This is a genomic window from Polaromonas aquatica (assembly GCF_042659145.1).
Lineage (GTDB): Bacteria > Pseudomonadota > Gammaproteobacteria > Burkholderiales > Burkholderiaceae_C > Polaromonas > Polaromonas aquatica.
The window spans coordinates 1189276-1245548 of the sequence record NZ_JBHSRS010000084.1; the positions used below are offsets into that span (position 1 = coordinate 1189276).

Annotated in this window: 57 protein-coding genes and 1 pseudogene (2 of these 58 only partly in view); 29 read left to right on the forward strand and 29 right to left on the reverse strand. The window is 53.9% G+C overall.

The annotated features are described in order from the left end of the window. The 5 genes and pseudogenes from ACFQND_RS26900 to ACFQND_RS26920 form a co-directional block, all read left to right on the forward strand. Positions 1–196 carry the final stretch of a branched-chain amino acid ABC transporter permease gene (locus ACFQND_RS26900; RefSeq protein WP_371439457.1) on the forward strand. The gene continues 671 nt to the left of window position 1, outside the view, so 196 of the gene's 867 nt are visible here — the last part of the coding sequence; its start codon lies beyond the left edge, outside the window; its stop codon occupies positions 194–196. After that, positions 196–1221: a branched-chain amino acid ABC transporter permease gene (locus tag ACFQND_RS26905; RefSeq protein WP_371439456.1), complete on the forward strand. Its 1026-nt coding sequence runs from the start codon at positions 196–198 to the stop codon at positions 1219–1221. The genes ACFQND_RS26900 and ACFQND_RS26905 overlap by 1 nt, the downstream gene beginning before the upstream one ends. Before the next feature lie 20 nt (positions 1222–1241). Beyond that, positions 1242–2270: a cyclase family protein gene (locus tag ACFQND_RS26910; RefSeq protein WP_371439490.1), complete on the forward strand. Its 1029-nt coding sequence runs from the start codon at positions 1242–1244 to the stop codon at positions 2268–2270. A 19-nt stretch (positions 2271–2289) separates the two neighbouring features. Further along, complete coding sequence (locus ACFQND_RS26915; protein WP_371439455.1) at positions 2290–2781, forward strand: flavin reductase family protein; 492 nt, start codon at positions 2290–2292, stop codon at positions 2779–2781. A 186-nt stretch (positions 2782–2967) separates the two neighbouring features. Continuing rightward, positions 2968–3189 (forward strand): annotated as a pseudogene (locus tag ACFQND_RS26920) (helix-turn-helix domain-containing protein); the annotation flags it as partial. A 115-nt stretch (positions 3190–3304) separates the two neighbouring features. On the opposite strand, the gene ACFQND_RS26925 reads toward ACFQND_RS26920, so the two are convergent. From ACFQND_RS26925 to ACFQND_RS26960, 8 genes are all read right to left on the reverse strand, one after another. Then, positions 3305–4306 carry a 4,5-dihydroxyphthalate decarboxylase gene (locus ACFQND_RS26925; RefSeq protein WP_377415175.1) on the reverse strand — a complete coding sequence of 334 codons (1002 nt, stop codon included), beginning with the start codon at positions 4304–4306 and terminating at the stop codon, positions 3305–3307. Between the two features lie 15 nt (positions 4307–4321). Continuing rightward, positions 4322–5185, reverse strand: coding sequence for an NAD-dependent epimerase/dehydratase family protein (locus ACFQND_RS26930; protein WP_371439453.1), 864 nt, complete (start codon positions 5183–5185; stop codon positions 4322–4324). After that, positions 5178–6083 (reverse strand): VOC family protein, encoded by a 906-nt coding sequence (locus ACFQND_RS26935; protein ID WP_371439452.1) that lies wholly within the window; start codon positions 6081–6083, stop codon positions 5178–5180. Before ACFQND_RS26935 ends, ACFQND_RS26930 begins: the two co-directional genes overlap by 8 nt. 21 nt (positions 6084–6104) lie before the next feature. Beyond that, positions 6105–7544: an aldehyde dehydrogenase family protein gene (locus ACFQND_RS26940; protein WP_371439451.1), complete on the reverse strand. Its 1440-nt coding sequence runs from the start codon at positions 7542–7544 to the stop codon at positions 6105–6107. Between the two features lie 16 nt (positions 7545–7560). Further along, positions 7561–8550 carry a dihydrodipicolinate synthase family protein gene (locus tag ACFQND_RS26945; protein ID WP_371439450.1) on the reverse strand — a complete coding sequence of 330 codons (990 nt, stop codon included), beginning with the start codon at positions 8548–8550 and terminating at the stop codon, positions 7561–7563. A gap of 40 nt (positions 8551–8590) precedes the next feature. After that, on the reverse strand, positions 8591–9067 hold the full coding sequence (locus ACFQND_RS26950; RefSeq protein ID WP_371439449.1) for a nuclear transport factor 2 family protein: 477 nt from the start codon (positions 9065–9067) through the stop codon (positions 8591–8593). Beyond that, positions 9064–10428, reverse strand: coding sequence for a Rieske 2Fe-2S domain-containing protein (locus ACFQND_RS26955; RefSeq protein WP_371439448.1), 1365 nt, complete (start codon positions 10426–10428; stop codon positions 9064–9066). Before ACFQND_RS26955 ends, ACFQND_RS26950 begins: the two co-directional genes overlap by 4 nt. A gap of 202 nt (positions 10429–10630) precedes the next feature. Continuing rightward, entirely contained in the window at positions 10631–11899 is a 1269-nt protein-coding gene (locus ACFQND_RS26960) for a citrate/2-methylcitrate synthase (protein ID WP_371439447.1), read from the reverse strand. A 460-nt stretch (positions 11900–12359) separates the two neighbouring features. Between ACFQND_RS26960 and ACFQND_RS26965 the strand changes: the two genes are divergently transcribed. Then, positions 12360–13310, forward strand: coding sequence for a Bug family tripartite tricarboxylate transporter substrate binding protein (locus ACFQND_RS26965; RefSeq protein ID WP_371439446.1), 951 nt, complete (start codon positions 12360–12362; stop codon positions 13308–13310). 22 nt (positions 13311–13332) lie between these two features. On the opposite strand, the gene ACFQND_RS26970 is transcribed toward ACFQND_RS26965, so the two are convergent. Both ACFQND_RS26970 and ACFQND_RS26975 read right to left on the reverse strand, forming a co-directional pair. Continuing rightward, complete coding sequence (locus ACFQND_RS26970) at positions 13333–14406, reverse strand: NAD(P)-dependent oxidoreductase (protein ID WP_371439445.1); 1074 nt, start codon at positions 14404–14406, stop codon at positions 13333–13335. Positions 14407–14497: 91 nt separating this feature from the next. Next, positions 14498–15007 (reverse strand): cupin domain-containing protein, encoded by a 510-nt coding sequence (locus tag ACFQND_RS26975; RefSeq protein WP_371439444.1) that lies wholly within the window; start codon positions 15005–15007, stop codon positions 14498–14500. 228 nt (positions 15008–15235) lie between these two features. On the opposite strand from ACFQND_RS26975, the gene ACFQND_RS26980 reads away from it, so the two are divergent. The 14 genes from ACFQND_RS26980 (at position 15236) to ACFQND_RS27045 (ending at position 28376) form a co-directional block, all read left to right on the forward strand. Then, positions 15236–16204, forward strand: a complete 969-nt coding sequence (locus ACFQND_RS26980) for a Bug family tripartite tricarboxylate transporter substrate binding protein (protein WP_371439443.1) — start codon at positions 15236–15238, stop codon at positions 16202–16204. Between the two features lie 180 nt (positions 16205–16384). Next, a complete protein-coding gene (locus ACFQND_RS26985) occupies positions 16385–16753 on the forward strand; it encodes a non-heme iron oxygenase ferredoxin subunit (RefSeq protein ID WP_371439442.1) in 369 nt (122 codons plus the stop codon). Between the two features lie 46 nt (positions 16754–16799). Continuing rightward, positions 16800–17972 (forward strand): ABC transporter substrate-binding protein, encoded by a 1173-nt coding sequence (locus ACFQND_RS26990; protein ID WP_371439441.1) that lies wholly within the window; start codon positions 16800–16802, stop codon positions 17970–17972. 11 nt (positions 17973–17983) lie between these two features. Next, complete coding sequence (locus tag ACFQND_RS26995; protein ID WP_371439440.1) at positions 17984–18898, forward strand: branched-chain amino acid ABC transporter permease; 915 nt, start codon at positions 17984–17986, stop codon at positions 18896–18898. Positions 18899–18902: 4 nt separating this feature from the next. Further along, a complete protein-coding gene (locus tag ACFQND_RS27000) occupies positions 18903–19886 on the forward strand; it encodes a branched-chain amino acid ABC transporter permease (protein ID WP_371439439.1) in 984 nt (327 codons plus the stop codon). Further along, the gene (locus ACFQND_RS27005) at positions 19883–20638 is read left to right on the forward strand and encodes an ABC transporter ATP-binding protein (protein WP_371439438.1); all 756 of its coding nucleotides are present in this window, start codon (positions 19883–19885) and stop codon (positions 20636–20638) included. Before ACFQND_RS27000 ends, ACFQND_RS27005 begins: the two co-directional genes overlap by 4 nt. Further along, entirely contained in the window at positions 20638–21351 is a 714-nt protein-coding gene (locus ACFQND_RS27010) for an ABC transporter ATP-binding protein (RefSeq protein ID WP_371439489.1), read from the forward strand. Before ACFQND_RS27005 ends, ACFQND_RS27010 begins: the two co-directional genes overlap by 1 nt. A gap of 26 nt (positions 21352–21377) precedes the next feature. After that, positions 21378–22346: a dihydrodipicolinate synthase family protein gene (locus tag ACFQND_RS27015; protein WP_371439437.1), complete on the forward strand. Its 969-nt coding sequence runs from the start codon at positions 21378–21380 to the stop codon at positions 22344–22346. An 18-nt stretch (positions 22347–22364) separates the two neighbouring features. Beyond that, positions 22365–23465: a cupin domain-containing protein gene (locus tag ACFQND_RS27020; protein ID WP_371439436.1), complete on the forward strand. Its 1101-nt coding sequence runs from the start codon at positions 22365–22367 to the stop codon at positions 23463–23465. Positions 23466–23467: 2 nt separating this feature from the next. Further along, the gene (locus tag ACFQND_RS27025; RefSeq protein WP_371439435.1) at positions 23468–23941 is read left to right on the forward strand and encodes an aromatic-ring-hydroxylating dioxygenase subunit beta; all 474 of its coding nucleotides are present in this window, start codon (positions 23468–23470) and stop codon (positions 23939–23941) included. 45 nt (positions 23942–23986) lie between these two features. Then, complete coding sequence (locus ACFQND_RS27030; protein ID WP_371439434.1) at positions 23987–25267, forward strand: aromatic ring-hydroxylating oxygenase subunit alpha; 1281 nt, start codon at positions 23987–23989, stop codon at positions 25265–25267. Beyond that, positions 25264–25746, forward strand: a complete 483-nt coding sequence (locus tag ACFQND_RS27035) for a MarR family winged helix-turn-helix transcriptional regulator (RefSeq protein ID WP_371439433.1) — start codon at positions 25264–25266, stop codon at positions 25744–25746. Before ACFQND_RS27030 ends, ACFQND_RS27035 begins: the two co-directional genes overlap by 4 nt. A 141-nt stretch (positions 25747–25887) precedes the next feature. Further along, positions 25888–27357, forward strand: coding sequence for an aldehyde dehydrogenase family protein (locus tag ACFQND_RS27040; RefSeq protein WP_371439432.1), 1470 nt, complete (start codon positions 25888–25890; stop codon positions 27355–27357). A gap of 32 nt (positions 27358–27389) precedes the next feature. Beyond that, positions 27390–28376 (forward strand): Bug family tripartite tricarboxylate transporter substrate binding protein, encoded by a 987-nt coding sequence (locus tag ACFQND_RS27045; RefSeq protein WP_371439431.1) that lies wholly within the window; start codon positions 27390–27392, stop codon positions 28374–28376. Positions 28377–28579: 203 nt separating this feature from the next. Here ACFQND_RS27045 and ACFQND_RS27050 read toward each other — a convergent pair whose 3' ends face one another. The 7 genes from ACFQND_RS27050 to ACFQND_RS27080 all read right to left on the reverse strand — a co-directional run bounded on the left by ACFQND_RS27050 (position 28580) and on the right by ACFQND_RS27080 (position 36585). Next, a complete protein-coding gene (locus ACFQND_RS27050) occupies positions 28580–28825 on the reverse strand; it encodes a hypothetical protein (RefSeq protein ID WP_371439430.1) in 246 nt (81 codons plus the stop codon). A 209-nt stretch (positions 28826–29034) separates the two neighbouring features. Next, positions 29035–30780, reverse strand: a complete 1746-nt coding sequence (locus ACFQND_RS27055) for a hydantoinase B/oxoprolinase family protein (RefSeq protein ID WP_371439429.1) — start codon at positions 30778–30780, stop codon at positions 29035–29037. After that, positions 30777–32852, reverse strand: coding sequence for a hydantoinase/oxoprolinase family protein (locus tag ACFQND_RS27060; protein ID WP_371439428.1), 2076 nt, complete (start codon positions 32850–32852; stop codon positions 30777–30779). The genes ACFQND_RS27055 and ACFQND_RS27060 overlap by 4 nt, the downstream gene beginning before the upstream one ends. Positions 32853–32940: 88 nt before the next feature. Then, positions 32941–33936, reverse strand: coding sequence for an NAD(P)H-quinone oxidoreductase (locus ACFQND_RS27065; protein ID WP_371439427.1), 996 nt, complete (start codon positions 33934–33936; stop codon positions 32941–32943). Continuing rightward, a complete protein-coding gene (locus ACFQND_RS27070; protein WP_371439426.1) occupies positions 33933–35369 on the reverse strand; it encodes an FAD-dependent oxidoreductase in 1437 nt (478 codons plus the stop codon). The genes ACFQND_RS27065 and ACFQND_RS27070 overlap by 4 nt, the downstream gene beginning before the upstream one ends. 13 nt (positions 35370–35382) lie before the next feature. Then, the gene (locus ACFQND_RS27075; protein WP_371439425.1) at positions 35383–35604 is read right to left on the reverse strand and encodes a hypothetical protein; all 222 of its coding nucleotides are present in this window, start codon (positions 35602–35604) and stop codon (positions 35383–35385) included. Between the two features lie 3 nt (positions 35605–35607). Next, positions 35608–36585, reverse strand: coding sequence for a Bug family tripartite tricarboxylate transporter substrate binding protein (locus ACFQND_RS27080; protein ID WP_371439424.1), 978 nt, complete (start codon positions 36583–36585; stop codon positions 35608–35610). A 174-nt stretch (positions 36586–36759) separates the two neighbouring features. Between ACFQND_RS27080 and ACFQND_RS27085 the strand changes: the two genes are divergently transcribed. Together ACFQND_RS27085 and ACFQND_RS27090 are read left to right on the forward strand one after the other, a co-directional pair. Further along, positions 36760–37590 (forward strand): IclR family transcriptional regulator, encoded by an 831-nt coding sequence (locus ACFQND_RS27085; protein ID WP_371439423.1) that lies wholly within the window; start codon positions 36760–36762, stop codon positions 37588–37590. Then, entirely contained in the window at positions 37577–39031 is a 1455-nt protein-coding gene (locus tag ACFQND_RS27090) for an FAD-dependent oxidoreductase (protein ID WP_371439422.1), read from the forward strand. Before ACFQND_RS27085 ends, ACFQND_RS27090 begins: the two co-directional genes overlap by 14 nt. 144 nt (positions 39032–39175) lie before the next feature. Here the strand turns inward: ACFQND_RS27090 and ACFQND_RS27095 are convergent, their stop codons facing one another. The 4 genes from ACFQND_RS27095 to ACFQND_RS27110 are packed head-to-tail and all read right to left on the reverse strand — an operon-like array spanning position 39176 to position 43250. Then, a complete protein-coding gene (locus ACFQND_RS27095) occupies positions 39176–40153 on the reverse strand; it encodes a Bug family tripartite tricarboxylate transporter substrate binding protein (RefSeq protein WP_371439421.1) in 978 nt (325 codons plus the stop codon). Between the two features lie 3 nt (positions 40154–40156). Further along, the gene (locus ACFQND_RS27100; RefSeq protein ID WP_371439420.1) at positions 40157–41038 is read right to left on the reverse strand and encodes an alpha/beta fold hydrolase; all 882 of its coding nucleotides are present in this window, start codon (positions 41036–41038) and stop codon (positions 40157–40159) included. Further along, the gene (gene mhpA / locus ACFQND_RS27105) at positions 41035–42624 is read right to left on the reverse strand and encodes a bifunctional 3-(3-hydroxy-phenyl)propionate/3-hydroxycinnamic acid hydroxylase MhpA (RefSeq protein ID WP_371439419.1); all 1590 of its coding nucleotides are present in this window, start codon (positions 42622–42624) and stop codon (positions 41035–41037) included. Before mhpA ends, ACFQND_RS27100 begins: the two co-directional genes overlap by 4 nt. Next, complete coding sequence (locus tag ACFQND_RS27110; RefSeq protein ID WP_371439418.1) at positions 42621–43250, reverse strand: VOC family protein; 630 nt, start codon at positions 43248–43250, stop codon at positions 42621–42623. The genes mhpA and ACFQND_RS27110 overlap by 4 nt, the downstream gene beginning before the upstream one ends. A gap of 27 nt (positions 43251–43277) precedes the next feature. Here ACFQND_RS27110 and ACFQND_RS27115 point away from each other — a divergent pair, with 27 nt between their 5' ends. After that, positions 43278–44045 (forward strand): helix-turn-helix domain-containing protein, encoded by a 768-nt coding sequence (locus tag ACFQND_RS27115; protein ID WP_371439417.1) that lies wholly within the window; start codon positions 43278–43280, stop codon positions 44043–44045. 41 nt (positions 44046–44086) lie between these two features. Here the strand turns inward: ACFQND_RS27115 and ACFQND_RS27120 are convergent, their stop codons facing one another. The 6 genes from ACFQND_RS27120 to ACFQND_RS27145 are packed head-to-tail and all read right to left on the reverse strand — an operon-like array spanning position 44087 to position 49639. After that, positions 44087–45298, reverse strand: a complete 1212-nt coding sequence (locus ACFQND_RS27120) for an ABC transporter substrate-binding protein (RefSeq protein ID WP_371439416.1) — start codon at positions 45296–45298, stop codon at positions 44087–44089. Between the two features lie 51 nt (positions 45299–45349). After that, the gene (locus ACFQND_RS27125) at positions 45350–46300 is read right to left on the reverse strand and encodes a branched-chain amino acid ABC transporter permease (protein ID WP_371439415.1); all 951 of its coding nucleotides are present in this window, start codon (positions 46298–46300) and stop codon (positions 45350–45352) included. Positions 46301–46304: 4 nt separating this feature from the next. After that, entirely contained in the window at positions 46305–47189 is an 885-nt protein-coding gene (locus ACFQND_RS27130) for a branched-chain amino acid ABC transporter permease (protein ID WP_371439414.1), read from the reverse strand. Then, positions 47189–47893 carry an ABC transporter ATP-binding protein gene (locus ACFQND_RS27135; protein WP_371439413.1) on the reverse strand — a complete coding sequence of 235 codons (705 nt, stop codon included), beginning with the start codon at positions 47891–47893 and terminating at the stop codon, positions 47189–47191. The genes ACFQND_RS27130 and ACFQND_RS27135 overlap by 1 nt, the downstream gene beginning before the upstream one ends. Further along, complete coding sequence (locus ACFQND_RS27140; RefSeq protein ID WP_371439412.1) at positions 47886–48638, reverse strand: ABC transporter ATP-binding protein; 753 nt, start codon at positions 48636–48638, stop codon at positions 47886–47888. The genes ACFQND_RS27135 and ACFQND_RS27140 overlap by 8 nt, the downstream gene beginning before the upstream one ends. A 50-nt stretch (positions 48639–48688) precedes the next feature. Next, a complete protein-coding gene (locus tag ACFQND_RS27145; RefSeq protein WP_371439411.1) occupies positions 48689–49639 on the reverse strand; it encodes an alpha/beta fold hydrolase in 951 nt (316 codons plus the stop codon). 257 nt (positions 49640–49896) lie between these two features. On the opposite strand from ACFQND_RS27145, the gene ACFQND_RS27150 reads away from it, so the two are divergent. Next, positions 49897–50400 carry a MarR family winged helix-turn-helix transcriptional regulator gene (locus ACFQND_RS27150; RefSeq protein ID WP_371439410.1) on the forward strand — a complete coding sequence of 168 codons (504 nt, stop codon included), beginning with the start codon at positions 49897–49899 and terminating at the stop codon, positions 50398–50400. A gap of 206 nt (positions 50401–50606) precedes the next feature. Here the strand turns inward: ACFQND_RS27150 and ACFQND_RS27155 are convergent, their stop codons facing one another. After that, positions 50607–51380, reverse strand: coding sequence for an IclR family transcriptional regulator (locus tag ACFQND_RS27155; RefSeq protein WP_371439409.1), 774 nt, complete (start codon positions 51378–51380; stop codon positions 50607–50609). Then, the gene (locus ACFQND_RS27160; RefSeq protein ID WP_371439408.1) at positions 51377–52165 is read right to left on the reverse strand and encodes an IclR family transcriptional regulator; all 789 of its coding nucleotides are present in this window, start codon (positions 52163–52165) and stop codon (positions 51377–51379) included. The genes ACFQND_RS27155 and ACFQND_RS27160 overlap by 4 nt, the downstream gene beginning before the upstream one ends. A gap of 296 nt (positions 52166–52461) precedes the next feature. Here ACFQND_RS27160 and ACFQND_RS27165 point away from each other — a divergent pair, with 296 nt between their 5' ends. The 5 genes from ACFQND_RS27165 to ACFQND_RS27185 all read left to right on the forward strand — a co-directional run. Beyond that, complete coding sequence (locus tag ACFQND_RS27165; protein ID WP_371439407.1) at positions 52462–53583, forward strand: ABC transporter substrate-binding protein; 1122 nt, start codon at positions 52462–52464, stop codon at positions 53581–53583. 80 nt (positions 53584–53663) lie between these two features. Continuing rightward, on the forward strand, positions 53664–54458 hold the full coding sequence (locus ACFQND_RS27170) for an ABC transporter ATP-binding protein (protein WP_371439406.1): 795 nt from the start codon (positions 53664–53666) through the stop codon (positions 54456–54458). A gap of 7 nt (positions 54459–54465) precedes the next feature. After that, positions 54466–55197 (forward strand): ABC transporter ATP-binding protein, encoded by a 732-nt coding sequence (locus tag ACFQND_RS27175; protein WP_371439405.1) that lies wholly within the window; start codon positions 54466–54468, stop codon positions 55195–55197. A 1-nt stretch (position 55198) separates the two neighbouring features. Beyond that, the gene (locus ACFQND_RS27180) at positions 55199–56086 is read left to right on the forward strand and encodes a branched-chain amino acid ABC transporter permease (protein WP_371439404.1); all 888 of its coding nucleotides are present in this window, start codon (positions 55199–55201) and stop codon (positions 56084–56086) included. A 17-nt stretch (positions 56087–56103) separates the two neighbouring features. Further along, positions 56104–56273, forward strand: partial view of a branched-chain amino acid ABC transporter permease gene (locus ACFQND_RS27185; RefSeq protein ID WP_371439403.1) — the start only. 820 nt of this gene lie beyond the right edge of the window; the window shows 170 of its 990 coding nt (coding positions 1–170); the start codon lies at positions 56104–56106; the stop codon falls past the right edge of the window.

Consider the following 56273-nt stretch of genomic DNA (forward strand, 5'->3'; position numbering starts at 1 on the left):
CTTTGTGGTGGTGATACTGGGTGGCGTGGGGAGCGTGCTGGGCAGCTACGTCGCAGGGGTTGGGCTGGGCATTTTTTCTGCCCTGTTTGGTGCCCTGGTATCACCTGCCTACACCGCTGCAGCGGCCTTCGCCGTGCTCACAGCCATCCTGGTGATACGCAGTGCCGGTGCCGGCAATTCAAGCAGGGGGGCCTGATGCATCACCATGCACTGACACGCTGGTTTGCACTTGCATGTGCAGTGGCTGCCGGCTTCTTTTTGCCCGTGCTGCTGGGCGGCTCGGGGCTGGTCTACAACACGCTGGTTGTCATCGCCATCTTTGCGGTGATGGCCTATGGCGTTGACATCGTCTGGTCCGACCTCGGCGAAGTCAGCCTGGCGCATACCGTCTTTTTTGCAGCCGGCGCATACACATCGGCGATTCTCAGCACGCGTTATGGCGTGTCTGCATGGCTCACGCTTCCGGCGGCTGTGGTGGTGTCGGTGGTACTGGCGCTGCTGCTGGGGTTGCTGACACTTAAAACCCGCGAGTTCATTTTTTCGCTGGTGACTTATTCCGCCGGCATTGTCTGCCTGAGCATCGCGCAGAACTGGCAGTTCCTGGGTGGGTCGGACGGCATTGTGGGCGTGCCACCACTCAAGCTGTCGGTCACCTCGGGCGGTGCCCCGGCCATCGGCAACCAGGCCATCTGGCCGTATGCCTATGTGCTGCTGCTTCTGACCATGTACCTAGTGGCACGCTTTCGCCGTTCGGCACTGGGACATGCGGCCTTGATGGTGCACATGAACCAGCGGCTTGCAACACTCAGCGGCATAGACCCGCGCCGGGTTCGCCTCAAGGTGTTTGTGCTGTCGGCAGGCGTCACCAGCCTGGCAGGCTGGATGTACGCCTACCAGCGTTCCTACGTCGGGCCGGACCTGTTTGATACCTACTTCCTGGTGCTGATGCTGACGGCGGTGGTCCTGAGCGGCCAGCGCCTGTTGATAGGCCCGCTGTTGGGTACTGCCCTGCTGATGAGCCAGAAAGCATTCCTGTCTTACGGCGGGTATTTCGACAAGATCGTGTTGGGGTGTGTGCTTATCTTTGTCCTGGCGGTGTATCCGCGCGGACTGATAGGGCTTTGGGAAATAGCATCCGGTTTTTTTCGCAGGAAAAAAACCGTGAACGACGGCGACCCGACAGCCACACCAGGCAGCACCCCATCTTCTGGCAAACCGTAAAGAGGAAAACAAACATGGCTATGAACTGGAAAAAACGGCCCGAAGGCTCCAACTGGGGCGACTTTGGAGAAAACGACCAGATCGGTCGCATGAACCTGCTGACGCCCGGCCATCGTTTGCGCGGCATCAGGGAAGTGCGCGAGGGCATTGCCTTCACGCTGAGCCTGCCACTTGATTTCCCCGGGGGCAACGAGCTGTCTCCCTACCGCAAGCCGCCCCGCCTGTTCACCGAAGACCGCGGGGGCGCACCCTACTACAACTACAAGCTCTCATGCCTCTGCGCAGACTTTATCGACCTGGCCACCGATGATTCGGTGCTGCTGCACACACAGTACTCGACGCAGTGGGATGCCCTGTCACACTTTGGCGCGCAGTTTGACCTGGATGGTGATGGCGTTGAGAAGGGTTGCTATTACAACGGCTTCCGCGCCGATGTTGACCTGGTTCCGCCGGGCAAGGGCAACGGACCCTATGCGCGTGCACTGGGCATAGAAAATCTGGCCATGGCCGGCGTGCAGGGCCGCGGTGTGATGGTCGACCTACACCGCATTCATGGCCGCAAGCGGGTGGCGGTAGGCTACGACGAACTGATGCGCACCATGGACGCCCAGGATGCACATCTTGAGCCCGGAGATTTCTTGGTCGTGCATACCGGCTGGGCCCAGGCAGTCCTTGACATGAACAAAAGCCCCGACGGCGTGGCCCTGAGGCATGACCTCTGCCCCGTGCTGGACGGCAATGATCCCAAACTCCTTAAATGGATCGACGACAGCGGCCTAGTCGCCATCTGTGCAGACAACTTCGCGGTCGAAGACGTCTACCGCTTCGAGCCCGGCGGCAACCCGGCCACGGGGAAGCGCAGGACATCCATGCCGCTGCACCACCTGTGCCTGTTCAAGCTGGGGATTCACCTGGGTGAGATGTGGTACCTGACGGACCTGGCTGCATGGTTGGCTGCAAACAGGCGGTCAAGCTTTTTGCTGACGGCTCCGCCCCTGCGGCTGCCGGGCAGTGTCGGCTCGCCGACGACGCCTATTGCCACGGTCTGAACCAGTGCAGAAAATTGTCATGGCAAGCATCGACGAACGCGAATTGCGAAGCATTTTTGGTACCTTTGTGACCGGAGTTACTGTCATAACTTGTCTGGGACCGGACGGATTGCCGCGCGGCGTGACGGCTAACTCTTTCTCGTCGGTTTCATTGGACCCTCCAATGGTGTTATGGAGCCAGAGACTCAACGCACTAAGTTTTCCTGCATACAGAGATGCAGATAGGTTTGTAGTAAATATTCTTGCCGTAGACCAGATCGAACTATCGCAACGCTTTTCTTCGCCCGCACCAAATCGATTCGACGGCGTCGCTTTTGAGCGAGGTATCGGTGAGATACCAGTGCTTATCGGTTGCGCTGCTACGTTGCAGTGCGCGCGAGTAGCTATATATCCTGGTGGAGATCATGCGGTATTTTTGGGACGAGTCGAATATTGCGAAAAGAATGCTAAGCGCCCGCTTGCTTTTAGTTCTGGACGATATGCCGCCGTCAACGAGTTAAACACTGCTTAAGCGCCTGTACGCGACTTCAAAGTGACCCTTGCACTTACAAGTATGTTTTATCGTTCAACAGAGTCTAACGACGTTCAGGATGTTGAATGCTGCTGAAATCTGACCCGCAAAGAGTGGTGATTTCCATCGAAACCTGATCCACGTAGGCCCTACCCTGCTAGTTTTCAAAAGCAGGGGAACTCAGGAGTGATAGACGTGGCGACTTTGAATGTCATCAGGCGCTGGGCACTGCGAGAGCAGATGTCCATCCGCAAAATTGCACGGCGTACAGGCCTCGCACGCAACACAGTAAAGAAGTACCTCAGATCGGAGGAGAGTGAGCCCAGATACGCCAGGCGTGTCACCTCAAGCAAGCTCGATCCCTATGCCGAGAAGCTGGCCGGATGGCTGGTAACCGAGGCAAAAAAATAGCGTAAACAGCGGCGCACTTTAAGACAGATCCACACACCTAGTCAAGTATTCAGGTTCGCTTTGGACGACTACCGCTAGATGATCTGCAGGTGAAGGTCTAAATGCAGGACGTTTAGACCTTGAAGGAAGAAAGCACAGATTTTGGGAATAGCTCATCCACATCCAGCTGCCTCTTACAAACCCCCTGCTCAAATCCAAATTTGCAATATGCAGCAAGTGTTGCGCGGTTGATTTGTCCACCGACATCACTTCCGACGCCGTATGGAAAGAAGTCATCTCCAAACAATGCTTTCATACGGTCCGTGTATTCCTTCAACCACGCCAACGGAGCGTGGGAGGCGGTGACGTCCGACAGGCGCTCCAACGATTGATTCTTGGCAATATTAAAAGCTTTGTAGAGATTCATTCCTACCCATGGGTGCTGCTCCAGGATCGAGCTTTTAACCACCAGTGCATGCATGATTGGATAAATTCTGGTGTCTTTGAAATACTGCTCCTCCAAGGACTGGTATTCCGGCATCAGCCTCTCAATACCGTTGCCCATGGAATCGGGCGCACGTGCTGACATGGCTGCATCGATCTCCCCGTTGAGAAGCATCTCGTTCAAAGACTTGTCGGGCGCCGCTGTGAAGCTGATGCCCTCGGGAAGATGCAGTTTCACCTTTTCAATTCGTCCAGGCTCATTAACCCCAGCTTGTATCCACTTGATGCTTTTTAGATCGATTCCCAAGTAGTCACTGAGAAAACCTCGGCCATAAATGCCAGCAGATTGAGCCCACTCAGGAATACCGACACGTTTCCCGACAAGGTCTTGGGGACGCTTTACAGCGCTATTGGCTTTCACATAAAACATGGAATGGCGAAAAGCTCTGGAGATGAAGACCGGCAACGCCTGGATGCTGTTGTCGTCTTGAGCGCGTAAAGCAAGATACTTCGCAGTCGACATCTCTGAGATGTCCCACTCACGGTACATGGTGAAGCGATAAAAAATTTCTTCAATCGGCAGATTTAAGGGCCTGAGCCGTACACCTTCAACAGGAACGCTGCCATCTGTGATGTCCCGTGTGTGATCGTAAGGTCCGAGGCCGAGCGTAAGGGGCAATTGGTTAATCATGGGCAACAGTTATTTTTATGTTTGGTTACTGGCGGGGGCGTTCTCCCACCTGTGCAGCGGAACAAACCCCAACTCCTGCCTGGCTGCTGAGCAGTCAATTCCACTCCAGTTTGTAGACGAGGAAATCCGTCTTTCTGGCAGGCCAGGATAAAACGTTTGGATCAGTTCGGAAGTGGGCTGCCGCATATTGCTGGTGTCGCACGCAATGTTGTAAACACGGTGCCCTGGCTTATTTCTGCTTAGTGCAAGCCGAACTGCCACCGCGGCATCCCGCACATCAACATAACTCCAGAAACCGGGCGCGCGAAATCCCGGATCATTTAGAAGGTTTTGCACTCGCTCATATTTAGGGTCATAGCTGATACCGGGAAATCTCAAACTCGTAATCGAGGCATTTGTCCTGGCAGCAAAAGAATCGGCGACGCGTTCCCCAACCACCTTGGAGAGTCCGTAAGGATCGGTTGGAAGGGTTGGATGCGATTCGTCTGCGGGCAAATAGGCGGGAGTCTCGCCTTTTCGGCCATAAAGAAATCCATAAACAGCGGTGCTGGAAGCGAGAACAATCTTCTCCAGTTTGTTGTCTATCGCAGCCTTCAAGACGTTATAGGTCATGCGCACGTTGTCACCAAAGGTGGCGCAGTCGCTGGCCAAGTCTGGGGCAATATGTGCAGCCAAGTGGACGATGCCGGCGGCGCCTTGGCAAGCCTCGTACACAGCCCCACTGTCCAGCAAATCAACAACCCAGGAGCGTTTATGACCACCAGGGTGTGGCCGCCTATCCAAACTGAGTACTTCCCATCCATGCCTGAAAAGTTCAGCGATCACCTGTTGCCCCAGCGCTCCACTGCCGCCGGTAACAACAATAAGCTGTTTAGTCATTGATCAATCCCTTACCCGCGAAAGCCATGGCCAATTTTTCGGAGGGTTTTCCTGCCACACCCCACCGGCAGGGCCGCTTTGGAAAATTGGTCCAGTACTCAGCACTACCCACCTCGTAGCTCTCGTCAACCTGATCCATGTCAGTGGTGTATTCGACTGCAAAGCCCTCAGGATCGATGAAGTAACAAAACACGTTATTTCCAGGACCGTGGCGGCCAGGTCCCCATTCAATCGCGTGACCGAATTCCAGTAGACGCCCACTGCCATACATAAGCGAATCGAAATCCTCCATCGCAAACGCAGCATGATTCAGAGACATGGAATCGCCATGAGCCAATGCGATGGTGTGGTGGTCTGCTCCGCACCTCAGAAACGTCATTCGCTCCGTGATGTCACTTACGCGAAAGCCAAGAATTCCGATGAAGAAGTTAATTTGCCTTTCAAACTCATTGCTGTTGAGAACAACATGCGTGAGGCATAGGGGTTTCGTCCGGTCCTCCAACACATGGCTATGTGACACGCGCCCATAAACCAGTTGAATCCTAAGACCCTCAACACCTTCCACCGTCGCCCCATAGCCGCCGCCAGTCACATCGCTCAGCAGGGCTGGGGGATGGCTGATACTGAAGCCTGCATCGCCCAACCGCCCAACCAGGATATCTACAGCGGAACGACTTGACGTTGAGAGTTCAATGCCAACGAACCTTGATCGCTTCCCCTCAACCAGTTCAACAACGTGATGTGTGGTTCCGTTTGCACGAAATAACGTGGAACCAGTCATAGGCGGTCCCGCGAATTCGAGACCAAACACTTCGCGGTAAAAGGTTTTTGCCTGATTCAGGTTCTTAACCTCCAGCTGGAAGCTCTCCAGGCCCGCAACTAAATGCTTGTCAGCCATATCGTTATTCACAATAAGGTCCTACAGTTTGATGTGGATGCTTTTGTTTTCCGTGTAGCTGAGCAGTTCATCAGAACCCTCTTCCCGACCCAACCCACTGTTCTTGAAACCACCAAAGGGCATGCCGTAGTAATGAGCTGAGTTGTTGTTGATCCAGATATAGCCAGACTTAATGGTGCGTGCCGCTCTCATCGCGGTTTTGATATCGTTTGTCCAGATAGAAGCCGTCAAGCCATACTCGGTACTGTTGGCAATGCGGAAAGTTTCTGCCTCGTCGCTCCACTTGAAGACAGAAAGAATTGGGCCAAAAATCTCTTCACGAGCAATCCGCATCTCAGAAGTCACGTTTCCAAATACGGTCGGCTGCAGCCAGTACCCCTTTTTGAAAGCATCGCCTTCTGGGCGCTTGCCACCGATGAGCAGCTTGGCGCCATCATCAAGCCCGGCCTGGACCATGGAGCAAACGCGGTCATAGTGCGCCTTGGAATTCAATGGACCCATTTGGGATCCTGCATCCAGCGGATCACCCATTTTGATGGAAGCAACCCTCTTGAGCAGTTTTTCCATCACCGCGTCGTATATTGATTCATGGAGCATGAGCCGGCTGGCTGAACCGCACGACTGGCCTTGCCAGGAAAAATTCATAGCCTGAACAGCCACTTCGGCAATTTTTTCCGGATCTTGGTCAGGATAGGCAATGAGTGGATTTTTACCTCCCAGCTCAAGCGTGATGCACTTCACGCCAATCTCAGCTGCAGAGCGCTGTATTGCAAGCCCGGTAGGTACAGACCCAGTGAATGCGATGCGCTTAATCCCTGGATGTCTAACAATCGCGTCACCGGCAGACCGGCCGTAACCCGTGACAATATTGACGACGCCAGGCGGAAGCTCTTGCTTGCAGATCTCGGCCAGAATACCTGCGGACAGGGAACTTTGCTCCGGGGGTTTGACGATTACTGAATTGCCAGCCATCAAGGGGGCAGCAAGAGCGTGTGCAGCAAACTTTATTGGATGATTGAAGGGGACAATGCGGCCCACAACGCCATAGGGTTCACGGATAGTGATGTGCAGGTTGTCCGAACTGGCGGGTACAGTTTCGCCTTTTATCTCAGTCGCCAATCCCGCAAAGTACTCGATTGCATGCGCCGCATGCTCAACATCGGCTTTCATTTTGCTGATGGTGTTACCTGTATCCATCACTTCGACGCGAAGAACTTCATCAGCCCGCTTTCGAATGCCAGCTGCTACGTTACGCAGCATATGGGCACGATCGCCAGAAGATAATGCCGCCCATTTAACTTGCGCTGCTTCAGCAGCTACGTAGGCAGCATCTACGTCTTCTTTTGCAGCACTAGGAAAACGCCCAATCTTTTCCTCGGTTGCCGGGTTTAGGGAATCAATCCATTCGCCGGACTTTGCAGCGACCAGCTCTCCGCCGATCAACATTCGCGATTCAATCATTTGATTTGTCTCTTGGTTAAATAGTTTCGGCCTGAGGGATATTGAAGTTCTCTTCGCGGCACAGAGCCGACCAGCGTTGTCCACAAGTGACAGACGCAGCCAGCATTTCATCGGGTAGGTATTGGTAAGGCGGTCGATATGGACCAGCGTTACAGTAGCCAGCAGCGTTGATCCGCGCTTTCTCTATTTGGATGTTGTACTGAGCGAATACCTCACGGTCCGCAATGAGGGGCCTGACTGGTTCGTTGGCCCACTTGAGAGCCGCCGAAAGGCGTTTCACCTCCGACTGGTTGCCACTCAAGACTGCTTTCATCAAAGCGACTACGGGCTGCGGGCCCATGCTCGCAGCCGTAGCCCAGCAGGCCGTCGTTGTGGTGGGTGACTCAGAGAAAAACATCTCCAGAGTCATTTCGTTGGGTACCACATTGATTTTCCCGCCGACGATCTTCAGGAGGTCCGTGAGGCTCTTTGGCCTGGAGTGCTTTGTAGCAACCACGGTAGGTGCCTGTGCAACCACACCTGCCCAGAATTCATCAGGAAAGGTATAGCGAAACGCTCGTGCATTGGCGTAGACCATGATGGCCAAATCAGGATGAACTTTTGAAAGGCCCGCATAAAAGTCCACTGCGCTTCTGTCCGTCACGGGTTGCCACATCGGCGGACCTAACAGCGTTCCATCACCACCGAGATCCTTCACCAGCTTCATCCTCCGGCTTACCTCATGGCCGCCAAGGGCTGAGGTGCCAACGAAAGTGGGTACGCGCTTACCAACAACCTCCAAAAGGCAGGAGACAAAGGTTTCGTAGTCCGGGTTGGATAGGGTGGCGCATTCACCTGTCGTTCCAAGCGCAATCAGACCGTTGGCGCCATCGGCAATCAGCCTGTTTACCAAGCGCTCCGTCTCTTCCAGATCAACGGTGTTTTGCGCATCCAATTCACCCGCGTTTTTTGTAGCAGGTGTTGGTAGGATGGCGTAAAGGCCCTGAATATCTTTTGCGTTAATCATGTCTTCCTTAGTAGTGTTCGATGTGGCAAGGTTTTAGGATCTAAGAAGCGACGGGCTTGTCGTAATGCGTTACCCGATCCCGATTGACCATCACTGCTCGGCTGGCCTTGCGTTTGAATTTCCACACTCCGTTTATGCGCACCAGTTTGTCGGTGTGCCTTAGTAGTCCAAGGGGCATCACGACTGGAGGTGGGCCAGCTTCGGGATCAACACCTTCTTGCCTGTATAGAGTGATGTACTGGATGGTTTCTGCATGGTCTTCATCTATGACATTGATGCGGACATTCGTCACAAGGTGCATGGTCAACCAGGACTCGCGTTCCGTCATAGCTTTTTTTATGCCGACAGGCCCCACTAATTCCTTGCCCAACCTAACCCAGGCGCCGTCTTCTGCGAACAGGTCAGCCAAGTCGTCATATCGCTTCTCGTCCAGATAACCATAGAACTGCAGGAGCAGCTTTTGGCAGTCCCACTCGATTTCTCTTCGGACCGTTGGTGTCACCGTTGAAGCACTCATGCGAATACTGCCTTTCCGTTAGTGTCACGTATCAAGCCTCGTCCATCTTCAGACGACGGCATGTTTTCTGGCCCCAACTTCATTTCGGAAGCTTTGGCAAATCCCTTGAAAGTGTCGACCTTGAAAATTCCATTCTCATCAACCTTGATCTGGAATGGCTCGCGACCTTGCGCAACGGCTTCCATAGATCGCCTCCACAACCTCCTCAGCATCACCACTCCCGTATCCGACGTAGCCAGCAGCTCGTGCTCTCGCGGAGGAATAACTCCCTGTGATTCCTGAATGACAAGATCCTCCAATGGAGGCCTGCCTTCCCAAGCAGGATATTTACGGTAGTCGTAATCCTTTTTTTCACGCGGACCTGCTGTCCCCTCGGCAAGACCACGACTTTTGTCTGAGTCTCTCGGGAAAAAAGTTGATCGGAAATTCCCCGGCCGTACCAATGTGTGACGAAACATCTCGAAGTGCCCATCGTCAATGATTCGCAACATTCCACCGGATTCGCGACGGTCATCTGTGAAGTCTGGTGGCAGCCCGGCACTGATTCCCCCAAAACGCCAATGGGCGGGGGGCGCAATGCTCCAGGTATTCACAAACTTTTTGTCAGGATCAGAGGTGTTGTGAACAAGCACGCTCTTCATGCCAAAAGACGTATCAAATGACTTGTGGGTAATATGACGCCACTCGATATCAACCGATGTATCGCAATGCGGCGCCACATCTTCCGGCGTTTCGCCCGGAGCTAGCATGTGCAGCACGTACACATGACCCATATCTGCAAAGTTTTCCAGGAAGTTCTGATAGTTGTAATTCCGAAAGTCTCCTCGCTCTACAACCAGCTCTCCATCGGTTCTAGCCAGAATGTCAATTTTTGGAAGTGGTGGGGGCGAGTCGCCGCCAGGTCCCATATAAGTCCAGACAATCCCAGCCCACTCCTCTACGGGATACCACTTCTGCTTGACTTTCGCGAGCAGCGGTGTGTTGAGGGGTTCCAGCGGCATGCGGACACAAGCACCTTTGCGGTCATAGGTCCAGCCGTGATATGAGCACTCCAGACCTTCTGCACGAATCTGCCCGTATTGCAACGAGGCACAACGATGCGCGCAACGGTCTCCTATGAGACCAACTTTTCCATCAAGCCCTCTGAACGCGACCAAGTCTTCGCTCAACATCCGAACTGGATACGGTATGTCTTGAAGATCTTTTGATAGGCATACGGGATGCCAGTAGCGGCGAAGCATTTTTCCGCCCAAGGTGTCCGGGCCAGTCAGCGGAAACTCCCTTAGAAAATCCGCTTGTGTATTGAATACTTTCGCAGGAGCAGCCGCGGGTACGCGAGGTTCATTGACTGAATTTTCCATTCTTTCTCCGGATAAGCACGCCGACGTTTTGGCGTAAAACAGGAGTGAACTTTAGTCAGTTGCAGCAACTTCATCAATCTTGATTATTCGTCAATTGATTTGGCTTTTCCACGAGGAATGTAGCCCCGTAAACTGCAGGTGCCAACTCGTATCGCCACCACTTTGGTGCAGAGATCAAAGCGTTTATACGACTGTTAACGGCCTACGAATGTTCCGATGTCAAAAAACTTGGGCCCACATACCGCGCTCTTGGGCGAACCATATATCCGCCAAGTCTTTGCTCGAATGCATGCGCTACCCAACCTGCGCTTCTTCCAATGGCCATCAATACACCAGGCGAATGAGCGGGCATGCCAAGCGCGGTAGACATCGCCACCAATCCGATGGCAAGACTAGGCCTAGCGCCTAACTCTTCTCCAGCCGCACGAACAGACTCCACCACAGCCCGAACAGCGGGGTTCTTACCGTTAAGCGCCACTGCAGCTTCCAACATGAACTCGGCTCGGTGGTCTACGTCCGGATAGAGCGGATGGTTGTATCCAGGAAGGGCTTCTTTTCTTTTGATGCAAGCATTTAGAGCAGCGACATACTCCTTGGGTGATGAGGCCCTGTGCAACAGCAGCTCCGCCTGATCACATCCTAAACCTGTCAAAAGTCCTTCAAACGCGCCCAGAGCCGTATTGACGCATGAAAAAATATCAGCGCCGGCTGATGCTGCGACACGCGCAGCAAATGTCGAAGTGGACAACTCGTTATCAGCCGACAGCACTAGACATATGTTGATGGCCTCCACTGATTCAGACGTTATAGAAATTCCCGCAGCTCTAGCCACTTTTGCCGCGAGCATTTCTGCATTTAGTGAAAGTTCGTATCTGGGTTTTGGTCGCAATAAACCGATGCCAGGAATCAGAACCTGGATCAACTGGCGTGCTGCGAGAACAGGGGCTCCCAGAGACAACTCTGGATTTTTTCCAGCCGAGGCGGTGTAAGCCTCCGCGATTAGGGCGAGAAGTCTGCGCGAATTACTCAACTTCGCAATTGCAGGCAACACTGCGGCAAATGGAGGGAAAGCCTCGGGGACTGTGGGCGGACTCCATGTTGGCGACTCCACCGGCAATACACCTGTCCATAACAGTTCCACTATGTCCTCAAAGGTGCGAGATGCACGAGCAAGATCGACGGCGTTTCTGCCACGGTAATGAGGACCATTCGCCTCAATTGATGAAATTGAGGTGGGCAATATAAGTCCAGCCCCCCACCGCATTGATCTGTCGCCAACTGCAAGTTCAGGTGTTCCCTTGCGACTTCGCATAGCCACTGACTCGACATCTTCACGGCTGTACAGGCTGGCTTTTCTTCCCGCCTGGGAAGCCGTTCTCACCAATCCCCTACTCACATATGCGTAGAGTGTCTGGGGTTTGACCCCAAGTATGGCCGTCGCCTGCTTCATATCTAGAAACTTCTTGTCCACCGCGCTGTTGTCGTCACTGATTTCAGCCGACGCATTCCCGCGTACCGACTTCGAAGGTGACGTCAGACGAGCCTTTCTCCAACTGGCGGGTGTGTTCTTGGGCATATCTACGCGGGCGGCCTTTAAAAGGAAACCACTTGGGATGGGCTCAGGTCGGCACCTCGCAAACACTCTGCGCCATTCATGAGGTCCTTCAACACAGAACTTCCACAGCAGGGTAAACCCTTGTTCGCGTGAGCCAAAAAAGTAACGTCTCTATACATAAATTGTCGTGCGCCGATATCGCTTGTTGCTTACTAGTAATAACACTGAGTCTGTGTGTACTTATGTGCGGCGTCAATGTTGATTGTTCATCAACTTATTAGCGGATCGCTGTTTGGATTGATGAATAGTCAAGATTGAACGACTCTGCGTTCGGTCCTATATTGCGCTCTCGTTGAAAAATATTCAGGAGACTGTGTTGTTTAAAAAATTAGTTTGGATTTCTTGTTTAGTACCGTTGATGGCGTTGACAGCTCACGCGCAGACCAAGGTGCTGAGAATTGTCGTTCCGTATCCGCCAGGTGGTTCGCCAGACAGTACCGCACGGGTGATTGGGGAAAAAATCCAACAGGGCGGAAAGTACAGCGTGGTAGTCGACAACCGTCCTGGCGCCGGCGGAACCGTCGCAGTTGATACTGTCAAGAACGCTCCACCTGATGGACTAACTTTGTTGTTGGCCGACTCATCGACCTACTCAATTGCACCGAATGTCAGGAGAAAGTCGACCTTTGATCCACTCAAGGATTTGAAGCCGGTGAGCTTGGCATCAACCTCACCCATTTTTCTTATTGCCAAGCCTGAGACTGCTACATCTGTCAAAGAGCTTGTGGATTATCTAAAGCGTAATCCCGACGCCCCCTACGGATCCTCTGGCTACGGCACGGCTCATCACTTGGCAATGGAGTTGTTCAAACAGTCATCAGGACTCAAGATGACCCACGTCCCATACAAAGGTGCATCACAGACCGCGCCTGCCGTAGCGAGCGGCGAAGTAATTGCCACCTTTGCTGGACTCACCCTCGCAAACGCATTCGCACAAGGCGGCAAGGTAAAAATACTTGCCATCGCTGAACCCAAGCGCTCCGCATTGGCCCCAAATATCCCAACAATTGCCGAGAGCGGTCTTCCTGGCTATAGCATCGTAATAACGCTAGGCTTTCTGGCAAACGCCAAGACGCCTGACGCGATCGTCAAAGAGCTCAACGAAGAGATTGCGAAGGCCGTGAATTCGCCCGATGTCAAAACGAAGTTGAATGGGCTCGGAGTAGAGCCAGCTAGCTCCACTCCACAGAAGTTTGGCGAACAAATAGCGGCCGAACTAAAGAGCTTTGGCAGTATTACCAAAGCAGCCAACATCCAGGAAGAGTAATCTTCCACGCCACCTAAAGAGGTTATCGCATTTCGACCGCTTGTTTGAGACGCGATACCCTCTGGCGAAAAGCTTCGATGCCTTCTGGATTTCGGAGATAGAGTGGAAGTTCTCCAGCCAAGAGCCTCCAAATGTTTTCCATTGCCGCCGGCACAAGTGCTTCGTAGACCTCTCTGGAGTGGCCAATCATGTGCGGCGTCAGGATGACATTACTCATCTTCCTGAGTGGACTAGATTGTGGCAAGGGCTCAACTTCAAAGGTATCGAGTGCGGCGCCACCAATGCGCCCGCTCTGCAACGCATCGATTAAGGCAATCTCATCAACGGCATCACCACGAGCGATATTGACGATATATGCACCGGCCTTCATCAAACTAATTGCTGTCTTATCAATAAGCTTGCGACTGGTTGAGTTGATGGCTACAGCCACGATTACAACATCAGACTCTCTCAATAGCGTTTCGAGCGATACCGCAGTGGCGCCCTCGCCTTGAGTCCCGGCAGTCAACGACCGACTATTTGCCAGAACCCTCGCTCCAAATGCATTGAGCCTCTTGGCGACGGCTTGGCCGATTTTTCCAAAGCCAATAATTCCGACGGTTGAGCCCTTGATCATTCGCGCCAAGGCACCTTCCGCGCCAGGAGGCGGCTTTACCTTAACACCCTTCAGAATATTTTCCACTGAGTGAAGCTGATACATCAGCGCCAGCACAAGCATGACGGTAGCCTCGGCCATACTCTCATAGTTCTCCCTTACCGCTCCATGCCCAATCAGAATTCCCAACTCGTTTGCTGCAGCGATATCAATGGTTTCGGTTCCGATCGTAGGATTAACGATTCCTCTTAATTGACCCGAAGCCTCAAGGACCGCTCGCGAACATCTTGATCGTGAGCTGAACATGGCTACATGGGCTCGACCGAACAATGCATTGAACGTCGCAGGTTCGTACTCCAACACTGAACCAGGAGTTGAATGAGGCCCTCGAATAACCTCTACATTTGCGCTACGCAGGTTGTCAGCTATTTCGTCCAACAGTGGATCAACTGCATGATCCCGGCAAACGAACACGGTCGGGTTTTCCATCTCTGCATGCATAAATCAGTTTCTAGCCGTCGTAATAATTGATTTGTCCAAAATCGACAGAGCGAGACGGTGTCAGTCTGTCTGTATCGGTTGATCAAACAGTTCAGCCAAATACCTTGTCGTCGTGAAGTTCATAGGGGACTTCCTTGTTTTTCTCAGAGTAGCCACCAAATGGAGCGCCCTTTTCATCGATGCGTGCCAAGATGTTTCCCGTAGGATCTATAGCAGCCCCAATGCGAAGTAAGACGAGCGGCTCTTCTTCTTTGGCGTGAAATTTGTACAGCGCGCCGCAAGGTATCAAAACGCAGTCGTTTTTTGCCACCTCTCGCATTTCACCACGGGGCCCATAAAAAATCGCTCCGCCCTGCAGCACCACAAATAGGTGATCCTCGTTAGAGTGCGCATGCAGCTCATTTTCCCCGCCCGTGGCATAGGTCTTCAGCACCACGTTCATTTGGCGAGATGCACCAAGGACCTGGTTGGTTCGGCCAAGCCGCGGCAACTTGGCGTGGATGTGAAAAAAGCTCGGGGCCTGTTTCGCGGCAAATTTGTTGATCTCAATCATCCACTCGGCTTCGGAATTGACGATAGGTGCGAATTCAATCTTGTTCATGCGTAGCTCCTCGGTGTTGGATTACGTCGAGTCTAGTAATACCGGCTGGCCCAGACAATCTTGATTAACACTCAATGCGGGTTAACCAGATTCGCATGGCTGACGCGCATTGGTTGAGTAATCGTCAAGATTGGCGAACATGGCTGCCTGAGCTAGTCTTCGCCACAACTTGCAACCGCAAGCTGCGCAACACCATCAAAAAAGAAGGCAGCCAACATGAGACGAAGAGTGTGTTTAAACATCGCGGCATCGGCTGTACTAACCTCGGTTGGAGGACTCGCCAAAGCGCAAGGCGGGGCTCAGGATGTGTACCCTTCCAGGCCAATAAAGATCATCGTCCAGTTCCCCCCTGGAACCACACCCGATACCCTCGCCAGGATTGTTGCGGAATACTTGCAACCGCGACTTGGTCAACCCGTAGTAGTAGACAACAGGCCAGGCGCAGCGGGAAATATCGCCGCTGACTTTGTTGCAAAGAGCACGCCCGATGGATACACCTTGCTGCTTGGTCAAAGCGGTTTGACTTGGGCCTCAGCCCTCTTTCCCAAACTTCCTTTTGATCCGTTAGCGTTCGCACCAATCAGTGTGCTTGCTGGAGTTCCATTTGTTGTGACAGTAAGAAAAGATCTTCCAGTCAAATCGGTACAAGAGCTTGTAGCCTACGCGAAAAATAATCCAGGCGTCTTGGCTTGCGGCACATCCGGAAATGGCTCACCGCAGCATCTGCTTGCAGAATTGTTCATGAACAAAACCGGAACGAAGATGAATCTCGTGCCATATAAGGGAACGAACCTGATCATGCCGGATTTGATTGCAGGGCGGATTGATGTCATGTTCAGCGCCGCTGATGGAGTTCTCCCTCACATTCAAGCTGGCCGCGTAAAGGGTATCGCCACCGTTGACAACCGGCGGCTTGCCGCCCTACCCGATTTGCCCACCTTGGCAGAAAGCGGCATTCCCGTAAACACCATGATGTGGGTAGGCCTCCTTTCAGCGCCCAACACCCCTCCAGCGATCACACGCCGGATCTCAGACGAGCTCAGATCGATGAAGAACAGTCCTGCAATCCTGCAGCGAGTCTCGGCTGCTGGAAACGACCTTCGAGTGGACGGTCCTGATGAGATGCGCAAGACTATCAGCAAGGATCACGAGGTTTGGACGCAACTCATCCGAGATGCCCGCATCACCCTCGAATAGCTTTCGAGCGGAATGTGGCTAACGGTCAAACACCTTTAACACCAACCTGGGCAGTCACCGCTAATGTCGAGCGGCAACGCAACATCTCGCCCGTGACTGGGTTCCATTCTGGCTTTACGAAAAAACCAAGTCCGGGAAAATACTTAGTTAGTTATCTAAGTATATTGCTATATTTATTCAATGACTTTCCAAACAGACCACGCTGATCCCTCTGGCGAAGCTCAAGCTGGAGACATTTTCTCAACGGCTATTGAGGCAACCGAAGTGCCCTTAGGACACGTCAAGAAGGTAATGCACGAGGGTTCAGAAGTAGCCATATACAACGTCGAGGGATGCTTTTATGCAACCCAGGATCAATGCACCCACGGACTTGCGTCACTCTCCGATGGCTTTCTCATCGGTGAATTCATTGAATGCCCACTGCATCAGGGAATGTTTGATGTACGGACCGGAGAGGCCACCGCAGCCCCATGCGATATCTCTTTAAAGACCTATAAAACTTCACTTAAGGACGGCGTGATCTTTCTGGCGCGTTCTACTGGTGAATGACAGCGTTACGTTTGAGGCCTTGTCGAAAACCACTAAAGGAGACCCTATGAAAAAAGCACTTTTATCCGTTTCGGTATTTTTTGCCGCCCTACTCACTGGAGCCTGTGTCAGCGCACAAACGCCGTTGAAAATAGGATTTTTAGGAGAACTGTCTGGTCCTCAAGGTGCGTTGGGGCAGGACCAATACGATGGCTTCATGCTTGTGGTTGAGCGCAATGGTGGCAAGCTTGGCGGTGTCCCGGTCCAAGTCATAAAAGAAGACACCCAACTAAAGCCCGACGTAGCCATGCAGGCGGTTCAGCGATTAATTGACCGCGAAAAAGTCCAAATCATCACGGGCGTCACCTTCTCCAACATCATGATGGCAATACAAAAGCCTGTCACGGACAAAGAAGTGTTCCTGATAGGTTCCAACGCCGGACCATCACCGATTGCCGGCGCCGCATGCTCGCCTTATCAATTCCTTGTTTCTTGGCAGGTGGACCAACTCGCTGAAGTGTTCGGAGTCCATGCAAATGAAAAGGGGCTCAAGAAGGTCTACCTGATGGCGCCCAACTACCAGGCCGGTAAAGATTTCCTGGCTGGGTTCAAGCGCACTTTTAAGGGACAGATTGTTGACGAGATATATACCCCACTAAACCAGCCCGATTTTTCCGCCGAGTTGACCCAACTGTCCGCAGCAAAACCCGACGGTGTGTTCGTGTTTTATCCAGGCGGCCTGGGCATCAATTTTGTCAAGCAGTATCAGCAAGCAGGACTTATGGGAAAGATTCCATTGATGTCCGGTGGTGCGGTGGATGGCACAACCCTGCCGGCTTTGAAAGAAACAGCCTTGGGTGTTCTGGGCGCGTTCCCATGGGGTCCCGATCTGGACAATGCGGCAAACAAACAGTTTGTCGAAGAGTTCGAGCGTAAACACAACCGCATTCCTGCCGCGTTTGCGGCGCAAAGCTATGACGCTGCTTTGCTACTTGATTCAGCAATAGCCAAAGTCAAAGGCAATGTGGCGGATAAAAAATCTTTTATGGCAGCCCTTAAATCCGCTGATTTCAAATCAGTTCGCGGACCATTCAAGTTCGGAAATAACAACTTTCCGATTCAAAACTTCAATATTCAAGAGGTCGCCAAAGATACACGGGGTCGCGTCAGTCTCAAGACAATTGCGACTCCCTTCAAATCTCAAGCAGACTCCTATCACGCCTTATGTGCGATGAAGTGAGGAGATGAATTTTGTCTTTAGTTCTTACGCAACTACTGAACGGAATTCAGCTCGGAGCGCTTCTGTTTTTGCTGTCAGCTGGCTTGACGCTTGTATTTGGCATCATGAACTTTATCAATCTGGCACATGGTTCCCTTTTCATGATGGGTGCGTATTTCGCAGCATCCGCCTTTGCCGCCACTGAATCATTTTCAGCAGCCATGCTGGCCGGCATTGGGGGAGGTGCACTACTTGGCGTGATCGTGGAGAGACTCATAGTTGCCCACATGTATGAGCGTTCACACCTGCATCAGGTCCTCGTCACATTCGGAATGGTGTTGTTCTTCAATGAGCTGGCAAGGATACTTTGGGGCGCAACGTCTATACATGCAGGAAGCCCCAAAGCTTTCTCGGGCTCTGTAGAAATTCTCGGCAACCCGTATCCGAGCTATCGGCTGCTAATAATCGCCCTGTCACTGGCGGTTGCCGCAGGCCTCTACTTTTTTATTCGTCACACCCGCCTGGGAATGCTGGTTCGGGCATCAGCATCGAGATCCGATATCGCCAGCGCCATGGGCGTGAACGTCGTGCTGCTCAAGCGTTGCCTATTTGCGTTTGGTGCTGCACTAGCTGGATTGGCGGGCGTAATGGCCGGACCAATCACCTCAGTGCAGCCAGGTATGGGAGAGCCCATTCTCATCATGACGTTGGTCGTGATTGTCACCGGGGGGATCGGCTCCATTAGAGGAGCATTTTTCGGCGCCATGGTCATTGGTATCGCCGATACAGTGGGGAGAGTCTATATACCAATGTTATTGCGCGCCACGTTCGAAAGATCTGTTGCGCAAGCAATTGGCCCTGCCCTTGCTTCCATCATGATCTATCTGCTGATGGCATGTGTTCTTGCACTGCGGCCCCAAGGACTGTTCCCTGTCAAGCATGGCTAATCTAATGTCAAAACTGAACAGCCGCCGCAATTGGATCGGACTCGCAACTTTTGCGTTGTTTGCACTGTTTCCACTTTTTGCAGATCTGGCCAACCAAGAGTATTACGTCACCTTTCTGACTCGCGTACTCATTATTGGGCTGGCAGCGATCGGGTTGAACATCGCGCTCGGTTATGCAGGCATGGTGAGTTTTGGGCACTCCCTCTACATAGGCGTCGGCGCATATACGGTCGCAATCATCTCGGACTCCGGAATATCAAACGCGGCACTCCATCTGGGTGTTGCCCTGTGCGCCGGCGCGGCGATCTCATTGGTCGTCGGCCTAGTTTGTTTGCGCACTACCGGGGTAGCGTTCATCATGATCACCCTTGCATTTGCCCAGATGTTCTATTACGTTGTAGTGGGCTTGAAGCAATACGGCGGCGATGACGGGATGTCCCTGCCCTCGCGAAGCACTTTTGGCGCCATCAATCTGGAAAACAACAACGTCTTTTACTACCTTTGCCTGACGACCGTCACTTTTGCTGTTTTGGGCGTTTACCGGATGTCCATGTCGCGATTCGGTTCGGTAATAAGGGGATGCAAACTAAACGAGCGCCGAATGGCTGCGCTTGGATTTGCAACTCTTCGCTACAAGCTTTTGGCATACGTAATTTCTGCTGAGGTGTGTGTAGTTGCTGGCTTTCTACTAGCCAATCTTGCCAAATTTTCATCGCCGTCATACCTGCAGTGGAGCATGTCGGGCGAACTTATCGTTATGGTCGTTTTGGGCGGTATGGGCACGGTATTGGGCCCGCTTCTCGGCGCAATCTGTTTGCTATTTTTGGAAGAAGTACTTGCCAATTTTGGATTGCCCCTTCCGTTTGGAGTCAGCAGCTTTATCCAGTCTCACTGGATGCTATTGATTGGTTTGTTTATCGTAATCATCGGACTTCGCGTTCAACATGGCCTGGCCAGCTTTATCAACCGCGGGAAGCAGGACGCATGAATTCGCTTCTGGAAGTCAAACGGTTAACGAAAAGATTTCGTGGCATTGCCGCCTCAGACGGTTTGGATTTAAAAGTCACACGCGGTGAGTTGCACGCCATCATCGGGCCCAACGGTGCTGGCAAATCGACATTGATTGGCCAGTTGTCTGGCGAAATTACACCCGATAGTGGCTCCATTGCGTTCGACGGAGTGGACATCACGCACATGCCGATACACAAGAGGGCATTACTTGGTGTCGCTCGTTCGTATCAGATCACTTCAGTCTTCGAGGAACTCACAGCATTACAAAACGTCGCGCTAGCGGTGCAAGCCAGGAGTGGACATAGTTTTGGCGTTTTGGGCGAAGTCGCCCAGGAATGGAAGCTTCTCGAACCCGCATCTCAGGCAATCGAAGCCGTCGGCCTTTCGGAGTCCATGAATCACCCTGCCGCACTTCTAGCGCATGGAGCGCGAAGACAGCTCGAGCTTGCAATGGTTCTGGCAATGCGACCAAAGATTTTGTTGTTGGACGAACCCATGGCGGGAACATCTCCAACCGAATCCAAACAGATCGTCGGCCTCCTGAAAAAGCTTCGCGGAACCATGACCATAGTACTTATCGAGCATGACTTGCAGGCGGTGTTCGAACTTGCAGATCGAATCAGCGTGTTGGTCTACGGCAAGGTCATTGCAAGCGGGCATCCTGACGAAATTCGGTCAGACCCAAGGGTCATAGAAGCCTATATCGGCGAAGAGGGGCTGGTTTCGTGATCGGGAACGTACTCACTGCAAAAAATATATCGGTTCGATACGGCGCCAGTCAGGTGTTATTTGACGCCGAAATTGAGATCGGTCGTGGAGAGTTCGTGTCCCTGCTCGGCCGCAATGGAATGGGCAAGACGACATTCGTTAAGGCCCTGATGGGAATGAAGTCAATTGAAAGTGGATCTGTCTTTTTCTGCGGGCAACAGGTTGCCGGGAAACCGGACTATGTGATTGCACGTCTGGGTATGGGGATTGTTCCGGAAGGGCGCGGGATATTCCCCAATCTGAGCGTCAACGAGAACCTTGTTGCAACGGCGATGCAGCGCAAGGGAAGCATGTCAACTATCTGGACTGTGGATAGCGTGTACGAACTCTTCCCTGGTCTGCGCAAACGAATCCAAAACCTGGGCAGCGATCTATCCGGTGGAGAGCAGCAGATGCTGGCTATCGGACGAGCGTTGATGACCAACCCCCAACTTCTTATCCTCGACGAGGCTACCGAGGGACTAGCACCTCTTATCCGTCACGAAATCTGGTCATGCCTTGCCAGGCTCAAGAATGAGGGTCTGTCTCTACTAGTCATCGACAAAAACATCAAGCCGATGCTGGGCTTGGCGAATCGGCATTACATCCTTGAAAAAGGCCGGGTTGTCTGGAAGGGCAACTCTTCTGAGCTGTCTGACTCGCCTGAAATCATGTCGAAATATTTGAGTCTTTAAATAACTTCCAACCTCTGGAGAAAAATATGAAGTTGACCATGCAAGATATTCGCGGTGTCGTTGGGATTATTCCTACCCCCGCAACCCCCGATGCCGAGAGCTGGGCGGCTCAGAACACCATTGAATTCGATCAGACTATCAAAATGGTACGTACGGTTGTTGACGCTGGTGTTGACATCATCATGACGACTGGAACGTTCGGCGAGTGCGCAACACTGACCTGGGAAGAACTCCGCTCTTTTACAGAATGTGTCGTTAAAACAGTCGGAGGCCGTCGTCCAGTGTTTGCTGGCGTTACCACTTTAAATACCCGCGACACGATTCAAAGGGGGCGCGACCTGATGGCGCTCGGGGCGGATGGCTTGTTCGTCGGACGTCCGATGTGGCTTGCGATGGATGACATAGCCATAGTCCGCTTCTACAAGGACGTGGCGGCTGCATTGCCTGGAGTGCCACTGGTCGCATACGACAACCCCTCCGCCTTTAAAGGAAAGATTTCACCTGCTGCATACCGTGCGCTCGCTGAGATCCCCGAGATCATCGCCTCAAAGCACGTAGGTGGGCCTGCACTTGTGCCCGACTTGTTGGCGGTGGGCGACAGGATTCGACTGTTGCCGCTGGAAATTGACTGGTATGAACTGGCAAAGGCACATCCAGAACGCGCAGTTGCCTGCTGGTCAGGAAGCGTCGCCTGCGCCCCAGCTCCGTTGGTTGCATTGTCAAAGGCGATCCTGAGTCAAAAATGGAGCGAAGCCAGCGCCATCAGCGAGCGTTTGAATTGGGCGGTTCGCGCAATGTTTCCTGGTGGGGATCTATCCAAGTTCATGGACTACAGCATTCCGCTCGGTCATGTTCGCTTTCGCGAAGCCGGGCTGTTTGAACCAGGCCCATGCCGGCCACCATACCTTGCAGCACCCGCCGATTATGTAGAAGGCTCGCGCGTCTGTGGACAGAGGTGGGCAGAGTTGCAACGCGAATACACCAAATCTTCCTGATGAGAATCGGAGAGACCTATGACTAACGGAACCTCAACCAGTACCCCTGTCAAAACGCTTCAGGAATTTGATACGGCTTTAGCTGAGTCTTCAATGCGAGGCCAGTGGCAGTACGACGAGATGCTCGAACGCCTCATCGGTGGACCCAAATCAACGGTACGCGCGATGCTCTGGAAATGGGAAGCCATTCAGAAGCAGTTGATGGAGGCATGCGCAGTTATGCCCGAGAGCTTTACTGCACGTCGCAATCTTTCTTTTATAAATCCTGGTCTGGAGCGCGGCGGCACTACGCAGACAATTCTGGCTGGTATGCAGATTGTCAAACCTGGAGAAGTGGCATGGGCGCATCGGCACCCAATATCAGCCCTTCGATTTGTTATTGAAGGCGACACTAAACTCTACACCGTCGTGAATGGCGAACCTCTTCCGATGGAGCCAAATGATCTCGTTCTGACGCCCGCCTGGAGCTGGCACGACCATCACAACGAGAGCGACGGACTGGGTATATGGCTAGACGTTCTGGACGTGCCATTAATGCTCTCGCTTGGACAGATGGCGTACGAACCATTGGGTCAAACCACTCAACAACTACTTCCAGATTCAAGTCACCACCTTTCTGCACGGACAGGCATCGTCCGTCCACTATGGGAAAAACCGCCAACCGGTGACCTGCCTTGCCGCTACCCCTGGAAAGAAGTACGGCGGCAGTTGGATGTTTTTGCCGATTCGGATGGTTCACCAAACGATGGAGTGATCCTCGAATATGTAAATCCGCTAACCGGGGGACCTGCCCTGCCTACCTTGCGCTGCTGTGTACAACGCCTGCGGCCAGGGTTTAAGGGTCAGAAACATCGCAAGACCTCAAGCACAGTGGTTTATGTCATTGAAGGCCATGGCACAACACGCATTGGTGAGACCGAGATTAGCTGGGGTCCCCGCGATTTATTCGTCCTGCCTACGTGGGCATGGATAGAACATCAAAACAATTCTTCCAGCTCGGAAGCATTGCTTTTTTCAGTAAGCGATGCCCCTCTTCTGGAGGCCGCACATCTTTACCGGGAAGAACCGGAGTCGACTGTCCGCAGCCGATCCGTGTCAGAAACCAAAAAAGAGAAGTGAACATGACCGACCTCAATCTGCACTTGAAGATCAACGATTTTTACACCCGATATGCAGAATCAATCTGCGATGGTGATATCGAGACCTGGCCAGAATTCTTCACTGAAAAATGTCTTTACCGCATTATTCCAAAAACTAATTACGACCGAAAACTCAGAATCGGCCCCATGTTCGCCGAGAGCAAAGGCGCGCTAAAAGATCGCGTCGTGGCTATCAAGGAAACTCTTGTCTACTCCGCGCGCAGCATTACTCACCTTGTAAGCGGAGTCCGGATCGTAAGCGTGCAGGGCGACCTTTTAAAGACACGAAGCATGCTGGCCATCTACCAAACACTGGTAGACGGTACAACCCATATTCAACTTGTTGGGCGTACTTTCGACTCCATCGATCTTGGCGACGGAACACCAAAGTTCAGCGAAAGAATCGTGGTTTTTGACTCAGAGCTTCTCGCCGGCGCGCTGGTTTTTCCAGCCTAGGCTTTTGAGGCTGTGTTTCTTTTCAATATTTAGTGGAGATTTTCTATGTCAGATCAAAAAGCAGGTTCTGAACTCAAGCCCATCAAGATCTGGTCGCGGGACGACTGTTCACGCATTCCCCAGTGGGTTTACACAGACGCCGAAAATTACAGCCAGGAACTGGAGCGCATTTTTTACGGCCCGCATTGGCATCTGATTGGCCTGGCGAGCGAGACACCAAACACCGGAGACTTCAAGCGGGCGACTATCGGCGAGCGCTCCGTCATCATGACTCGAACAGACTCTGGCGATATCAGTGTCCTTCTAAACAGCTGTGCTCATCGCGGCGTTGAAATCTGCCAGGCAAAGTTCGGCAGCCAAAAAGAAATAATGTGCCCATACCACCAGTGGACGTACGACCTGAACGGAAAATTAATGGGGGTTCCATTCCGTAGGGGCGTCAAGGGAAAGGGAGGCTTCCCGGCTGATTTTGATCCCGCCAAGCACGGCCTGCGAACATTAAAAGTAGAAAATATCAACGGCGCGGTGTTTGCAAGCTTTGACCATAACGCCCCGCCCATGAAAGAGTACCTTGGTGATGAGAATTACAAATACCTGATTCGTATTTTCAATGGGCGACCCGTAAAAGCAATTGGCTACCAGCGACAGCGTATCAAGTGCAACTGGAAGCTTTATATGGAAAACATCAAGGATCCATACCACGCATCGCTTCTCCACGTTTTCCTGATCAGCTTCGGGCTATACCGCATCGACCAAAAAGGCGAGACAGTCACAGATGCTCGAACCTTGTCCCACAACGTTTTTGCTTCGATCCGAAATGCGCCCGGCGAGACTTCCGGTACCGAAGACATGAAGTCATTCCGGGAAAACCTCAAGCTCAATGACATGAGTATCGTCCAGGCAACGAAAGAGTATGACGACGATGTAACCATCCAGATTCAAACCATATTCCCTGATCTGGTCCTGCAACAACAGGGAAACAGTCTTCAGATGCGATATGTCATTCCAATGGGACCCAACGAGTTTGAATTGCTCTGGACTTATTTCGGCTACGAAGACGACACTGAAGAAACCACCCTCCGGCGCCTCAGGCAGGCTAACCTGACGGGCCCCTCCGGCTTTGTCTCAGTGGATGACACTGAAGTCCTGGAGTATTCACGAGCGGGCATCGGCCCCAATCCCGCCAACGATGCAGTTCTCGAGCTTGGAGGGAGAGAGGCCAAACCACCGGCGGACGGCAATATGGTGACGGAAGGACCGATAAGGGGGTTTTATCAGTACTATCGTCAGGTAATGCATCAAGAGGGAACTGGACTTCGACAATGAGTAAACGCACCACCGACCGACTTCAACCTGGATTAGATGAGAGCCTTGGGTTCCTTATTTGCGATACAGCACGCTTTGTCAAACGAGTGCTGTACGCGAGGCTGGCACCATGGGGCATACCCGGTAGCTGCTGGTTTTTGCTCCGTGTCCTCTGGCAGGAAGATGGTGTCTCACAACGGGAACTCAGCGAGCGTTTAGGCGTTGCCGAACCTTCAGTTGTTGTGATGTTGCGGGGCCTGGAAAAAAAGGACCTGATTCGGAGGGAGCGTGATGAGGTGGATCGCAGAAAAATGCGAGTATTCCTGACGGAGCGGGCGGCGGCTCTCGAACAAGAGCTCATGGCGGTTGCAGAAGACGTGAATCACACCATGCTTCACGCCCTATCCGGAAAAGATGAGAAACAGGTAACAAACAATCTGCGGTCTATACGGGAGCAGCTTTCAGCCTCTTGTGAAGGTGCGGAAATGGTCGATGACTAAACGCCATATGCAGCCGATTATTCATTGACTTTGGGCCATCGAGCTCTAAAAGCTCGCGCGGAGAAATTTGCCAATTCCAACAAGTCGGCTTCGCGCATAGGCCTTTTGATATTCATTCATTTCACAAAAACAAGGTGTCATATGCACGCACACGAAATACCGGCAGGCATCTTGCCTGCGCAAAGTGGTCTCTATTACGGCGGCGCCTGGCATGCACCGAAGGCCGGCGTTTTCGCCGAAACGATCAACCCAACCTACAACGAAGTCATCACCACGGCACCAGTGGCAGATGCATCTGACGTAGACGCAGCGGTCAGAGCCGCACACGAAGCATTTCCCGCCTGGGCGGCTACCCCACCCGTCGAACGAGGCCGTTATCTGAGAAAAGCAGCAGCCGTGCTCCGAGAGCATGCTCTTCCTCTGGCCCAGCTTGATTCCCTTAACAATGGGAATCCAGTTTCGGCACTCGCAATGGACGCGGATTTTGCCGCAGATTGCCTTGAATACTTTGCAGGCCTCGCTACTGAGATCAAGGGCGAGACGATCCCGATGGGCGACGGCAATTTCAACTACACGGTGCAGGAGCCACTTGGCGTCGTCGCTCGGGTTGTAGCCTACAACCACCCCTTGATGTTCGCGGCTGCAAGATTGGCTGCACCACTGGCCGCAGGAAATACTGTCGTAATTAAGGCGCCTGACCAATCTCCGCTGTCGATACTGCGCCTGGCAGAACTGGTAGGGCATATCTTCCCTCCAGGAGTCGCAAACTTCCTTTGCGGTTCACGCGAATGCGGGGATGCCATGGCTAGACATCCACTGGTCCAGAAAATCACACTGGTTGGCGGAGTTCCAACGGGCAAGGCTGTTATGAAAACAGCCGCCGACAGTCTGAAGCCCGTGCTTCTTGAACTGGGTGGCAAGAATGCCTTGGTGGCTTACCCCGATGCGGATCTCGACAAACTTGTAAACGGAATCGTTGGTGGCATGAACTTCACCTGGTCCGGTCAAAGCTGCGGCTCAACGAGTCGGGTGTTTTTGCATGAGTCGATTCACGATCAGATTCTTGAAAAAGTTATCAAATTGCTGCCCGAGCGCCACAAGCCCGGTATTCCAACTGATCCCAAGACGACTATGGGTTCCTTGGTTAGCGCAGCACAGCTGGAAAAGGTCAAGCGGTACGTGGCCATAGGGATTGAAGACGGCGGCCGGCTGGTTGCAGGCGGAAAACAGCCTGCTGACCCAGCGCTCAAGGACGGCTTCTTTTTTGAGCCGACTGTGTTTGCAGACATGAAGCCCAGTATGCGGCTGGCACAGGAGGAAGTGTTTGGCCCCGTCATGTCAGTCTTCAAATGGAGCAACGAAGACGAGTTGTGGAGCGCAGTTAATGGAGTGGATTTTGGACTCACCGGGTCCATCTGGACACAGAACCTGAACACGGCGCATCGTGCAGCCAAGCGCATCCACACCGGATATGTGTGGATCAATAACTCGAGCCAGCACTTTATAGGTGCGCCGTTTGGCGGTGTGAAGCAATCGGGCATAGGCCGCGAGGAATGCTTCGCCGAGCTGCTTGAATTCACATATACAAAAAACGTGAACCTGAAGTTTTAACTCTAATACTGAAAAACTGGAGAAGGTTTCTCATGCGAAATATGACAAGAAATAGAAAGCCGCTCATTTTCAAGGTTGTTGCCACACTAATGCTTTCGCTGGCATGCTCGATAGCTTTGGCGCAACCTTTCCCCTCACGACCAATAAAGCTCATCGTTCCCTTTACTGCAGGCGGTTCCGTTGATGCAGTCGGAAGAGCAGTTGGCCAAGGCTTGTCAGAGCAGTTGGGGCAGCCTGTGGTTGTAGATAACCGCCCAGGAGCGGATGGTGCAATCGGTACGGCCGAGGTTATCCGTTCGAAGCCGGATGGCCATACCTTGCTGGTTGCCACCAATACCCAGATACTTGCCGTTCCCACTTTGCGATTGAAGCCACCGTACGACCCATTAACCGCTCTCCAGCCAATTGGTCTGTTGGGGCAATCCGCGTTCTTCATGTACGTTCACCCAAGCCTGCCCGTGAACAACCTGAAAGAATTTATCGCTTACGCAAAAGCCAATCCAGGAAAACTCAGTTATGCATTCGGAAACTCTACCGGAAATTTAGCAGCTGCGCAGCTGGTACGACTGGCAGGCTTGCAGATGACCGGTGTGCCCTACAAAGGCGAGGCACCCGCCCTGCCAGACCTGATATCTGGACGCGTCCAGATGATGTTGGCCTCCACTACCAGTATGTTGAATATGGTGAAGGATGGGAAACTAAAGGCAATCGCATCCATCGGCGACGCACGGAGTGCGTTGGCACCGGACGTTCCCACTTTTGACGAGGCTGGACTTCGGGGCATAACAATACTTCCCTGGATTGGCCTCTTTGCACCTGCAGACACTCCACCAGAAATTGTGACGAGGCTTTCTAGGGAGCTAACTACTTTGATGCGCCAACCCGCTAATGCCCGGCTGCTGGAGCAACAAGGTCTGACACCTACAGTTCGTTCGCCGGGGGAGATGCGCACATTTATATCGGCTCAGCTTCAAATATGGACACGTCTGATTAGCGAGGCTGGAGTGGAGCGCGAGTAAAGCCCAATCCTTCTAATTTCGCTGAAAACTTATACAGAGAGAGTAGTAGTTTCCGTTCATTCTGATCCACTTTTGGAGCGACCCCTCTGACTGGACCAGAGGGGCCAGACGAACTGATACGCCGGCGGCGCCTTCAATAAAAGGACAGGGCATGTATCGAGATGTGCATGCCGGCGCCATGCGCTTGTGCAGCTGGTCATCGCTTAAATGCTCGCCGGTCCGATCGTGTGCAGGTTCGCCAAACCGGCTAAGGACTTTTCGAGATCAGCCAGGAGCTTGAATGCCCCCTCGAATGGCACGGTCTTATCAGTAAGACGTCGCAGCACGCAAGCAAGATTCAGTTCAGATTGGGGCTCCTCGTCGTCCCTCCCGAACAAACAGTCCAGGCCCTGAACCCCTTGGTGTTTCTCTTGGAGGTAGTCCACGATATCCCTCTCAACGTCGATCATGGTTATGCCACCGAAAGACAAGCTGCAGGCGCAGGAATAGCCGTCCAGGGGAATGTGACCCTGCGCTATGCGCCGCCATTGCCCCATCAACCTAATAACGGTTAGGGCGAGCTCGGTTTGGTCTGGAAGAGATGGGGTTTTAAGCATCGAAAGGTTGCGACGCATGAGCTAGCAACAGTCCTTGATCATTGTGCAATACCTAAAGCGTCTCAAGCCGACCGCACCTTCGCTGTCGCAGCCACATCCACTAGTCCCTCATCCGTCAATTGCACTTTGTATACCGCCGCCGCTTGGTTGGCTTCGACATAGCCCTGTGCGACATCATGGGCTACCATTTCCGGCTCACGTTCCTCGGGTAATCCGAATCCGCCGCCGCCGCCGGCACGCAAATACAGCCTGTCTCCCACGCGCAAGCGTTGGCTGCGAATCTTGGCGGTGACCATCGCATCCGGATCTTCGCCTTTGGGGCATACAAAAACCACATTTGGCAGTCCTGCGTGGCCGCCTTCCAGCCCCCAAGGTGCGCAGTGCATTCGGTCTGACTGAACATCTACCGAAATGGTCGCTCTGGCTCGCACCACCACTTCCGTGCCTAGCCCGCCACGGTGCTTGCCCGCCCCACCGGAACCGGACCGCAAGGCATGACGCTCAATCAAGATGGGATATTTGGATTCGAGTTGTTCGCATGGGCTGTTGTGCGTATCCCCGTCATTGGAGCAAACTACGCCACTCATACCGTCCTCGGTTTTTTTAGCCCCCCAGCCGCCGCCGGTGGGCCCGACAAACCCGATGAAGAACTGCCCATCCTTGGGCGCGATACCGTGAAACATTGCAATCACCAGATCGGCATGGTGGGCTGCAATGGTCCGCTCAGGAATCGCTGAGACCATCGCCTTAAAAATGGTATCAACGACCGTCATCGGAAACGTCATCCATTTGCGCATGGCCGCAGGCTTGACGGCACTGACAACCGTGCCTTCCGGGAGAATGACTTTCAGCGGCCTAAAACTTCCTTCGTTGATAGGATAGTCTGTCGGTGATGTTAGACACTTGTAGGCTACCTGTGCACAGGAATAGCCAGTGCTTGGCCCGGAGTTGAAGAAACCTCGCACCTGCGGGCTGACCTCCGAAAGGTCTACTGTCAGCTCGTCTCCCTTTTTTATTACCCGAACCTTAATCGGTACGCGTGAGCCGATATCCAGTCCGTCATCGTCCATGAACGACTCGGCTTCGTAAACCCCGTCCGGAATCGACCGGGTTCGGGCCCTCGCTGCAGCCTCGGATCTGTCCATGATGTTGGCTATAGCGGCAAGCACAGGTTCGCGCCCATAGCGCTGTAGCAGTTCAGTGAAACGCTTGTGACCGGTGGAGACAGCAACAATCTGCGCGCGGAGGTCGCCCATGGCTCGGTCAGCTAGTCGTACGTTGGTGCGTATGATCCGGACCAAATCTTCGTTTACGCGTTCGCCATCGCGGTACTTGAGAATAGGGATCTGCAAACCTTCGGAATAGATATCGGAAGTCACTCCCCCCAAGGAGCCACCAACATCGGGCCAGTGCGCCATGCAACAGGACCAGGCCGTCAGTTCACCGTTAACGAAGACGGGCTGGCTAAAGGTGAAGTGGTTCAGGTGGCTGCCGGTGATATAGGCATCGTTAGTGACCAGGATGTCTCCTGGCGCGATGCCGTCGCGGCCGTAGTAGGCCAGCTTGGCCTTGACGGTGTTAGCCATACCGCGGATGAAACTCGGAAGGCCGATGCCGATCGAGATCGTTTCACCTTCTGCGGTAAAAAGACCGACCGTGAAATCAAGGGCCTCGTAAATTATCATGTTGTACGCTGTTCGCATGAGATTGGTTTTCATCTCCTCGGTGACAGCAAGCACGCCGTTTCGGATAATCTCGGTGAGCACGGCATCCGGCTGGCCAGCGGCAGTTTTTAAAGGCGTGTTCATGATTGGATCGCTCCCAGCTCGATTCTCAGATTGCCGAATTTATCCACTTGGAGCCAGTCGCCCGGAAGCACCACTGTCGTGGAAGCGTGCTCTTCGATCAGTGCGGGGCCCTGGATGCGATTATTTGCGAGCAGCCTGTCGCGGATGTAGATGCCAGCTTGGACCGCACCTCCTGCTTCCGTGAAATAAACCGGACGCGTACCCCGCAGTGCGTCAACTGGCGGGTCTGCCGCCCCAGTCGCAATGTGCTCCATCGCCGGTTTTTTCATCACACCCGTGACAGCTGCGCGCAAAGTCACGATCTCGACTTTTTCCTGCGGCGCAGACGTACCGTAGCGAAGCTGGTGGACAGCGTCAAACCGCGACTTAATGCCAGGGCGGTCCTGCGCCAGTAGGAGCGAAGGGTCCAGGTCCACCGTAACCGAGTGTTCCTGTCCGACATAACGCATGTCTGCAGAATAGCCGACATGCACAGCATCAGGCTGGACATCGCTTTCGGCAAGCGATGTCTTTCCGAGTGCTGTCATCTCGGCAAATGCGTTCCCGATTTCACTAAAATCCATTTCCTCGAGCTTACGGAACGTGGTACGCACCAGGTCATAACGCAGATCGGAGTGCAGCATACCGAACGCGCAAAAGTGTCCTGGGGCGCGAGGAATGATGAGGTGTTTCATGCCGATCTCACGTGCGATGGCAGACGCATGCAAAGGACCTGCACCGCCGTAGGCAATTAGGGTGAATGCGGCTGCATCGAAACCTCGCTCTGTAGACACACCCTTGACTGCATACGACATTTTTGTGACTGCAATCCGCAAGATTCCATCAGCTGCGGCAGTTACGTCAATGCCCAACGGGCAGGCCACTCTTGCAAGAACGGCTTTTTCGGCTGCATCCACTTGCAACCTCATCTCGCCCCCTAGAAAGCTATCCGCTCCCAAGCGGCCGAGTAGCAGGTTAGCATCCGTCACCGTGGGCAATTCGCCGCCCCGCCCGTACGCGGCCGGCCCAGGTTCTGCGCCTGCGCTGCGGGGTCCTACGCTCAACGAACCACCGACGTCGACGTCAGCAATGCTGCCTCCACCCGTGCCGACCTCGAATACGTCCACTAGCGGGATTTGTATTGGCAAGCCTTCGTTGTAACCACCTACCAAGGCCACATTCGTTGTCAATACGTGGCTCTCATAGATCACGCCGGCCTTGGCCGTCGTCCCCCCCATGTCAAAGGCAATCGCATTTGGAAGGTCTAGCGCCTTACAAAGTGCATGCGCCCCGATGACACCCGCCGCAGGCCCCGACTCAAGCATGCGTACGCATTGGATCTGGGCTTGTTGCGATTCATAGAGTCCGCCGGTGGACTGCACAAGCAGGAATGAGCCCTCGAACCCCTCGCCAACCAGTCGTTTGTCAATCTCACCTACGTAACGGCTTACGATGGGACCAATGTAGGCATTCGCAACGGCGGTTGAACAGCGTTCGAATTCGCGGTATTCCTGCGACAGCTCATGCGAGGCAGTCACAAACGCGTGTGGCAGGCGCTGTCGCACAATATTTTTCACGCGAATTTCGTGATCAGGATTGGCGTAACAGTGCAACAGCAGGATGGCTACCGCCTCAATACCCTCTGTGGCGAGCTGGTCACAAATAGCATGCACCCCCGCCTCGTCGAGGGGTGTATCCACACCGCCTTCTGCGGTAAGCCGTTCCGTGACCTCAAACCGCAGCCTGCGTTCGACCAGGGGCACATGCTTCCTGAAGAACAGGTTGTAGGCATCAGGACGGTTGATCCTTCCAATCTCGTAGATATCGCGGAACCCGCGGGTGATCAGCAAAGCCGTTTTTGCACCACGGCGCTCAAGCAGGGTGTTGATTGCGACGGTAGATCCGTGCAGGAATATCTCGGCGTCTCGGAAACGTGTGCCGGCCTTTGCCACGCCATCGGCAATCCCCTCGACCAGGTGGCGGGGCGTACTCAGCGTCTTGCCGAGCGACATGGTGCCAGTATGTGGATCGAAATAGGCCACATCTGTGAATGTGCCGCCAATGTCGGCGGCAAGGCGGCTACCATTTTTCATGCTGTTGATCCTTTCCACCCTGCGCGGCAAGGCCGCGCGAGTCACGTATGCAACTTTCCTGTTTCACAAAGTTTCCTTTCAAAATTCGCTATTCAATGCCGGGGTCGACGACCAGCACAATCTTCCCCACCTGTTCATTGGCATCCAGGATGGCGTGCGCTGAAGCGGCCTGCGACAAGGGAAACTTGTTCTGGATATGCGTTTTGATAGTCCCTGCGGCCAGTTGGGGCCAGACTTGCGACACAAGCTCAGAAGCTATCTTCCCCTTGAAAACCGGATCGCGACGTCTTATCTGCGCGCCTGTCAGGGTCAGGCTTCGCTGTACAAAAGCCCGTGTTCGGATATTCGAATAATCGCCTCGATGATTGGCAATCAGCAAAAGGCGTCCTCCCATAGCGAGCAGCTCGACTTCCTTCTCCACATAGTCGGCTGCCTGCGAGTCAAGAATGACGTCAACGCCGGCATCGCCAACCAGGTTGCGGACTGCATCAGCCCACTCACCTTCACGGTAGTTGATGGCAATATCCACACCAAAGCGTCTGCACATGGCGCACTTTTCAGAAGTCCCCGCGGTAGCTAGGACCCTCGCCTGTCTTAGAACTTTTGCGATCTGAGCCGCAGCCATGCCCACGCCGCTTGTTCCGCCCTGTATGAGCAAGGTCTCACGAAAATCCAGCCTGCCAAGTTGCATGATGTTGTGCCACGCAGTGAAATAAACCTCAGGCAACGAAGCTGCTTCTGCCATGCCGAGACCATGCGGGACTGGCATCACCTGGCTTTCGGGTACAGCGCAAAACTCCGCGTAACCGCCGCCTGCAGAGAGGGCACAAACGCGGTCTCCCTCTTTCCACCGGCGCACGGCCTCACCGACCTTGACAATTACACCCGCGGTATCGAGCCCGGGGATGTCCGACGCACCTGGAGGCGCTGGGTACAAGCCCTTGCGTTGTTGAACATCGGGTCGGTTCACACCAGCTGCACCCACCCGGATCACCACTTCGTGAGGGCCTGCGACCGGCTTGGGGCGCTCACACATCTGTAAAACCTCCGGGCCGCCGTGGCGACTGATCTCAATGGCCTTCAATGCGGACTCCGATCTGGAAATTTCCGGCTGCAAATATCCTTCGCCGCACGCAACCCTGTAACCGCCGCTTTCACCAGACCCCCAAAATAGGCCGCACCTTCCCCCCCCTCCAGCCCACCCGCCGCGGACCCTGCCGCGTACAAACCCGGCAACACATCGCCGCTGGTCTTCAGCACACGAGAGGCCGCATCGACCGATATGCCGCCCAATGTATAGGTGATGCCGGCCGCCGCAGGGATGGCATAGAAAGGCGACCGGCTGATCGGCCAAGGTTTGAAATCCGAAACAGTTCGAGCTGGATCCAACATACCGCAGGTTTCCGACGCAACGGCCTCGTTGTAACGCGCCACCTCGCTGAGCAATCCTTGCGGGTTGATAGAAGCCATGATCGCGAGCTCGCCAAGGTTGTTGGCCTTGAAGATCGTGCCACCGGCAAGCAGAAGCTTCGGATTGGGACCGGTTGGCCGGTCGGCTGCGGGCCCTTCCCATGCAGCGGCATCGGCAATGACTATTGATGAAGCCGGATCAGGAAGACGCGCAATCTGGTTTGCCAGGTAAATGCCACCACGCCCTTCATCGGCAAAGCGGTGACCGTCAGCGGTCACCAAGATGCTGCACCTGACCAGTTCATCAAGCCAGGGGTATGGCCACAGGCTGTCATCGGTAAGCCCACTGCGCGACTGTACATGGCCATAAAACCCGGGGTCCATTGTCATGCCCGCCCCTGCCGCGAGCGCCATACGCAATCCGTCTCCTGCACCGGTTCGCGTGTTTCTATGCACCAGCCTCGACGGATGCGCACACACGTAACGGGCGAGCAATTCATCGCTGCCCTGAAAACCTCCATCGGCGATCACGACACAGGAGCTTCGGACTTCGAAAGGCAGAGCATCGCTCATGAGTCCTTCCACGCCAGCACAGGCCGAGCCCTCCATGAGCAAGCGTTCCGCACGAATGCCTCGCATCAGTTGGCCGCCCCCGGAAACTAAGCGGGCTTCCAGGTTCCGCAACAGGACATCCGCGCCCCTACCCTGCCATTGCCTCCCGGTCCGGGCCACAGATGGCGGGGCAAGAACGTAGTCGTACAGTGCCTCTGCACCAGCACGGATGAACCTCGCATCGGTGTTGTCGCGCAACCAGTGAATGGCCTGTAAGGCATCGTCCGATAACGCTTTCACAAGTTCTGGGCGGCCCCCAGGATTGCGGGAGGCCATTCGTGCCTGTAGCGCCTGAGGGGAGGTTTGCGGCGTTGTCATTGCTACATGAAACACGCCGCTGGCAATACGCGAGTTGCAAACGTAACGTTGGTCGGTGAGCTTTTCAAGTACAACCACACGACGGCCGTGCATTGCGCAGCACAGGGCCGAAACCATGCCGGCTAGCCCCCCGCCAATCACGGCGACATCCGCCACCAAGCTTTTTTTCTCGAACATTAGCGACCACTCACTACTTGGGAAGAAGCGTGTCCGCTACTACTTCAACAATTTCTGCACCCACCCTCAACAGACCATAGGTAACGACAGCCAGCACCATGCCCGCAACAAGCTGAAGATAAGAACCGCTGACACCGAAGTTCGCGTATGAAAATACAGAGATCAGGATCGCGGTAGCCATTGCCAAGCGATGCCCATGCTTGACAACAATCTCAATTGCCGGATATCTCTTCACGGATTAATCGAGCTGGATGTTCAGGGATTTGACCGTTTCCCTCCAAGAGGCGGCGTCCTGTTTGATAAATTCAGAGAACTGGACCGGGGAATAGGTAGGGGTCTTCATTCCGTCACGAATGAGAACAGCTTGGACCTCTGGAGCTGCCAAGGCTTTCTGTGCTTCTGCATTGAGGCGTTCAACAATGCCCTGTGGCGTGCCCTTCGGCGCGAACAATCCAAACCATGCATCCTGCGTCATGCGCGGATAACCCAATTCCCGGAACGTAGGCACATTCGGCATGAGCGGAGAACGTTCGGTCGAAGAGACGGCCAATGGACGAAGCTTGTCGGCGCGAATGTGTGGAATCGATGTCACTACGTTGTCGATGAAAAACTGTACCTGCCCGGACATCAGATCCACGAGCGCAGGTGCAGCACCACGATATTGGACGCTGGTGAGAGGCACACCGACCATCGCTGCAAACCGCTCATTCAGCAGATGAGTAACCCCACCGACGCCCAAAGAAGCCGCGTTGACCTTTGACGGTTCGCGTTTGGCGTAGTCAATCAGCTCCTTAAGCGAGGTAGCGGGAACCGTTTGGTTGACGCTAAGGACGTATGGATTACTCATTAATCCGGCCACTGGTATGAAATCTTCGGCCTTATAGCTGGGCGACTTGGTCACCAGCAGATTGACCGAATATGCAAGGCTGTTGACCATGAGCGTGTATCCATCAGGCGCGGCGCGTGCGGCGGTGGACGCGCCAATCATCGTATTACCTCCGCTGATGTTTTCCACTACAACCGGTTGCCCCATGGACTTGGACATTGGCACTGAGATCAGGCGTGCGATCTGATCCGTTGATCCTCCCGCAGGATAAGGGACGATGATTTTTATGGGTTTTGAAGGATAGTTTTGAGCAAGCGCGGGGGCCGCTGCCGAGAGTGCCAATACACCCCCGATGAATACTGTTCCGAGAATGAAAGATATCTGTTTCATGTTGTCTCCTGTCGCCTTTTAGTGAAGAGGAAGCTGCAGTTTGACTCTAAGCGAGTGCCACAGTAACCTCGGTTACCCTAATTTTTCCAGAATGGTAACATGGGTTACCATTGATCGACAACCAATCGGAATTTCGCTGCCAAAGGCAGTCGGTACCTATCAAGGAGATTTCTAATGAGCGACCTTCCCGGCATGATCGAAAAACAGGGAGACTCAATCACTGGCGTCGAACGTGCGCTTTTCATCATCGAGCAGTTGGCAGGAGCGCCTGACGGCCTGTCTTTTACGGAAATACTCCATCTACTATCCGTAAACAAATCAATAGCCTTTCGTCTGTTGAACACGCTGATCAACACGCGCTACATTTTCAAGAATGAGGTAACAGGGAACTACAGCCTGACATACAAGATCAGCAACGTAGGACTCCGGAAAATGACAGGGTCGCGGCTACTTAATCAGAGCCAGGTCATCCTCAGGGAACTGGCAGATGCCACCGGCGAATTTGTGCGCCTTGCAGTTGCTGAACGAGACGCTATCACCTGGGTGTTGTCCATTCTTGGCCGCAAGCGCATGCTTCAAATCGACCCAAACTACAGCCTCGACATCGGGTTGCATACGCATGCTGCAGGGAAAGCTTGGTTGTCAACATTGGACGAAGCGCATGCGCAGCGCCTCATCCTTCAAAGTGGCATTCAGCGCATGACCCAGCACTCGCTGGTCGATCTCAAGAAGATCATGGCCAACATTAGAAAGACAAAGCTTGACGGTTATGCCATCTCTTATGAGGAGCATGCAATTGGCGTTGGTGCCATCGGCGTGCCGGTGATTGTTCCCCAGATGGATGGTCAAACACTATGCGTCGGGGTCGTAACGCTTGCGACGCCATGCGTTCATATGGATCGCAAAGCGCTGGAGGCGAGTGCACCAAAAATCATGGAAACAGCCGAGAAGCTGGCGTCCGTCTGGCCTTACACGGAATCTGGAGCGTTCTATGAAACGGTGTGATGTCCTGATTGTTGGCGGTGGCGGTTCAGGTCTTGCTGCCGCGATTACTGCAGCAGAGTTGGGGAAATCCGTGATCCTCATTGAAAAAGCGCCGGCCATCGGCGGGAGCACCGGGTGGTCGATTGGCTCTATTACTGCAGCGGGTACACCCGATCAGCATGCGGCAGGCATTTCCGACTCCCCAGCCGAACATCTAGCAGATATGCCAGCTTGGGCAGGCGCGCAGGCCAACCGCGACAATATGGAACTCTGCGAGGTTCTTACCACCCAGGCACCTGGTGTTATTGAATGGCTACGGTCCAGCGGTGTTGAGTTCATTGGACCGTTTGAAGAACCTCCGCATCGCAAGCCCCGCATGCATAACGTGCTTCCCAACTCTCGCTCTTTCATTTACCACCTGTCGAGACGAGCAGCCAAGGCGAGTGTAGAAATCTACGTGAATACGTGCGCGCAGCGCCTGACTCAAAGAGACGGACGAGTGACGGGCGTAGAAGCGCGCGATAGCAGAGGAGAGACCACCGCCTTTCATGCAAAGGCGGTAGTCCTTGCTGCCGGCGATTTCAATGCCAGCAGGGATTTCAAGCTTGAGTATGGATCGGATGCACAGGTTTCCATCCCTGCGGTCAACAGCTATGCCACGGGCGACTGCCACCGCATTGCCCGAGACGCTGGCGCGACAATACTTAACGGCGATATTGCCTTTAACGACCCGCGCTTTCGCTTCGCTCCCCCACCACGCGAACCTTGGCTGCTTTCCCTGCCCCCTATAAAGCCCCTAACCCGCCTGATGCGATGGGGCTTGCAGAATTTGCCCCCTAGACTGATCCGCCCATTCGTCATGAGCTTTGTTACCACGGCGCTCGCCCCCGAGGCCAACCTTTTCAACAAAGGCGCAATTCTGGTTAACAAGCGAGGCGAGACTTTCATGAAGGACGGCGAAAAAATCGGCTTTGGCATTGCACGGCAGCCTGAGGGCGTTGCATATGCGCTTATGGATGCGCGCCTCGTCAACATGTTCTCAAAGTGGCCAAACTTTATTTCAACAGCGCCAAGTGTGGCTTACGCATATATAGGTGACTACGTCACTAACCGCCCTGATCTCTGCGCACGCGCGGCCACGCCTACCAAGCTCGCGGCAATGCGAGACATGGATGCCAGATCACTCGAAAATAGCGCCATGCAATCGGGCCTGTCACAAGGTCCGTTTTTGCTGCTTGGGCCAATAGGGGCCTACACCATACTCGCAGATGCGGGGCTGGCGGTGACACCCCGTCTTGAGGTCACAGATGCAACCGGTAAACCAATTCCTGGTCTGTTCGCGGCCGGCTCTACGGGCCAAGGCGGCATGCTGCTTAAAGGCCATGGCCACCATCTGGCCTGGGCCTTTGGCTCTGGACGGGTAGCTGGCAAGCACGCTGCTGAGTTCTCGTCACATTTTTAAGTAGCGAAAAACCGGCGGAACTACACCGCCTCTTGTTCAACTGACCCTCATTGGCGGAGACATCGAACCAAAAGAACGTTCTTCTTTTTAACGAGTGTTATGCGGTCCTGTCTTTCGCTCCCGTCGCTACTGCATCTCTTCTATTCACTCTAGGTGAATATCTGCACTCTTGATTACCGGCGCCCAAATGTCCGTAAGCGCCTGTATGCGTGCGGCGAATTGTTCTGGCGTGTCGCCAATCAATTCATAGCCGTTTTTAGTAACAAAGCGATCCACAATACCGGGGTCGCTGAGCGCCTTGACAATATCCGCATTGATTTTTTCTATGATCGCGCGAGGCACCTTGGATTGCGTCACAAAACCCCAGAAATTCGGCCCCTTTAGGGTGGGAAATCCTGCTTCAGCGAAAGTCGGTACATTCGGAATCAGTCTGGATCTATGGTCCCCTGCCACTGCGAGTATTCGCAGACGGCCCTCCTGGATTGCCCCCATTTGTGCAATGCTGTGTCCAATGAACAGTACCTGTACATCACCCGCCACTAGAGCAGGTACGGCATCCGCCATACCCTTGTAGGGCACGTGCACTATATCGACGCCAGCGACTCTATTAAACATCTCCATTCCGATATGAGGGGCTGTTCCTATACCGAAAGAACTAAAGTTGAGTTTGCCCTGGTTTGTTTTAGCCAGCGTTTGCAACTCTCCCAGCGTTTTGACGCCTAGCGAAGCATTCACCACGATGACGCTCGGAAATTCAACGACTCTAGACACTGGTGCGAAATCACGCTTCACATCGTACGGCAGCTTAGGATATATAAGCTGGTTGGTTGACAACACCGGATCCGGTGCCAAAAAAAGTGTGTGCCCATCCGGAGTTGCACGCGCTGCCATTTGCGCTGCGATATTGCCCCCGGCACCTGGTCTATTTTCGACTATGACGGGCTGCCCCCAAGTCTTCGAAAGAATTGGCGCAATTGCACGTGCAAAGAGGTCGGCAGACCCGCCGGGAGGGAAAGGAACGATGATGCTGACAGTCCGGGAGGGGAAACCTTGCGCGTTCGCGGATAACACAAATACAGACATCAAAAAAGCAATGAAGGATGCATGGATTGACCGCTTCATTTTTTACTCCTGGAAAAAAGGAATGGCGAGTTTATTAAACGTTCCGGCGTCCTCGTAATGCGCCCAGTGACCCACGTTCTGCATTTCGACGTAGCGTGCATGCGGCATAAGCTTGGCCACCTTGCGAGCAGTTTCAAGATAGGTGTCAGGATCGTCAACGGATCCAATCAGTAGCGCTGGGTTTTGAATCTCTCGCCATTCATCCTCAGTGAGGAGATTACGAGTGCGAATCTCAGGATCCTGAAGCACAAGAATATGATCCATGGCACGTTTCATGTCCGGCAAACGATATGAGGCTTGCCGTATCGCCACGAAGTCGTCCAATCTGTATTTCTCGTTCAGGATGAGCTTCTCGAAGATCGCCTTGACGTTGCTCCAGCTAGGATCTTCGACTGCCTTTCCACGCCCTGCCCGGATGCGGGCCATGGTTGCTGGATCAGCGATAAGCCCGGCCACGGATGTAAGTGCCAGACGCCCGATGCGGCCAGCATGGTTGTGCGCAAGCCGCGCTGCCACCCATGCCCCCAAGGACACGCCCACAAGATGTGTTTTGGAGATTTGCATGGCGTCCATAAACCCAAGCACATGAGTCATGTAAGTCGCAATTTCGTAGGGGTAATCCGGTTTGTCACTGAAACCGCAGCCCACCATGTCAAGCGCGAAACAGTTGAAGTGTTTTGAGAATGCCGGGAGGTTGGCGCAGAACGTTTCCCAACTCCCGCCTGTCCCATGAAGCATCACCACACATGGTGCGCCGGGGTGACCAGCCTGTACATAGCGGGTACGAATGCCGTTGACATCCACCCACCCTTGACGAAAGTCAGTGTTGTAAAGATGAGCCCAGATACTCTTCTGTTCTTCATTGCTGGATATGGATGGTGTCATTGAATTGCCTCTTCTTTGGTTAGACGAACTTGCAAGGCGATCTGCCGTAATTGCCGCTTGAGTACTGCCGGATTTCCTGCGATGCCATACACGTACCTATCGGGCCTGACCAGCATGGCTTTGGCGCCGGCCACGCGCATCCATTCGCGCAGAAGGGTCAGCGTTTCGCAGAGTTCCAAAATTCCGCTACTGTTTGGGGCCGGTTGCTGAACCAGCGCAAGCCGGCGTCCTCCCAGTTCCAACCACCAGTCCAATGCATCTGCGTCGAACCACGACTGCGGCTCTAGGCCATCAGTGACGAATAAAAAGCCCGGGCCTACAGCATCATCAATCAGGCATTCGATGCCATCCGGAGTCATCACCCGAGGCTGCAAAAATAGCGATCCCGCATGCCCGCCCGAATCCTCCGTGTCGATCACCCCGCAGCTCAACTGCGGGACATAGCGTTGGCGCAAGGTGACACCATGGGTTTTGGCCAGTGCCTCGCGAAGTTGCGCATCACGCTGCAAGGCTTTCGCGGTGTCGAGCATTCCAATCTCCAACCCGAACTCCTTTGCGCGGCTAATCAGCTCGGTCACGTGCGGCTTTCGCTCTGTTTCGTAGGTATCCAGCAAGGCGTCGGGGCTACCCTTTTGTACAAGCGCAAGTTTCCATGCGAGATTGGCCACATCACGAATGCCAGCCCCCAATCCTTGTCCCAAGAAGGGCGGCGTCTGATGGGCCGCATCGCCCGCCAAAAACACACGGCCCACGCGCCACCGGTGCGCAACCAACGCATGAAAGCGATACACCGCGCTGCGCCAAAGGTCAAAAGCATCCGTATCGACATAGGGCGCTAGAGCCTTCAGCACACGCGCAGGATCCCTAAACATATCGGGCGTCTCACCAGGGAGCAACTTAAGTTCCCAGCGGCGAAGGTTGCCAGGCCCAAAGACATAAGTCGCGGGGCGGCTCGGCCAGCAGTATTGGGTGCTGACTTCAGGCAAGCGCGACTCTCGCCTCTGCAACATGTCTACCACCACCCACCATTCATCAAACGCTTGGTCCTCTACAGGTATGCCAAGCCGCTGCCTGACGAGACCGTTCGCCCCATCGCACGCAATGAGATATTGGGCTGAAAATTGAATAGGTGCGCCCCCGGCCGCGCGTTGTACGTGAAGGGTGGTTCCGCTTTCAGTCTGTTGAAAATCCAGCAGCCGGTGTCCTAGCCGGACATCCACGTTTGGGAAGCGGGCAACCCCCGAGCGCAACAACGCTTCAAGTTCAGGCTGCACAAAAGTCACATTTGGCGGCCATCCCAAAGCATACGGCGGCGGCGAAGGGTCGAAGCGCTTAATCGGATCGCCATCAACACCCAGATAAACGCCGCCGGGATATACCCGGGTGTTTTTCATGAAATCTTCGGCAAGACCCAGCGACTGAAACACACGAATGGATTCATGGTCGAGGCCAATCGCGCGCGGCTTATCGAAAGCTTCCGTCGCCTGCTCAACAACCAGTACGCGCATACCGCACTGTCCTAACAGGTTGGCAAGAACAGCACCGACGGGACCAAATCCCGCAATCGCAACATCGAAGCTTTTCATCCGAGCCTCTTGCCCATCTTTTCTTCCCACGCCAACCTGCTGGTCCGTGTTGCGTTGTCGCGAATCAACTCCTGAGTTTCGGCAAAAATGACCTCGTCTTTTTTTTCAAAGTCCACAGGTACGCCAAACGGCTGGGCAACGTACCAGTCCGAGGGAGTGTAAATCTCGACTTTGTTGCCCTCCGGGTCGAAAAAATAGATGCTCCACGCATTGCCATGGTTGGCGGTGCGCAGAACAGCAATGCCGCGCTCCCTGAGAATCCCATCAAACGTACGCAAGTCATCCAGCGTCGCCACGCGAAAGGAAATCTGGTTGATGCGGTTGAACTTTTCTTCCGCAGGCAGGCCGGAGGCCAACACCAATTGGTGGTGCTCTTGCGTGGTCCGGGTAAGGAAAGCAATCTTTCCGCCGAGCGGATGATCGCCGCGATCGCTGACAACCATGCCTAGCGTCTGTACATAAAAGTCGATCATCCCGTCGAGGTCTCGTACATAAACCCCCACGTGGGTCAACTGCGCATTCGGTAATTTCTGCATGTTCTTGTCTCCTGGCAGCACTTTAGGAACTGCATCCAGGTACGCCAACACATTTGTACAAATTGTCCATTCAGTGGACAATTCAGACATGGTGCAGATGTTTTCAGAAATCACAGCATGAGCAGCGACTATCCTGCGGTGGCAGGTTTGGTGAAGGGCTTGCAGGTACTTCGTGCGCTGAATCGGCTGGTTGAAGCAACTACAGCTGATGTAGCAGAGGAGACGGGCATTCCGCGTCCCACCGCGCACCGCCTGCTTGAGACATTGCGCAAGGAGGGCTACGTACATAGGGACTCTTTACGTCAACCCTACCGTCTAACGCTGATGGCTCGCACTCTCGGAGAGGGATACCATGATGACGACTGGATTGCCGACATCGCACAGCCCGTAATCGATGAGCTTCGGGTGCGAGTGCTATGGCCGAGTGACATCGCTACATATGAACACGGTCACATGGTGATCCGGGCGACGACGCACGGAACGAGCCCGCTTTCTATCGAGCGCGTCTCACGCGGCCGCAAGATTGCCATGCTTGACACTGCCACAGGCCAGACCTACCTAGCCTTCAGCCCCCCGCCTTTGCGAGCCGCCATTCTCGAATCACTTGATGAATTTCCGGGTATCCAGCGACCGCCTTACCTAGAACGCAGCCTAAAGGCCACGCTGGAGCGTGGTTATGGGTTGCGTCTGCGCGGCAGCCAGCCGAAAACCTCAAGCATTGCCGTGCCTATCATGTTCGAGGGCAAGGTCCTAGCTTGCCTGAACCTCAACTGGATTCACCGCGCCCTGAAATCGGAGATTGCGATTACGCGATACCTCGGACAGCTGCGAGAAGCAGCTTTGCGCATTGAAGTCAGTTACGCCCGATATCACGCACCGAACTAACACGCCGATTTCTCTCTGCGGTAGCTATGCACCAGCTCTAGTTACTTCTTCGCAACCAGCGGGCACTTGCTCAAAGACAATGGCATCACAGAGTCCGCAGCAGGTATCTTTCGGACAATCTCGAAATAGTCCCAGGCGTATTTCGATGCCGCGGGGGTTTTCACTTTTGCCAGATACATCTCCCTCAGGACTCGTCCATCCTCCCGAATACGTGCATTTTCCGTAAATGCATCATTGATTGGCATCGCGCGCATTGCGGCGGCAACCTTGTCAGCATCATCCGTACCGGCGGCTTTCACTGCTTTCAAATAGTGCAGCACGGATCCGTACACACCCGCCTGAATCATCGAAGGCATGGCTCCATGCTTTTCCATAAAGGTCTTCGACCATGCTCTTGTCTTTGCGTTCATGTCCCAATACGACGCAGTCGTCAGATAGGTCCCCTGAGCAGCCTGCAGGCCAAGGCTGTGAACGTCGTTGACCATGAAGATCATGGCTGCCAGGCTTTGCCCCTTCTGCGTGATGCCAAATTCACCAGCTTGCTTGATCGCATTGATCGTGTCGTTGCCGGCATTTGCGATTCCGATTACGTTTGCGCCCGAAGATTGGGCTTGAAGTAGCAGAGATGAAAAGTCTGCCAGGTTAAGCGGATGTTTAAGTGATCCCAGCACTTTTCCGCCTTCAGCTACAACCACTTCGGACGTGTCCTTGGCAAGTTGTGCGCCGAAGGCATAGTCAGAGGCAAGCATGAACCACGATTTGCCCCCGGCCTTAACGACTGCGGACGCAGTGCCATGGGCCAAGCCATAGGTGTCGTAAGTCCAGTGGAATCCATATGGAGAGCACTGTTCATTGGTCAGCGCAGTTGTACCTGCTCCAGAAAACAAAACCAACTTCTTGCTTTGCTTAGCAATGCCCTGCACAGCCAGAGCAATGGCGGAGTTCGGCACATCAACGATGACATCCACCTTATCCGTGTCGTACCACTGCCGGGCAATCGAAGCACCCAGATCATTTTTGTGCTGATGGTCCCCAGAGATCACCTGAATGGGCTTTCCGAGCACCGTACCTCCGAATTCCTGCACAGCCATTTGGGCCGCGATCAGGGAGCCTTTTCCGGTGATATCCGCGGTCACGCCAGCCATGTCGGTCAGCACACCGATCTTGACCACGTTATCTGTAACCTGAGCACCGGCGTGCATTGAGACCAATGCGGAACATGCAGCCGCGACCAGGGTCATTTTCTTGAACATATCAATGTCTCCTTAATTTAATTTCCAACACTCCGACAAACCACACGACAATCAATGCCGTTTTCTCTGGATCAGCGCGGACACCTCACCCACGATTCCGCGACTGAAGACCAGTACACAAAGGACAAAGATCAGTCCCAGTACCACCTGAAAAGGCAGTTCAGAGCCTGCAAGATAGTTCTCAAGTGAGACGATCAGTGATGCCCCGACAACAGGGCCAGACAGCGTCCCTATTCCACCCAACAAGGTCATCAGGACAATTTCACCCGACAGTGACCACGAAACATCATTAAGAGTCGCCAACTGGAATACCAGTGCCTTGAGGCCACCTGCCAATCCCGCTAATGCAGCAGAGATCACAAATGCGCCCAACTTGTAGCGTTGAACGCGATAGCCCAGCGAGATGGCTCTCTGCTCGTTCTCGCGAATCGCCTTCAAGATGTTTCCGAAAGGCGAATTCACCACCCTCCAGATGACAAGAAGTCCAAGGCAGGTCATGCCAGCCACAACGTAGTAAAGCGTCAGGACGTTATCCAGCGCGAACAGACCAAACCACAGTCCCCGGGGGACGTTCTGAATGCCGTCTTCGCCATGTGTGAAGGGTGCCTGCAGACAGAAAAAGTAGACAAGCTGCGCCAACGCCAGGGTGATCATCGAGAAATAGATGCCCTGCCTTCTGATGGCGAGCAATCCAATCGCGAGTCCCAGAATGGCCGCTACAAGCATTCCCACTGCGAGCCCGACTTCGGCTGACAGCCCCCATTCCTTCAGTGCGTGAGCGGCGCTGTACGACGCGATCCCAAAGAATGCTGCGTGTCCGAACGAAAGCAGTCCGACATACCCGAGCAGCAGGTTGAAGGCGCATGCAAACAGTGCCAAACACAACAGTTTTGCAAGAAATATGGGATATAGAAAGAATGGAGCAATCAACAGAGCGGAAAGGCAGATAACGCCAATCAGCCATTTGATTTTTCCAGAGCCGTGAAGAGGTGAGTTCGCCATCTTTTCACTCCCTTCCAAACAGACCGGCTGGACGGACCAGAAGGATGACGGCCATCACCACAAACACCGCAATACTGGACCCCTGTGGGTAGTAGATTTTGGTGATTGCTTCCACCAGCCCAAGCATGTAAGCGGTGGCTACGGCGCCGAAAATGGAACCCATGCCTCCAATCACCACAATGGCAAAAACAACAATGATGATGTTCTGGCCCATCAGCGCGCCAACCTGATAGATCGGTGCGGCCAGCACTCCGGCAAGAGCGGCCAGTCCGGCGCCCACAGCGTAGGTCAGCGTAATAAGAAGCGGCACATTGATGCCAAAAGACTGGGTCTGAACTGACTTCTCGGTGGCCGCCCGGAGATAAACACCAACTTTTGTCTTCTCAATCAGCAACCACGTCGTGAAGCAGATGACTAAAGAAGCCGCAATAACCCAGCCACGATAAATCGGCATGTACATGAAGCCGAGATTCATCCCACCGGTCAGCCCACTGGGTACGCTATAAGTTCGACCCGAAGAGCCGTAGAAATATTGGAAGGTCCCTTCGAGTGTCATCGCAAGGCCAAAAGTCAGGAGCAGCCCGTAGATCGGGTCCTTTCCTCTCAACCTGGACAACAGACCACGCTCAATCAGCGCCCCCAGCAGGGCTACAGCTATCGGCGCTATGACAATCCCTGCCCAATAGCTGATCCCCAGCTTGTAGAGCAGGAACCAAGCGATGAATGCACCAAGCATGTACTGCGCGCCATGGGCAAAATTCACAACATGCAGCATTCCAAATATGACCGCAAGCCCCAGGCTCAACAAAGCATAGAAAGACCCGTTGATCAGGCCAATCATCATCTGGCCGTACAGCGCAGGAAGGGGAATTACAAAGAATGAGTCCATCACACCCCCAGCATGGCCTGCAAGCCGTGCAGCCGTGAATCCAGTTCGGACGCGCTGAATGTATCGACAATGTGGCCGTCTTCCATCACGTAAAAACGGTCCGCCAGTTTTTGGGCAAAACGAAAGTTCTGTTCGACCAACAAGATGGTCATGCCGCGTTCGCGTAGCAACTTCAGAATTTCACCAATGCGTTGAACAATGACTGGCGACAGCCCCTCGGTAGGTTCGTCCAGAATCAGGAAACGGGCACCTGTGCGAAGAATGCGCGCGATAGCCAGCATTTGCTGCTCTCCGCCGGACAGTTTTGTGCCCTGACTGTTCCTGCGCTCTTCAAGATTGGGGAACAGGTTGAAAATCTCGGAAACCGACAGCCCCCCCGGGGTGAACTTCGGTGGAAGCATCAGGTTCTCCATGACGCTGAGCGAGGAATAGATGCCGCGGTCTTCGGGGACAAACCCAATCCCCTGCCGTGCAACGTGGTGCAACGGTAGCGTCATCAAATCACGTCCGTCAAACATGATTGATCCCTGACGCTCGCGCACCACACCCACAATTGATTTAAGGGTTGTGGTTTTGCCCGCACCGTTACGACCAAGCAGGGTGACCGTCTCTCCTTCTTTAACCGTCAGGTCAACACCATGCAGCACATGGCTTTCCCCATACCAGGCTTGCAGTCCGGATATTTTGAGCATCGGCCTATTCATGATCGACACCCATGTAGGCCTCACGTACTTGCGGGTTGGTGCTGACCTCGGAATATGTACCTTCAGCCAGGATTTCTCCCCGCTGAAGCACGGTTACGCGTTCACAAATATCCGCAACAACCGACAGGTTGTGTTCAACCATCACGACAGTGCGACCTTTTGCTACAGAGGTAATCAGCGACGCAATCCGTTGAATGTCCTCACGCCCCATACCTGCCATCGGCTCATCCAGCAGAAGGACTTCAGGCTCCAATGCAAGTGTGGTTGCAAGCTCCAACGCCCGTTTACGGCCGTAAGGCAGTTCACCCGCAGTCGCCGTCCGAAAGTTCGCCAGGCCTACAGATTCGATGAGTTGTGAACAGCGTTCGTCCAGCCTTCCCAGAATCCTGTCTGATCGCCAGCACTGGGTGGCCAGTCCAGAAGGGCGCTGAAGCGCTATGCGTATGTTGTCCAGCACGCTGAGGCCCGGAAACACCGCCGATATCTGGAACGACCGCACCAAACCATGGCGCGCCACTTCAGCAGGCGCCATGCCTGTGATATCCCTGTCATTGAAGAAAATCTTCCCGCGCGTGGGTGCCAGAAAATTCGTCAATAAATTGAAGACCGTCGTTTTGCCAGCGCCGTTGGGTCCGATCAGTGCATGAACGGAACCCCGCCGCACATTCAGGTTCAACTTGTTGACTGCCGTGAATCCTGCAAAAGTCTTGGTTAGGCCCTCAGTTCGCAAGACAACCTGGTTCATGCCGGCTCCATCGGTCATCCGCCCTGACACTTGCGATGCCAAGCCGTTCATCAGAGAGACTTCCCGTCTATCCATGTCGCAATCAGCGTCGCGATCTCAGCACTGTTGTCTTCAATCATCAACATGTGGCCGTTGCCGCAAATCCCGTGATCTGCTAACCAAAGCGATTCAGCACCAAAATACCGGGCAACAGCACCATCGACCTCGCGTGGATGTCGCAGATCACTGTCTCCAGTCACAACGAGTATGGGGCGTTTGGCCACGGTGTCTGGCCCAGAAAGCCTGATGCCTCCTCCGCCGATGTTGAAGCGCTCATTGAGCACTTTGCCACTTTCACCTACTATCGATTTTGCATAGGTCTCGATGGCGTGTTTGGGGAATCTTGCGCCATTTGCCCAGAAGCTGCGTATGAAGTCGAGATTGACGTATGCGGTTTTGTTCTGGCTGGAGTACACCGGACACCCTACGCTTTGGTCAAACCGGAGCGCCTCAATGGACGCGGCGTCTTCAGGAAGCGATTTCTGGATGTTTGCCGGCGGTCCAGGCGCGATCCCCACGATCGCAGCAACTTTGTTTGGGAAGTTATCGGCTATCCACCAGGCCAGCGGTCCGCCCGCAGAGTGTGCCAACACTATGGCTGGTCCCACTTCATTTACCAGTACAGCGATGGAACGTGCAATGCTTTCGGTTGAAAGACGAGCAAAATTTTCGTCTGCTGGCGACCTGCCGTGACCTGGCCAATCAACCACATACACGTCGTGACCTCGTGCGGCAAAAAAGGGCGCCCAGCCTTCACGACCGTCCGGGGTCGCGAGGTACGCCGAGCCAGTGTGGAAAGCACCGTGAAGCATAACGATCGGGGTACGAAACGATCGTTTAGGTGAGGCAGGAATGTGGTCGACATAGATAGGGTTGTCACCCGTGCCCGAATAGAAACAGCTACGCACTTTTAAAGCGTCAGTGTTCACTCTGCTCAGTTCCGGATCTTTCAATACCTGCATTACCAATGTCTCCTGTAGCCCTCGTCCAATCAACTCAGGCGGCACCTCAAAATCAGAGAGCAGTCTATTTTTGATTAGTCTCATATGCAACCATTATTTTCTAATGGTAAACATCTAGAAAGGCATCAGGATTAGTGCTTGACTCAGAGTCATATTGGTCTCACATGAAACCATATTTCTGATTTCATTGCGCTCGAAAGCCGTGCCAACAATTCAGTCGTGGCTATACTTTGACGATCAATTTGCAGGATCAGTCCATGACACAGAAGTTGAGTGACATCCTCGATGGGGTGTCCATTCCGATGGCCTACAAACTGGGCTACATGATTAACAGCTACCGTGAGCCCTCGTTCAGGGCCATCGAGGCGACCTACGGACTGACACGCCCCGAAATTCTTTCACTCATCTTTTTGAGATTCAGGGATGGAATTGCAGCGGCAGATATCTGCGATTTTTCGGGACATCTGAAGGCCAACATCAGTCGAGCAGTGACAGCCTTGGAGAAAAAGGGCTTGATACACCGCAAGCAACATGCAGACGATCAGCGTCGGCAATTGCTCTATATCACCAAGAAGGGTTGCGATTTACACGACCTCTTCATGCCTGGCTTGCAAAGCCGGGAGCAGGACATGATGGAATGCCTTTCTGACCGGGAGCGAATTCAATTCGAAAAGTTACTCCGCAAGCTTTGCGCCAATGCGCCAAATTGGAACTCAAAGGCTTTTGAGCCTGGGAGTTCTCGAATGAAAACGAAACAGTAGAAGTCTCCAGCACGGCAAAGTGCCATCGTTGTTCGGGACCGGGCGCACCGTCCCCGAGACCGACCGCTCACAGCGGCTTGCCACGCACAAGAATCCCGCAGGCCTTCGGATAGCTGTTACCCATCGCAATACTTGATCAAGAACTTTTGCTACAGACGGGCTCTTTTACGCCCCTTCACACTAAGGGACGCCTGGCAACTGAATACCTACGAGAATTTGATTTCGGGCGCCGCTGCGAACATTCGGCTCTGGTGATTTAGCTCTTGAAAGATACGTCGCAGTTCGGGGATGAACTGATCCGCTTTCTCCCGAGTGAAGCGAAATATAGGGCCTCCAATTGTTATGGCGGCCAATGGTCGGTTCATCGCACCGAACACAGGGAAAGACAGATAAGTCGCGCCGGTGGAAAAGTCTTCATAACCTCTTGCAAATCCTACTTTGCGAATAAGCTGAACTTCCTTCCAGATCTCTTCTGGATCAGTAATCGTGCTGGGCGTGAACTTTTTGAGAGGCGACTCAAGTTTTAAATATTGCTCAATCTCCTCATCTTTCAGGCAAGCCAACATAAGCCTTGAGCCCGCACCTGCGTGTAATGGCAGAGGCTGTGTAATTGGGGAATAACCCACCGTGACCCCTTGGGCCTGAATGCTTTCAATACAAACGTGGTGCCGGCCCACGAGAATGCTCAAGAACAAACTCTCCCCCGTGAGCTTATGCAACTGATGCATGTATGGCATGCACAAGGTGCGAACATCAGCGGGCTCATTGCCTTTGCTCAAAGTCAGGACAAGGTGGCTGAGTTGGTATTTTTTTCCGCTTTGATCGCGGACCAAATAGCCCTCTTTAATCAGTGTGTCCAATGCCTGGAACGCAGAGTTTTTGGAGCACTCAAGCTCACGACTCAATTCGGTGACGCCCCACACCGGTTGCCTAGTGAATAGCGTCAGTGCATTTAGCACCCGCAATGTTCCTTTGTTCATGGAGTGGGCCTCAGATCGATACTTTCTGGGCTTACATGATCGTAGTGGTCATGAATCATCGATGGATCCGAGTTAATGATTCTCTGCAGGTCCGCAACGATCTCCTTAACTGCGGGGATCTGCTCCGACAAATAGTGATCCGTGAGCGCCAAGCCTTCCAAGGCAATTGCAGAAAACGCGACACCATTCGGATCGAGAAGCCCTATCGCAAGGTCATAGCCACCTTGATCGAAAACACTTTGCTCCAATGCATATCCCAGCCCTCTCACGGACTCGAATCTTGACGACAAAGCATCCCATATGCCTTCTTGAGCAGCTTTGCGTATCGGCTCAGAAAACCCTTCTTCTGAATGGGCCAAGATAGCAAGTCCAGCAGCTCCCGTTGTCAGAGGGCGCGACTCCCCCACCACTGCTACATTGATGATCGACTTTGTTCCCGCCACAAACGCTATGCGGACAGTGCTCCAGCCTAGGCGCTGAAACAAGGAGCAGCTCACACCCGAAACAGATGCCAGTTGCTGTAGGTACGGCAAAGCGACATCACGGATAGGAAACTGAGCCATGAAAGCATGGGCCAGCATGCGTCCCGCTCCTCCAATCACAAATTTGGATGAGCCGTTATCACGCTTGGCGTAATTGCCTGCTTCTAAAGTGGCCAGGGCACGGATGGCAGATGTGACTGGCAATCCGACAATGGACGCTAGCTCAGCAGCACTCATGGGTGCATTGGCTTGGGCCAAAACGCGTAGGGCGTCGAAAATGCCCTCAGATGACTTGATACTCAATTTGGATTCCTATCCAGTTTCAAGTCCAATTGTAGAAACTCGATAATCCCACAATATGGGAATGAGCTGATCATAGCTGAGAAAGGCACAAATGAGCAGTGGGTTTGTCCTGATTCTTAAGTTAACAAAGTTCTTCAAAATAGAATCTCAACCAAAATAGCAAACAACTTGCTTTTGGTGGAAATATAACCTACCGAAGGACCAACATGACTATTACGAGACGTGGATTTGCGACGACCGCTATTGCCAGCGCCGCTGCGCTGGGCGCACCAGGCATTTTTGCCCAGGCGCAAAAATTGAAGATCGGCGTGCTTACCGACATGTCCGGCGCCTTGTCCGCCGTTCTCGGCACCGGGTCTGTCGACGGAGCCAGAATGGCTATTGAAGACTTCGGCAAATCTGTCGCAGGGATGCCCATTGAGCTGATCTTTGCAGATCACCAAAATAAACCCGACATTGCTTCGGCAACCGCACGACGCTGGATTGACGAAGAAGGCGTGGATTTGCTGGTTGACCTGGGCAGTTCCGCCGCCGCTATCGCAACTGAAACTATCGTCAAAGACAAAAACAAGATATTGATAGTTACCGGTGCAGCCAGCTCGGAAATCACCAACAAGTTTTGTAACGCCAACTCCTTCCATTGGGGTTACGACACTTACATGCAAAGCGCTGCTCTGGCCTACGACATCACAAAACGCGGCGGCGACACCTGGTTCTTTATCACAGCTGACTATGCGTTTGGACACTCCCTTGAAGCGGACGCTCGCAGGAAGGTGCTTGAAGCTGGCGGCAAAGTGATCGGCGGAGTCAAACACCCCGCTAATACCATGGACATGTCCTCTTTGCTGCTCCAGGCACAGGCCGCGGGCGCCAAGGTCATCGGCATCGCGAGCGCAGGCGACGACCTCGAACGGATCATCAAGCAAGGCTACGAGTTCGGCGTTTGGAAGAAGGCCAAGGTCGCGGCGTTCGGCCTGCAGCTCTACAACATTCCTGCCATCGGCAACGAAGCGATGCAAGGCATCGTTCACAACAGTATCTATTACTGGGACCGCGACCAGAAGACTCGCGAGTTCGGCCAGCGCTTCTGGAAACGCAACGGCAAGCCGCCGGCGGAGACCCACGCGGTCAATTACAGCGCGGTGGGCCACTACCTCAAATCAGTGAAAGCTGCCGGCACGAAAGAAACCGGCGCCGTCTTGAAAGCCTTGCGTTCCATGAAAGTCGATGACGCAATCACACGAGGCGGTGTCGTCCGCGCGGATGGCCGCATGATTCGCCCCACTCACCTGGTTGAGGTTAAAAAGCCTGCCGACGTCAAACAGAAATGGGACCTCCTGACAGTCGTCAATGAGATTTCGGCCGAAAACTCATTCCGCCCACTGAGCGAGAGCGTCTGCCCGCTGGTCAAAGCCTGATCGTCCAAAGCCTCAAAGCGGCGCCACTCTATCAGGAGCTGGCGCTGCTTTTATTAGAACCCTCCTAAGACGGCGAGCCAATGCCCTCCTCCTCGATCGGGCCAGCGAGCGCCCCCCATTCAGACATCATCCTCTCGGCGCGCGCGCTGACCAAGACTTTCCGGGGATTCACTGCGGTCTCTGGCGTAGACCTTGACATCAAGCGCGGTCACATCCACGCGCTCATCGGCCCCAATGGCGCGGGCAAGACAACCTGTTTCAACCTGCTTACGAAATTCCTGGCCCCCACGAGTGGCTCGATCACATATGACGGCGTGGACATCACCCGCAGCGAGCCTGCGGAGATCGCGCGTCTGGGGCTTGTGCGGTCCTTTCAAATATCCGCAGTGTTCCCGCGCCTCACCGCCTTGGCGAACGTGAGGATCGCCCTGCAGCGCAAACGCAGAGGCGACTCGTTCGATTTCTGGCGCTCGGCGCGGTGCCTGGGCGCACTCAACGACGAGGCGATGGCTTTGCTCGAAGTCGTGGGACTGGCCGAGTTCGCGCAGTCCAATGCCGGCGAGCTTCCTTATGGACGCAAGCGCGCGTTGGAGCTGGCGACGACTCTGGCGCTCGACCCGCAAATGCTCCTGCTCGACGAGCCCATGGCGGGCGTGGGCAAGGAAGACATTGAAAAAATCGTTGGCCTGATCAGCCGGGTGTCCAAAGATCGAACCATCTTGATGGTGGAACACAACCTCTCGGTAGTCTCTTCCCTCTCAAATCAAATTACTGTGCTTGCGCGCGGCCGAATCCTCGCCGAAGGCGACTACGAAACCGTATCGAAAGATCCGCGCGTCATTGAAGCTTACCTCGGAGCCTCAGGTGCCCACTGAACAAACCATGGCCGAAGTCGCGTCGCCCGCGTTGAGCCAGGCGCCGATGCTCCAGCTGCATCAGCTTAACGCCTGGTATGGCGAATCTCATGTCCTTCATGGCATCGACTTGCGCGTGATGAAGGGCGAGATCGTGACTTTGCTTGGACGCAACGGCGCAGGGAAAACCACCACGCTCAAATCCATCATTGGCGTGATGTCCAAACGTTCAGGCTCAGTGAAAGTCCAAGGGATCGAGACCATAGACCTGCCGTCACGCAAGATCGCCAAGCTAGGACTCGGATACGTGCCCGAGGAGCGAGGCATATACGCGAGCCTGAGCGTCGAGGAAAACTTGATGCTTCCCCCACGAGTCAAGGATGGTGGATTGACAGTGTCCGAAATTTTCACACTGTTTCCCAACATCAAAGAGCGTCTCTCCAGCCAAGGCACCAAGCTTTCTGGTGGAGAACAGCAGATGCTCGCAATGGGCCGCGTGCTGAGGACGGGCGCCGACCTGCTGCTTCTAGACGAGCCCACCGAGGGTTTGGCGCCCATCATCGTTGATCAAATCGGTCTTGCACTCAAAGAGCTCAAAAAACGGGGCTTCACCGTGTTGCTCGTCGAGCAAAACTTCAAATTCGCCACCCAAATTGCGGACAGGCATTACGTAGTGGAGCAAGGGAAAGTGGTGGACCAAGCCACCAATGACGACGTGTTGAGAGACGAGTCGAAGATGTTGAAGTATCTGGGAGTGTGAGATGACGAACCTTATGAACATCTCCCCGCAAGCGTTGTTTGGCCAGCTCCTGCTGGGTCTCATGAACGGATCGTTCTACGCGATCCTGAGCTTGGGCTTGGCCGTGATCTTTGGTCTGCTTCGCATCATCAATTTCACACATGGCGCGCAATACATGATGGGCGCGTTTGTGGCCTGGCTCGCGCTCACCTACCTTGGGGTCGGCTATTGGTATTCGCTGATATTGGCGCCGCTAGCCGTGGGAGTCATTGGCGCGTTGTGCGAGAAGTTGCTGATTTCAAGGCTCAAAGAGGTCGACCACTTGTATGGTCTTCTGCTAACTTTCGCTCTGGCTCAGATCGTTCACGGAGTGTTTCGCAATTCGTTCGGCGCGTCGACCGTAAGCTTCCCCGTGCCCGAGTTGCTTGCGCGAGGGATCGATTTTGGATTTCTGGTGCTGCCAGCCTACCGGGCGTGGGTCATCTGCGCGTCCTTTGTCGTGTGCCTGACGACGTGGTTTGTGATCGAGAAGACGCGCTTGGGCGGACACCTTCGTGCCGCCACTGAAAACCCGGTGCTTACGCAAGCGTTCGGCATCAATGTACCGCTGATCGTCACAACCACCTACGGTTTCGGCGCAGCCCTGGCCGGCTTTGCGGGCGTGCTCGCTGCTCCGATTTATTCGGTCAACCCCAGCATGGGTGGCGACTTGCTTATCGTCGTATTCGCCGTGGTTGTCATCGGCGGAATGGGATCGATCCTGGGGTCCATCGCCACCGGCTTTGGGCTAGGGATCATCGAAGGCCTCACAAAGGTGGTCTACCCGGCCGGCTCCGACACAGTGATCTTCCTGATCATGATCTTGGTGCTCCTGGTTAAACCCGCTGGTCTGTTCGGTCGCCGGCCTTAATTTCGTCGAGGATCTTCATGCTTCCCAATACAAGTCCTGACACGTCGGCGGTGGCCCGCCGGCCATCCCATGCGCTGAGCTCCCGCAAACTGCACGTCGTCATTTTCGCGGGACTCGCCGTTTTGCTGCTCGCAGCCCCCCTGTTCGCCTACCCCGTGTTCCTGATGAAAGTGCTGTGCTTCTCGCT

Bases quoted from the DNA above. Each gene is read 5' to 3' on its own strand.
- ACFQND_RS26985 (WP_371439442.1), top strand. From the start codon at position 16,385: ATGACTTTCCAAACAGACCACGCTGATCCCTCTGGCGAAGCTCAAGCT.
- ACFQND_RS27035 (WP_371439433.1), top strand. From the start codon at position 25,264: ATGAGTAAACGCACCACCGACCGACTTCAACCTGGATTAGATGAGAGC.
- ACFQND_RS27045 (WP_371439431.1), top strand. From the start codon at position 27,390: ATGCGAAATATGACAAGAAATAGAAAGCCGCTCATTTTCAAGGTTGTT.
- ACFQND_RS26930 (WP_371439453.1), bottom strand. From the start codon at position 5,185: ATGACTAAACAGCTTATTGTTGTTACCGGCGGCAGTGGAGCGCTGGGG.
- ACFQND_RS26915 (WP_371439455.1), top strand. From the start codon at position 2,290: ATGGCAAGCATCGACGAACGCGAATTGCGAAGCATTTTTGGTACCTTT.
- ACFQND_RS26925 (WP_377415175.1), bottom strand. From the start codon at position 4,306: ATGATTAACCAATTGCCCCTTACGCTCGGCCTCGGACCTTACGATCAC.
- ACFQND_RS26905 (WP_371439456.1), top strand. From the start codon at position 196: ATGCATCACCATGCACTGACACGCTGGTTTGCACTTGCATGTGCAGTG.
- ACFQND_RS27120 (WP_371439416.1), bottom strand. From the start codon at position 45,298: ATGTTCAAGAAAATGACCCTGGTCGCGGCTGCATGTTCCGCATTGGTC.
- ACFQND_RS27040 (WP_371439432.1), top strand. From the start codon at position 25,888: ATGCACGCACACGAAATACCGGCAGGCATCTTGCCTGCGCAAAGTGGT.
- ACFQND_RS27100 (WP_371439420.1), bottom strand. From the start codon at position 41,038: ATGACACCATCCATATCCAGCAATGAAGAACAGAAGAGTATCTGGGCT.
- ACFQND_RS27140 (WP_371439412.1), bottom strand. From the start codon at position 48,638: ATGAACCAGGTTGTCTTGCGAACTGAGGGCCTAACCAAGACTTTTGCA.
- ACFQND_RS27155 (WP_371439409.1), bottom strand. From the start codon at position 51,380: ATGAACAAAGGAACATTGCGGGTGCTAAATGCACTGACGCTATTCACT.
- ACFQND_RS27115 (WP_371439417.1), top strand. From the start codon at position 43,278: ATGAGCAGCGACTATCCTGCGGTGGCAGGTTTGGTGAAGGGCTTGCAG.
- ACFQND_RS26955 (WP_371439448.1), bottom strand. From the start codon at position 10,428: ATGGAAAATTCAGTCAATGAACCTCGCGTACCCGCGGCTGCTCCTGCG.
- ACFQND_RS26970 (WP_371439445.1), bottom strand. From the start codon at position 14,406: ATGCATGCAGAGATGGAAAACCCGACCGTGTTCGTTTGCCGGGATCAT.
- ACFQND_RS27110 (WP_371439418.1), bottom strand. From the start codon at position 43,250: ATGTCTGAATTGTCCACTGAATGGACAATTTGTACAAATGTGTTGGCG.
- ACFQND_RS26910 (WP_371439490.1), top strand. From the start codon at position 1,242: ATGAACTGGAAAAAACGGCCCGAAGGCTCCAACTGGGGCGACTTTGGA.
- ACFQND_RS27135 (WP_371439413.1), bottom strand. From the start codon at position 47,893: ATGAATAGGCCGATGCTCAAAATATCCGGACTGCAAGCCTGGTATGGG.
- ACFQND_RS27020 (WP_371439436.1), top strand. From the start codon at position 22,365: ATGACTAACGGAACCTCAACCAGTACCCCTGTCAAAACGCTTCAGGAA.
- ACFQND_RS27090 (WP_371439422.1), top strand. From the start codon at position 37,577: ATGAAACGGTGTGATGTCCTGATTGTTGGCGGTGGCGGTTCAGGTCTT.
- ACFQND_RS27175 (WP_371439405.1), top strand. From the start codon at position 54,466: ATGGCCGAAGTCGCGTCGCCCGCGTTGAGCCAGGCGCCGATGCTCCAG.
- ACFQND_RS26940 (WP_371439451.1), bottom strand. From the start codon at position 7,544: ATGATTGAATCGCGAATGTTGATCGGCGGAGAGCTGGTCGCTGCAAAG.
- mhpA (WP_371439419.1), bottom strand. From the start codon at position 42,624: ATGAAAAGCTTCGATGTTGCGATTGCGGGATTTGGTCCCGTCGGTGCT.
- ACFQND_RS27030 (WP_371439434.1), top strand. From the start codon at position 23,987: ATGTCAGATCAAAAAGCAGGTTCTGAACTCAAGCCCATCAAGATCTGG.
- ACFQND_RS27000 (WP_371439439.1), top strand. From the start codon at position 18,903: ATGTCAAAACTGAACAGCCGCCGCAATTGGATCGGACTCGCAACTTTT.
- ACFQND_RS27125 (WP_371439415.1), bottom strand. From the start codon at position 46,300: ATGGCGAACTCACCTCTTCACGGCTCTGGAAAAATCAAATGGCTGATT.
- ACFQND_RS27070 (WP_371439426.1), bottom strand. From the start codon at position 35,369: ATGTTCGAGAAAAAAAGCTTGGTGGCGGATGTCGCCGTGATTGGCGGG.
- ACFQND_RS27085 (WP_371439423.1), top strand. From the start codon at position 36,760: ATGAGCGACCTTCCCGGCATGATCGAAAAACAGGGAGACTCAATCACT.
- ACFQND_RS27130 (WP_371439414.1), bottom strand. From the start codon at position 47,189: ATGGACTCATTCTTTGTAATTCCCCTTCCTGCGCTGTACGGCCAGATG.
- ACFQND_RS26990 (WP_371439441.1), top strand. From the start codon at position 16,800: ATGAAAAAAGCACTTTTATCCGTTTCGGTATTTTTTGCCGCCCTACTC.
- ACFQND_RS27015 (WP_371439437.1), top strand. From the start codon at position 21,378: ATGAAGTTGACCATGCAAGATATTCGCGGTGTCGTTGGGATTATTCCT.
- ACFQND_RS27095 (WP_371439421.1), bottom strand. From the start codon at position 40,153: ATGAAGCGGTCAATCCATGCATCCTTCATTGCTTTTTTGATGTCTGTA.
- ACFQND_RS27050 (WP_371439430.1), bottom strand. From the start codon at position 28,825: ATGATCGACGTTGAGAGGGATATCGTGGACTACCTCCAAGAGAAACAC.
- ACFQND_RS27080 (WP_371439424.1), bottom strand. From the start codon at position 36,585: ATGAAACAGATATCTTTCATTCTCGGAACAGTATTCATCGGGGGTGTA.
- ACFQND_RS27060 (WP_371439428.1), bottom strand. From the start codon at position 32,852: ATGAAAAATGGTAGCCGCCTTGCCGCCGACATTGGCGGCACATTCACA.
- ACFQND_RS26975 (WP_371439444.1), bottom strand. From the start codon at position 15,007: ATGAACAAGATTGAATTCGCACCTATCGTCAATTCCGAAGCCGAGTGG.
- ACFQND_RS27055 (WP_371439429.1), bottom strand. From the start codon at position 30,780: ATGAACACGCCTTTAAAAACTGCCGCTGGCCAGCCGGATGCCGTGCTC.
- ACFQND_RS27005 (WP_371439438.1), top strand. From the start codon at position 19,883: ATGAATTCGCTTCTGGAAGTCAAACGGTTAACGAAAAGATTTCGTGGC.
- ACFQND_RS26945 (WP_371439450.1), bottom strand. From the start codon at position 8,550: ATGATTAACGCAAAAGATATTCAGGGCCTTTACGCCATCCTACCAACA.
- ACFQND_RS27025 (WP_371439435.1), top strand. From the start codon at position 23,468: ATGACCGACCTCAATCTGCACTTGAAGATCAACGATTTTTACACCCGA.
- ACFQND_RS27145 (WP_371439411.1), bottom strand. From the start codon at position 49,639: ATGCAGGTATTGAAAGATCCGGAACTGAGCAGAGTGAACACTGACGCT.
- ACFQND_RS26950 (WP_371439449.1), bottom strand. From the start codon at position 9,067: ATGAGTGCTTCAACGGTGACACCAACGGTCCGAAGAGAAATCGAGTGG.
- ACFQND_RS27170 (WP_371439406.1), top strand. From the start codon at position 53,664: ATGCCCTCCTCCTCGATCGGGCCAGCGAGCGCCCCCCATTCAGACATC.
- ACFQND_RS27150 (WP_371439410.1), top strand. From the start codon at position 49,897: ATGACACAGAAGTTGAGTGACATCCTCGATGGGGTGTCCATTCCGATG.
- ACFQND_RS26935 (WP_371439452.1), bottom strand. From the start codon at position 6,083: ATGGCTGACAAGCATTTAGTTGCGGGCCTGGAGAGCTTCCAGCTGGAG.
- ACFQND_RS27180 (WP_371439404.1), top strand. From the start codon at position 55,199: ATGACGAACCTTATGAACATCTCCCCGCAAGCGTTGTTTGGCCAGCTC.